This window comes from Sphingomonas sp. 35-24ZXX, from assembly GCF_000786215.1.
Lineage (GTDB): Bacteria > Pseudomonadota > Alphaproteobacteria > Sphingomonadales > Sphingomonadaceae > Blastomonas.
The window spans coordinates 1-57,317 of record NZ_JROG01000011.1; the positions used below are offsets into that span (position 1 = coordinate 1).

Genomic DNA, 57,317 nt, shown 5'->3' on the forward strand with positions numbered 1-57,317 from the left:
TGAAGTGTTTTGTCAACACGGCCTAGGACGAAAGAGGCCGGGCCACCAGCGATCCACCGCGCTTAGTTTGCTCTTATTGGTCATGCCCGCCCTTATCTAAATCCTTGCAGGCGTGGCGATAATTTGCGTCGCAGGACGTCTGATAACTCTCAAGGGCCTTTTTCATGTCGGGGGCCGGCGCGCCTAGTCCTCGTTCGGCCATCAGCCCCAGATCGTGACAACTTTGCGGGTCACGCTGCTTGCAAAGCGCGACGTAAATCCGCCGCGCCTCTGGCATGGCTTCTGGTCCGCCCCGACCCCTTCGCATATGCCCCGCCAGATTATAGCAGCTAGGCAGAATATTCAGGTCGCAGGCATTTGCGAACGCATCGCGCGCAGCAACGGTATCGACGGCACCGCCTTCGCCGAGATCGGCCATCATCGCAAAATTGTGGCACGCCTCGCCGCTGCGATCATCATAGCAGGACGAGCGCATCATTTTGCGCGCTTCGACCTTCGCGCCTATGCGATCCAGCTCCATCGCTTGCTGGAAATATTGGCTCTGCTGCTGAGGAGTTCGTCCGGATTTCGCGAGCTGGTCCTGCGACGAAGCCGGTGTGGCTTGCATCATCAGCGCACAGCCAGCGATCACGAGCAACAAGCCACCCACCCCATGGATGATCCTGTTGCACGCTGACGAAGCAAATGGGCGGAAGGAGCAGCGGACATCTGGGCGCATCATGTTTGACTTTCTATCGTGAGCAGAAAAACCGGGGCACAGTGCGCCGGCCAGAGACGTGTCTGCTGGCTCATTGTCCATGGCTCGCTGCCTGACAGGATTCAGCAAGCCCAGCATCGCACGCGCGCGCAAACAAAACGGCGGCGCGCACAGGTTCGATTGCCCCGCCCAGGCCGCGCTGCAAGCGGATCGCCAGATTGTAGCAACCATGCATCTCGCCCATGGTGCAAGCGCGGTCGAACAATGTCCGGGCCCGCACCATGTCGGTCATGCCGAATGCCGGATTACCAAAAATGAATCCCAGATTGTCACAGGCCGCCGCGATGTTCGCGTTACAGCTGCGTTCAAGCACGCGCGCGGCTCCTATGACATCTGCGGGACCACCTTCGGCCGTTAACAGCATCAGGCCGAGTGCTCCGCAACCATCGGGGCGTCCAGCACGGCACGCGACATCGAAATGATTGCGGGCAAGAACGAGATTGACTGGCCCACCCTGGCCCGATTTTTCCATCGCGCCCAGGTTTTGACAGCCCTGCGCTACCTTACCCGTGCATGCCTGTTCATAGAGCGAACGCGCTCGCGCGAGCCCCCCATTGCCAATCCGGCCTTCATAAATCGCTTGCGCTAGATTGAAGCAGCCGCCGGAGGTACCGAGCGAGCAGGCCCGGACATACTGAGTTTCTGCAGCCTCAAGATCGACAGGACCGCCATTTCCGGTTTCAAGCAGGTTGGCGTACAGATTGCACCCATTGCCGCTGGCGAGATCGCACGCCTGTTTCGACAGGCGACGGGCCTCACGCATATCGACTGGTCCACCTCTGCCGCGAAAATGAAAGTCGGCGGCATCCAGACAAACGATGGGATCGCTGTTCTGCGCGCACGCCAATACCAGTTTGGTGCGCTTTTGCGTCAGATCCTCCGATGGCCCCCGGTCTTCAATCGGTGCCGACAAGACGAATGCCAAAGCGAGAACCAGAAGTTCCCCGATCATCGACCCGAAACTTCAGGCAGCCGCCAAACTGCTGACGCAACGCGGCATCCGCGTCGATCAAGGCGGGTTAACAAAAGCGAGTTCATGCGACGCATCAGCTGCCTCCACACAGACATCAATCAACGGTGACGAGTTCAGCACAGCCGCCAACCCTGCACCATGCACGGATGCTGTCGGGAAGATGACATTGCCTGTTATCACTCTGCTACTGGTCGGTTGGACCAATCATGACAGGATTTGTGCATTGTGAGAGGAATGCGTTTCGGGGATCGTGATCCGCAGATGAGGCCCGAACCGGTGGCGAGACCGGAATATGCAGAGGACAAGCAATGAAGCTGTGGCGCTGGTCGATGCTGATATTGCTGGCCGCTCCGCGCGGCAGCGGCGCATTGGCTGGCGGTATGGGGGATGACGCGTATTCTCGCTATCGAGATGGCGCCGTGGCAGAGGCGTCGAACGATGTGGCCGCTGCGCAGACTGCTTATCTGGGCGCGTGTGAGGAAGGACTGGCGGCCGCCTGCATGATGGCCGGGTTGCTCCGAATCGATCTGGCGAGCTCTGAAAAGGACTATGCCAAGGCGGCGCGTCTGTTCGGGAAGGCCTGTCTCGCGGGGGACGATTTCGCTTGCGAACGGGTCGGCTATTCGCTGGGTCGGCTTTCCGCAGAAAGTCTTGTTGAGTCCAATGGCCTGATAAAAATCGCCTTGTTCGAAATGGGAGAAGAATGTCGAAAACCGGGCGGAGAAACGGCCTGTTTCGATGCGTCAGCAACCGTGACGATCAAGGACGACGCCGAGGAAGGGCTCAATACCGTGCGCACGTATGCCCAGCGCGCATGCGATCGTGAGAACAGCCCCGGCTGTATGGGGCTCGCCGCCTTACCCGCCTCGCCGACAGCAAGCAGTGTGCAAGAGCGTGACACCGGACGCTGTGGCATCGGACGTGCCGATGGCTGCCGGTCGATCACGAACCGACTGATGGGCCCGGCATCGGCTTCCGATCTTGCAGCCGACCTTACGACCCTAAAGAGCGCGTGTGCCGCAGGGATTGCGATCGCTTGTACCGACTATGCACTGGTGTTGTCACAAGGCCCAGCTAACCTGCGGAATGACGCACTGGCGCGCACCACTATGCGCAGCGGCTGTGATGGCCATGTCGCCAAAGCCTGTTTTGCGCTCGGCGTCATGATCAAAAAAGGACAGGGCGGCGCGGCTGACGAAAGCGCTGCGCTTTCACTCATCGAATTGGCGTGCGACCTCGGTAATGGCAAGGCTTGTGGCACAATAGCAGCAATCGGTGGCCAGCGTGCAGACGACGACACGGACATTGATCGGTTGAACAAACGCGCGTGCAGGCTGGGCGAAGCGGAGGCCTGCCCTTGAAATCCTGATTGGATGCAGTGCGAGTGGGTAGCATTGCTGTTGAACAGCAATGCATGCGCCGCCCCGCCGACCGGCAGCTATTTCGGGGTTCGGAATTGCTGCGACGGGGCTATCGTCCAACCAATACGAAGGGAGCCCATATCGAAGGATTGGCACTGTCGGGTAGCCCCGCGTTGCCCTCAATCAACGCAAGCTGGGCCTGACGCAGGGCCTCGGCATGCGAGACACCAGACAAGGCACGTTCAACGGTTGATGCGCTGAGATATGCCGCAGCATCGTCGCGGACCCGCCAGTGGGACAGCAACAGGCCCTGTGCGCCTGAGCCCAGAAACGCGTTGGCAAGTCCGGTGTAGGCAGGTGCGGTTTCGTTGCGGCCGGCGGCACTGTTGCATGCCGAGAGGATCACGAAATCGGCGCTGAGCCCCAGAGTGCCGATCTCACTGGCCAGCAGCAACCCGTCATTGTCCGGTTGGCCTGCTTCAGCTGGCGGGGTGAGTACGAGTGCCGGCTCGTTCAGTCCGGCAAGCTCACCATCCATCAAGCCGTGCGTTGCAAACAGCAGCACGCCATATCGGTCTGTGCTGGCCTGCCTGACGCGATATTCAGTGGCATTGTCACCGGTCAGGGCGAGGCGGGTGGAGAAACCCTTGATCGCCGAGACGCGAGCGATTTCCCCTGCCGATGCGGGCAGGGGGCGCAGCGAACGAAGGTCGTCCATCGCCGCTGCGCCGCCGCGGAACAGAATGGCTGTTCCGTTTGCCAGGTCTGCCACGCCACTTAGGGTCGGTGCGCCAACACCGAGAAAGCTCAGACGGTCACCGCGATCGTTGCGATCCACAAAGGCAGCAGAGGGTGTGAGCGCAATCGAGAATGCATGGCGCCGGACCATCCAATCCATCGACTTGTAATCCTTTTGTTCCACAGCAGGCGCAGCGGGAAGCAGCACACCGAACGGTAGACGCGACAAGGCATCACTGGTGACGACGGCGACGCGGAAGCGTCCTGAGAGAGCTGCAGCAGCGCGTTCGGGCAGCACAATATCGTACAACGCCGCAGCGTTGCGTGCGAAGCTGGCGGTATCGCCCGGGACCTTGCCATCGAGCGCTGCACGCAGGTCGGAGACCAGTGCGCGCACTTCCGGGCGGCCCCTCGTGCTTGATGCCATCACCGTCTGATCGGCCGTGATCACCATCGTGAACGTTCGGCTTCGGCTGGGCATCGTGATCAATAGCGCCTCGTCCGACGCCAATCGGGCCTGTATCTGCATGACCGTTGCCGTTGCCGGGCGGACCCACTGGCCAAAATCGGGTATGGCGGCAACCAGCTCTGCCCGCAGTTGCGCCAACGATGCGGAAAGCGCGGCTATCTGGCCGGCACGCTCGGATGCGGCATCGGCCTTGTCGCTGGCCAGCATTGCGGCTCGCTCCCGGGAGAGGAGCCTCAGGCGCGCGCTACCAGTTTCGAACGCCTCCACCTTGCTTGCCAATTCGGGCGTGTTTTCGAAGCTGGTCCTCAGCGCCAGCAGTTGCCGGGTGCGCGCGTTGACCCCCCATCCTGCGAGCTCGAACGCGTGCAGGGCTTCATCGGGTTTGTCGGCTTCGAATGCTGCCTCGACCATCTGCATGATGGGTTCGTAGTAGCTCGCCAGATCGGCGCCGAGCTCGAACCGTTCGGCATCGGCAATCAGCTCCGCCTCCAGCGACTTTGCGGCAACCGATGACCGCGCCCAGCCTGCTTCACGGTCACCTGCCTTGATTGCAAACAGCCCGCGCTGAAGCTCCAGCACATTGTCTACCGATGTGTCACTAGCCCTCATGCGGCGGGCAACGATGCTGTCCAGGTTCTCCAGCGCAGCCTTGGCATCGCCTGCCTCATCCAGCCGCAGCGCCAATGCAGTGAAGCCCTTGGCGGCTCTGCGATCGTTATCGAGAACGGTTGCTGCGATGCTGACAGCACGCTGCGCCAGGTCCAGCGCCATTGCCTGCTTTCCGGCTTCGTGCGCAGCATTGGACGAATTGACCAGTTGGTTGATGCTGTTGCCGGGATCAATCGCGCGAAGCTCGTCATGGCCGGACATGGTCAGCGTGATGGCTTCTTCGAACCGCCCGAGGCGCGCCAAAATCACGCCAAGATTGTGCAGCGCTGTCATCGTGTTGCGGTTCTTGGGGCCCAGCTTGGCAACCATGATGTCGACCGCCCGGCGGGCGGGAGCTTCGGCCTCGACGAAGCGGTCTGACTGCAACAGAACCTTGGCGAGCGTCGCATGGGCAAACCCGATGAAGGGGTGTTCCTCAGGCAAGAGCTGCGTGGCAGTGCTGACACCACGCTGCGCCAGATCCAGCGCTTCTGCTTGGCGCCCGGCATCTGAAAGCATGTTGGCGCCACTCGACATCGCGACGAACAGGGTCGCGTCGCGTAATTCGCCTGTAACTATCCCGTCGATCGACGGCTTGACCAGATCGGCGGCTTCACCGAACCTCCCTGCGGTATACAAAGCGTTGGCATAATTGAGGTAGCCAAGGCCCAGCAATTTGGCCTGCTCAGCTGGCAGTTTGGCGGGATCAGCGCCATATAGCCGCTTGCGGATAGCCAGCGATTGTTCCTGCAACGGAAGCTCAAGGTCCGACTGGCCAAGCGCGCCCTGGAAAGTCGCGATGTTTGCCAGAGTGTCGGCCATCGCTTCGCCATCGGCTTGCCCAGCTGCCACAAGCCTGCGTCTGGCCTCCAGCGAAGCATCCAGCCCGCCTTGCATGTTCTGCTGGTAATAGCGTGAATCGCCCATGCGATTGAGCGCGAACGCTTGATCGGCAACGGGTCCGTCCGATGCTTCCAGCGCGGTCAGATAGGCTTGCCATGCCTTTTCAGCTTCTGCAGCCTTGGCTAGCGGGTCGATCGCTTCTGCAGCGGCGCGCAACTGGGTGGTGTCGGTCACCGGCTGCGCATTTTCTGCTTGGTGAGCATGAGCGGATGTGGCCAGCAAAACCTGTGTCGCCAGACACGTAACGGCCACCAGGCTCACTCTTACGTTCATACGATTTCCCCCCGTTTTGCGGTAGCTTAAGGATCGGTCACTCGATCACAAGAAAGAAACGGGTCTTTTGGCGGCTGGGGTTGCTCAGGTGGATGACATGCCGCTGCGTGTAAATCGGTATCCATTCGCAGCTTGGGCGGGCCGCGACATGCTGGCATACGGGATTGGCGGCGCCATCGATCACCTGAATCCGCAGCTTCGTCCCGCTGGGTGTGGACAGCGCAATCGATGCCTTTTGGCCAGACAGAAACGTCTGCGCGATGCGCAGATCACCCCCTGCGCTCAACGTGCCATGGTGATAGCCCGGCCCCAGCGTGCGGCCTCGTAGTGGTGGAGCCGTGTCGGGGCTCCGGCTGCGCCAGTCGGCGATCTGGTTTTGGCCCGAGGCGTCTAGCGGCCGGGCATCCAGCGCCGCAAGGATCGCCAGCGGCTGCACCAGATCAGCATCCTTGTCGGCGCGGGCGGCGGTATCGGCCTGCGCAAGTGCATCGGCCACAATCATCGCGGTTGAGGCTTTGGCGGGCGGTGCAACCGGAGCGGTCTTTGCGATCGGCGTGCAGGACGCCAAGACTGGCAACACCGTCAAGGCTAGCGCGAACTGGCGCATCATGGTGTCCTCCTGCTGAGCTGAAAGCATGCCCCTTCCGAGCTATCGACAAGATCGAGCGCCAACCCGTGACGTTCGGCAATCGCACGGGCGAGCGCAAGACCCAGACCGCTGCCCGGCTGCCCCTGATCGACATTACCGCTGCGATAGAATTGTTCGAACACACGGGCTCTGTCAGCCTCTGGGATACCGGGGCCGTCGTCGCAGATCGTCAGAACCGGTCCTGCGGTCAAACTCACCGTCACGCTGCCACCAGCAGGCACATATTTGAATGCATTATCGAGCAGGTTGGTGATCAGCCGCCCTAGTTGCGCCTCTTCGCCTTCGATAAGCACGCCTTGGGCAACATCCCACACGAAGCTGTGCCCGGACTCTTCCGAACTGTCTGCATATAGGTTGCAGATGCGCTCCAGCAGGGCTGACAAGTCGATGCGTTTCAACCCCGTTCGATCACCCCTTCGGGCCTTGCTCGCGGCAATATCGAGCAAGGATTCCAGCGTACCGACCAGATGGCGGATGTCCGCTCGTGCCGCGACCAGCGCGTCCGCGGTCGCAGCATCGGGCTTTGCCGCCAACAGCTTCACCAGACGGCGGTCAAGGTGCATCACTGGCGTGCGGATTTCATGCGCGACCTGATCGGAGGTGTCGCGATACGCCTGCATCAGATCGCGCAGCCGGGCGAGAGCAACGGCGCTGTGCCCGGCGAGTTCGTCGATCTCGTCAGTGCGCTCGCCCTCGGCAAGCAAGCGGATATGGCCGCTGTCTAGATCGCGAAATGCCCGGTTGATGCTCTCGATGCGCCGTTGAAGGTTGCCGATGGCGCTGCGCCCGAACAGGCCAATGACCGTGACAAACACCGCGCCGCCCGCCAGAAAGACCAGCGCGATGCGCCCCAGCAGAGGCTGGGCGTTGGCAGCTTCATGCGCCACCGCCAGCCGCAGATCGGGACCAAGCTGGGTGGCGCGAGCGAATGCATCGGTCGCCTCGCCGATGCGGATCACGCCACTTTCAGATACCTGTGCATCAAGCGCGGGCCAGGCATCGATGTCGCCTGCAATCCGCCTGCCGCTGGTGTCTGCCAGCATGTAATGGGGAAAACTGCCGTCTATGGGTCGTATCATCAACCGGTCGTTGATCCGCCTGGCCAGTTCATCGCGCCCACCGCTGGCGTGAATATCGGCAAGCCCTGCCAGATCGACATCGACCGCGTCACGCGCCGACGCATCCAGCGTGGAACGGATGGTGCGGTCGGTCAGCAGCCAGAGCCCTGCGACCAGCACCACCGACAATGCGATGGCGATGACGACGATCCGCGAGAATATGGAACGGTGAGGCAATGAGATCATGAGCCGTCGAGCAGCCTGTAACCTGAGCCCCAGATCGTCTCCAGCGCAGGCGTGGCAAACCCTTCCTCGAGCTTCCGGCGCAGCCGACCGATGTTGACATCGACGACATTGGTCTGGGGATCGAACGCCATGTTCCACACATCGCGCAGCAGCATCTCTCGCGTGACGATCTCGCCAGCGTTGTCCATGAAATAGCGGAACAGTTCAAATTCGCGAGGACTGAGCGCAAGGTGCTGGTTCTGGCGGAATGCCGTGCGCGCCTTCACATGGCATTCGAAGGCCCCGTAAAGGATGACCGCGCTATGCTCCCGCCCCGACGCACGTCTATGCAGCGCGCGAATGCGGGCCATAAGCTCAGGCGCCTCGAATGGCTTGGCGAGATAATCGTCCGCGCCCGCTTCAAGCCCTTCGGACCGGTCACTTGTCCGGCCGAGCGCTGACAGCATCAGCACAGGTGTTCCGATGCCGCTTTCGCGAAGCCGCTGCAAGATCGTCAGTCCGTCGAGATCGCCCAGCATGCGATCGAGTATGATGACGTCGAACTTTTCAAGTCCGGCGCGCAGCAAGCCGCCAGCGCCGGTGCTCTCCCAGACCAACTGATCGCCATTCTCAGCGCTAAGCTCCTGCACCTCGGCCGCCGCTCGCTGGTCATCTTCGACGTACAGAATCCTCAGCATGTTCGGTGAGCCTGATCTGCCATTGCCGTGCCCTTGCGCAAATTTCGATGAGCGCGTGCCCGTAGGCGGTGCCCCATGCCGTTGTTTAGGCCATTACTGTGCCATTCTTGAGATCTATCTACCAAGGCTGCTGGAAATTGCCCGTTACAAATGCCGTTAGGTGCGCGCGGAGAATTAACACCATTTGTCACATTCATGTCAGCCATTGTGCATGGCCGCAGTCCGGAATGTGCACCATTGAAAGTGGAATGCTCTCAAGGAGACCGGACATGCGCTCATTTTCACTGGCGATTTGCACCACCGTTCTGGCGATCAGCATGCCAGCCGTCCCATTGCATGCCAAGGATCCCAGCCCCCAGCAGCTGATGGATATGGCCGCCGGCTGCGCCTACATCGTTGGCATCGCCGAGGGCAACAACGTCAAGCTGAACTATGGTTCTGCCGACTGGATGAACGTGGTGCGCCAGCTGGAACGTGTCACCGGGCTGGATGGCGAGCAATCGCTGAAGCTGGCCAAGGCGAAATACAACAAGCGTGCCCGTGTGATGGGCGCTGATGAAGCCCTGTCGCATATGAAATCGCGCTCGAAGGAATGCGACCGCGAAATGGCGGTGATCCAGTCCTGAACCGCGCTGCATCGGGAGGCCCTGCCATGACTTCGTTTCGTCTGACGGCGATCCTCATAGCGCCATTGTGCATGGCCATCGCCTCGCCCGCTGCTAACGCCAGCACTGACGATTCCGAGCTGATCTACGAGTGCGCTCTCGCGCTGGATTTCGCAGCCAGGAAGGGCGTGCAGCTGCCCGGCACCAGTGCCCGCGCGATGACCCACTTTTCCGAAGTGACGCGCAATGATGCCGCGCTACTTCGCCAGGCGAAGCAGATGATCGATGCTTCCTGGAAGAATTACAAAAAGCAAAACGGCAGCGAGGAGCTGGACAAATATGTCCTGCTGGTAGCGCAGGATTGCGCCGATCTGTATGTCGAGCGCGCCGCGCAACCGGCGCAGCAGCAAGCTGAGATGAACGGATTGGGCACCCTTTCTGCAGCATCGCTGCGCACCCATGCCGACCGCACCGGCGATTATGGCGCGGTCGCCGACTATCTTGTCTACCATTATCCCTATGGCAAGGACCTGTTCAAGGACAATGCTGACGGCGACCTGTTGGGCAAGATGATTGTCGAAGTGGGCGCCAGCGGTCTGCGCAGGTGGAGCGATGAAGCCGTCTATGCGATCGCGAACAAGTTCTACTGGCAATACAATCCGCCCGCCACGCGGCTGATTTTTGCAGAGTATCAGCGCCGGATGCGGATGCAGCGGCACACCGAGGCCGAAGCCCAGCGCTGGGCCCAGCGCGCTGCCGATGATCGCGCAGCACAGGCACGTCAGGCAAACGCGAAAGCGGTCGGGTCGCTGGGGAACGGGTGCGAAAACCGAAAGCTAATCGACCAGCGCGGCGTGGTGACAGCAACCTATTCGGTTTGCCGCAGATGATTGGCGCGCTCATGAACCTGCCTTCTGCTGGAACAAGCCGGTCGGCGCTCCGCCTGATTGTGGCCCTGGTGGTTGTTTTTTGGTCTCTTTCCTGGGGCCTTGAACCGGCAACGGCTGCAGCCGGAAACGCGCTGCAAAGCCGGATCGCTGCCTGTGATGCCGGTGACCGGACTGCCTGCCGCGATGCGGGCATGATCCTGTCCGATGCCGAGAGCACGTCTTATGATGCGTTTTTGAGCCTGCGTTTCCTGCAACTTGCCTGTACGGCAAATGAGATCGCAGCCTGTGGTCGCCTGGCACTCATATTCTACGCTGGCGAAGGCGATGTAGAACGCGATCTTGCCAGCGCTGCAAATTTTGGGGCGCGCGCTTGTACCGGCCAGGACCGAGATGGGTGCGAAGTGGCCGAAGCGGTGTTTTCAGATGGGGCTTCTCCGCAGTTTGACGCCACGAAGGCGCTTCGCTACCGCCGGATCAATTGCGATTTCGGCAACCGGCTATCGTGCATCGCACTTGCACGCATCTACTACGCACTCAATGAGCACCTCCAGGCCGAGCAGATCGCGCTGACGGCGTGCAAGCCCGGAGACCCGGACTGCCGCGAAGTCTGCGCCTTTGGCAAGCAGTTGCAGGACCGCCGCCGTGACATCGAGGCGCAACAGCAGGCTCAGCGACAGGCAGCGCTGGATGCTCGTGCCCAGAAAGAGGCGCTGTTCAAAAGCCTGCTTGCACAGCGCGACTATGGCAAGGCGCTGTATTACGCGCTCTATTACAGCCGTTCTGTCTCGCAGGCCGAAGCTGCCACCCTGGCCGCTTCACGTGCCGGTGCGTTGCAGAGCATCCCGGACGATCTCTTTTACGTGCTGCAATTCTGGTTCCGGTCCGGCCCTGTCGCTGGCATCGCTGCGTCGGAGATCGCCAAGCGAGAGCGGCCGAACGATTGCGGCATATTCAATTGCACCAACACGCCCGGTGCCAGTTCACGCCGCTGGGAGGCGCAGAACGGCAGATCGGGCAGCAGCAGGAGTTCAGCGCCGTACAGGCCAGACTATGCACCCGCAGGCCCAGACGTTCGCCAGCAGGTGCGAGACCAATACCGCCAAAGCCATTGTGGCGGCGCGGTCAATGCCAACAGCCCGACGTGTCGGCGCTGATCCATCAATCAACCAGGATCAAATCGATGAAGAAATTGATTGCTGCCTTTTTCGGCTTTGGAATGATGCTGGGGCCGGTTGCATCCGACGCTTCGGCGCAAGTGGACCGTTCATCCGCGCAGGAACGCGCCTGCAAGGCGAAATATGATGGCATTTTTGCCAATATCAACAGCACAGCCCCCAATGCGCGCAAGGTGACTGATGATGAAATCAGCTGGGCTCTGGATCACGAGAAAACCTTGCGCGAAGGTTTGCCGTGTTCCTTGACCACCGGGCCCAAACCGGCAAGAGCGTCGACAGTCGCGAGCCCTCCAGCTGCAAAGGAGCAACAGGCCACGGTTGTTGTCGAGCCGGGCGGCAGCAGCAGTGCGCTGGCAGGCCAGGCTGCGTTCAACTCTGGTGACTTCAATACGGCCCGCGGCAAATACCAGCTGGGCTGTTTTACGGACGGCAACAGCGCAGCCTGCAACAATCTGGGATCCATGGCGACCAAAGGTCAAGGCGGCGCGATAGATTTGCCGCTGGCTCGAAAGGCGTATCAGCAAGGCTGCGCGAAGGGTGTCGCGAAATCCTGCGAAGTCTTTGGTTCGATGCTGAAGAACGGGAGCGGCGGACCGCAGGATTTCGCAGGGTCGATCGCGCCACTGGCCACAGCCTGCAAGGCCAGCTTTGCCACCTCCTGCTATGATCTAGGCACAAATTACTATTTCGGCAGGGTCGGCAAAGCCCCGGATTTTGCTCTTGCCCGGCAGTATCTGGCCAAGGCCTGCCCCGGCTATGCAGCCGACGGCTGCTACGCGCTGGCGCTGATGCAGCGCGATGGCCAGGGCGGGCCAGCAGATGCGGGCGGTGCGGCAAAGTCGTTCGGCCTGTCGTGTGGTGCCGGCAAGTCAGACGGCTGCCTGGAATTCGGCGTGGCGCAATACACCGGCGCTGGCATTGCTCAGGATCCGGCCGGGGCCCGCGCAAGCTTCAGCAAGGCCTGCAACACCGGAAATGGCGGCGCGTGCATGAATGCCGGAATGATGGCGCGTGACGGCCAGGGCGGGCAAATTGACCGGCCCGCAGCCAAGAGGTTCTTCGGGCTGGGATGCAAGCTCGGCATACAGGACGGCTGCGCAGAGTCGTCGAGGCTGGGCGCATGACGCGGCCTGGCCTGATCATCACGGCTGGCGTGCTGGCCCTGCTGGCTCCAAGCGTTGCCGTTGCCGAAACACCCGAGGCGTCGGCGCTGGCGCACAATGCGGCATACGAGGCTGCCACGAAAAGCGGCCTATCACCGCAGACGCTGTCAGAAATGCTGACCTGCGCTGCGATGTGGGAGAGGTGGGATTATGCGGTCATCAGTGCTGCCGACCCCAAGTTCGCAGGAACCTTGCGCCGCGAGCTGTCATCCGCCAATGCCAAAAAACGAAAAATCTACTGGCAGCGGCTGGCACGGCGCGAAATGAACGAAGACGACGACGCGGCCTATTTCGAGAAGACTCGCAGCCGAACGGAAGAGTCGGCTGACAAGCTGTACGCCGCTTACGCCACAAATGACGCGGCCGGCACCAGTCGTCTCATCGAATGGCTGGGCATCTGCAAATGAGGCGCTTCGGTTATGGCTACATGGCCGTTGCCAGCGGCTTGGTGGCGGCTATCGGTGCCGCCGGATGCCTTGCCGGGCCTGCCAGCGCCCAACGCGCAGACCAGGCATTCGATAGTCAGGTGCGCGTCTGCCCCGATGGCGGCTATGAAAGCGGCTGCGATCGCGAGGCCATCACCGACGCCGTGTTGGCGACTGAAGGGTTTGCCGCCAATCTTGCTGGGCAATGTCTGTTCCAGACTAAGGCGCGGTGCTTGCCAACCGCCTTCGGCTCTATCCCTAAGCTACAGCAGGGCGGGGCCATCGTATGGCAGCATATGAGCATTCAACCGAAGCATGGCCCACACGTCGAGATGCTGGTGATCATCGAAACACCGGCTGACGGACCGCGCAATGTGCTCGCCGCCCGGCAGACCGAAGGCTGGTACGGGCCTCCTGAAGTCATCGAAGACAGCGCCGAACGCCTGTTGCTTCATGCGCCCGGGCGCACCGGTGGCACAGGGGCGGGCAATGCGGACATAGTTCTTACCCGTCATAAGCAAGGGTGGACGACGTTCGATGTGGATGATCTGCTTGAGGAGGCGACGGCCATGCTTCCGGAAGGATTCTCGCTGGCCGGAGGGGTGAATTTCAATTTTCGCGAGATGCACGCTTACGTTCCCGTAAAGCGGGCAGGCGATGGCGGTTGCTGCGCTACCGGAGGCATGGCTCACGTCAATTTCGCCCTGCCAGAGCCGCACTTGATGGTGGTTGAGTCGGTAACGTTCGAGGAAACGGTACCGGTTCGAACACACCAATTGGCAGCGCCTGGTCCAAAAGCCGAACCGATGCCCGACTGATTTGACCGCCTGTTGCGGTTGGTTCTTTGCGCCTACCGTGCTAGGCCTGAAGCCGGGCAGTGTTCTTGAGCAACCTACCGCCACGCTAACCCGGCGCAAGCCCGTCAAGATCAATTGGCTGTCGTGCTAGCCCCAATCTTAAGGCCGGCAGTTCAGCGCGGCCCGGTGAGCTGGGCTACCAGCAGATCGTTGGCAAGGCTGGCAACTTTGGTCGCGCCCTCCTCGTAGTTGCCCGGTTTGGCGTTGAAGGCGTATTTACGAGTTTTGCCAAAGCCGAGGCCACCGAGGCCAACCGCAGCGGCGATGCCGCCTGCGACATTCGCAGCCGCCTGAACGCCCTTTTCGCTGCCGCTGCTGGCATCGGACATCTCAATGAACTCGCCATCGACCGAAACCGATTGACCCAGCGTCAGCACCGTCTGCTTTCCATTGGCGCCGATCACCGTCATCTTGGAATAGCCGGGCGTGACCGACAGGTTGGCGTTGACTTTCAGGCCACCGAAATTGAACGCGCCGGGGCGCTTCTGGTCAGAAAAGTCTATCAGGTAGGTTGCGGTGATCACCGGCGTGCCTGAAGATCGGGCATAATTGCCCAGGGCAACGCCGTTTTGCGCATAGGCCATGGTGTTGCCCATTTGGCCGAACCCGCCCGATGTCGGGATGTCACCCATGATCATGATCTGGCGGGGGATGGCGGCGGGAAACATGTAGGTAGCCTTGCCCTTGCTTTTCTTTTCGAGCAGCAACGTCGCTTCTGCTGGTTCCGCCTTGCCCTTGCTGGCCAGTTCCTTGCTGGCGAACACGGCAGTAGGCTCGGCCACAGTGAAGCCACTGGCGACCAGGCGCTGGACGAGATCTGCATAGGCAGCATCGGTAATCTGCTGCATCATTTCTGGTGTTACACCGACCAGGCTGCTTTTCGCCTTGGTGACGCCGCCAACCGCCGCGAGCGCGCCGCCTGTCTTCTGGATCTGGTCGGTCGATTCAAAAATGAAGCCCACGTTGAAGGCGCCAATCGTCACCGTGGTGGCACCTGCAATCGCGTCCTTGCCGGACACCTTGACCGCAGCGGCCTCCTTGGCATGAGCAACACCTGGAACGAAGGTCGGCGCCAGCACCAGAGACATGCCAAGAGCGGCTGAAAGAAGGCCGCGAGTATTAAATTCCTGCATCGATTTGTCTCCGGTTTATTCTATGCGAGCCTGATGGCGTCATCCTGCGATCTGTGAGGTTTTCCAAGCTAGCCGACGCCAATTGCCCTGCAGGCGCCCTCGATTTGTGATTGCGTGGCGCGGTCCTGCTCAATCGCCGCTCCCAAGAACCTGTTCGCTGCCAAGGCCAACTCGGACTTCAGTTCCTTGTCGGTCTTTTCAGGTTTCAATGTTTTCGCCTCTGCCAGCAGAGTCTGCGCGGCGACCTGGCCAACCCGCTTTATTTCCAGGTCTTTCGAGGCAAGGGAAATGCCATGGACTCGGCCAGCACAGGCCATAACCTTGTCGTAACCGGCATTGCGAAAAGCCGACTGGCCCCCAGACTGCTGAGCCACCGGTGTCCAAGCTTTCGAATTCGGAGGTTTTATACCAGCGGCCAATGTGGCGGAGTTAGCTGCCAGGGCGCCAATAAAAAGTATGTGTTTGAGCATCATGGGCTCAAGTTGATGACACTTGCCCCGGCGAGTCAATTACCGCTGAAATCCTAACATCATTTGTCATTCTTAACAGTGGCTGCGCCTTGCCATGGGTCAAGAATGCTCGTCGACGGTGTTCTAGCGCGGCAACTTGACCGATGAATAACCGACGAGAATAGATGTTCTAAGAAACCGGTCCGCTACCTTTTCGTGAAATCCTCATACCTGTGCAATCATAGCTGCTCAGGAGATCAGCGAGCTTGCATTTCGATGGGCGTTGATGGGACGCGTTCATGACCTTGCGTCTCGAACCGCTGTATCGGCAACTTCTGGTGGTACCGGACATTCACTACGGTGAGCAGGAGCGACCGGCTCTGGATCGGAAGCCGCCGCGATCCTAGTGGCGGCTTCCCTCCCCGGTGGAGGTCCTTTAAGGCGTAGAGCATTCATGGTGGCATTCTCCGTAGGTTTGCCGCTGTGAAGGCCCTGCGTGTTTCTAGTCATCTCACGCGGGGCCACATTAGCCGCCTATGCGTTCATCAATTCCCGGCGTTGCTCGGGCAAGATCCCGCGGCGATACGCTTTCTCGCCCTTGGACGCGACGGTTATGCCAGCGCCATTTCAGCAAGCTCGCCACAACAATTGTGGTTTCCGCTACCCAATCCCGGAAGCATGATCGGGGCTCAATCCTGAAAGCCGCATGGTAGCTTATGGCGGGACCAGACGTTCATTCCGCTTATCGTGAATGACCGGCCCTGGGTCGGTTGCGGACTGACACCTGCTGACGCCTCCAGCTAACGCTCAACGGCTGCTGTTAACTGGGCACGGGCCCTTCTAGTGGCACCCGGTAGTTGACAACGTTACCTTTGCCATTGCCCCCATGCTGCGCCTTCGGATCAGATTTACGCGACCCGATGGCAATGCTAGCCCAGTAAAAAAGGGCAAGGGGGAGATGCCGATCATGCATTCCGTGTTCAGATGTGCTGCAATTCTCAGGTGTCTGCTACCACTGACTGCGCTGGCCATGGTAGGCGCGGGGGCACCGCTCAACGCTCGCACCGCCAATTGCGACGCGGCCGCGCAGCAGCAACAGCGCGCCAGGGCGAGAGTAGGTGCGTCGCGTGGAATGCCGGCCACCGCTAGGAATGCGGAGCAGACGTCGACCGGACAGCTTGCAAAGCGGCTCCAACGCCAAATCGAAGCTGGAGCGTTGCCGCCGTCAACCGCACTTCTGTTCTACACCCGTGGCGCCGACGGCAGCCTCACCATGTGCCTAGTTAACCCAACTGGGCTTGTCGCATCAGCGCTATCTGCCACAGACGAAAGTTCGCTGCTCAAATCGGTCCAGGCGCTTCGCTGGGCCTATGGCGTTGAAGAACTGCAGCAGGTCCGTGCTGCGCGGCGATCGGCAGAGCCAGTACAGCCCCCTCCGGACGTCTTGCTCTCACCCGGAATGGCCGAAACCAATCTGACCGGCATGCTGCTGCCGCCAAGCATTGCTTCAAAGCTGGCAGGCATTGAACATCTCATCATTGTACCTGCAGGCTCGATCGGGACCGTACCATTCCCGGCACTGAAGCCGTTCGGCAATAACGATGCCTTGGTCGATCGCACGTCGATTACCATCGCGCCAAGTCTGGCAGAGTTTGAAAACAGCGGCAGCAAATGGGCAGCCGCTGCAGCCTTTGCTCGGCCGCTGGTGGTTGGAGACCCCAGCCTTCCAGTGAGCGACGAATGGGTGATTCCGCCGTTGCCGGGTGCTCGGGCCGAAGCAAAGGACGTGGCGAAACTCTTGAACAGCAGAGGCCTGTCGGGCGATAAAGCGTTGCGCTCGGCGGTGGTCCAGCGGGCACTGGAAGCCAGCGTGATCTACGTCGCTGCCCATGGTTCTTCCGACCCGGCACGCCCGCTGGACGGCGGCTTCCTTATGCTTTCCGGGCCGACCCTGGAGTCTGGATGGTGGACTGCGCGGGAAATTCAGACCAGCAAGCTGCCAGCCGAACTGGCGGTGTTGAGCGCGTGCCAGACGGGGCTTGGTCAGGTCCACGATGGTGGCATGATCGGCCTGGCCCGGGCTTTCCAGCTGGCCGGAACGCAGCGAGTCATCATGAGCCTTTGGAATGTGGATGACGAGGCGACACGGTTGCTGATGACGCGGCTGATCATATACGCCGCAAAGCATCCTCCCGCAGAGGCGCTGCGCCTTGCGATGGTCGACACAAGGAAGGACTATCCGGACCCGGCTCTTTGGGCCTCTTTCCTGATGTTCGGATCGGCCCGCTAGGAACCAGCGATCGTTGGAGGCACGGCCGCTTGCCCAGAATGTGCCGACCGCGCATCGCGCCGCTGCCAGTATCGGGGCCATTGCCTGGCTAACGCGCACTGGACCGGGGCGTCGGCATCAGGCAGGCGCATTGGATCGAGAATGACATGTGGAGCAAATTGATCATGCCCGTTGAGATCGACCCTTTTCACGCCATCGCGATCAGCCGTGCGGCGCATCGCATGGGGGCCGAAGGGCGGTCAGTGATTCACATGGAGTTCGGTCAGCCCTCGACAGGGGCTCCGGCAGCCGCGATTCAGGCAGCGCATCGCATTCTCGATGCCGATGGCATGGGCTATTGGGAAAGCCCGCAGCTGAAAGCCCGCATCGCAGCGCATTATGGCGAAACCTATGGCGTCGCCGTCGATCCGGAACGGGTCATCCTCACCTGCGGTGCGTCACCGGCTTTCGTCCTCGCGCTGTCATGTCTGTTCTCGCCTGGCGCTAGGGTGGCGCTTGCGCGCCCCGGCTATGTTGCCTATCGCAATACGCTCAAGGCGCTCCATCTGATACCCGTCGAACTACCCTGCGGCGAAGCGGAACGGTACCAGATCACGGCCGCCGCGATCGAGCGGCTGGAACCGGCGCCCGACGGTTTGATCATCGCGAGCCCTGCCAATCCCACAGGCACGATCATTCCACCCAATGAGCTTGCAGCCATAGCGGCGGTATGCCGCCGGCGCGGGATCGCGCTTGTCTCTGACGAGATCTACCATGGTCTCAGCTACACCATTCCGGCAGACTCGATGCTGCAGCACGCGCCCGACGCCCTGATCGTCAACAGTTTCTCCAAATATTTCAGCATGGCCGGATGGCGCCTTGGATGGCTGGTCGTCCCCGATCATCTCGTTGACGCAGCCCGCGCGCGGATGGGCAATCTGTTTCTGACACCCCCCTCGCTGGCTCAGCATGCGGGGCTCATCGCGTTTGATTGCCGCGACGAACTGGAAGGCCATATTGAAACCTACGCACGCAATCGCGATCACCTGCTTCAAGCGCTCCCGCAAATGGGGCTTCGGCGGATCGCACCGCCCGATGGAGCTTTCTACATCTATGCCGATGTCGGCCACCTGACAGACGATAGTCTATCGTTTTGCGAGGCTCTTTTGCACGATACAGGGGTCGCCGTTGCTCCCGGGCTGGACTTTGATCCAGTCGATGGGAATGGATTCATCCGCTTCAGCTTCGCGGTCTCCAACGATCTGATCGTAGAAGCGGTCCGGCGTATCAGACCATGGTTTGCTGCGAAGCCGGTTTTTGGTACAACTCCCAAAGGGGTTGTCGTCGAGCCTAAGGATTGGGATAGGGCGGGCCACAGGACCTAATCAAATCTGGAGGAACGTCAGGGTTCAAGCCACTTTGCCTGCTATCAGGTGACGCGGTAACGATCCTAATGGACCGAAAACAGGGAGCTGTACTTACGGACTGGTTCGCGGTGTACTAGCGGCAGCTTTTTGTCAGGAGTGGGCCACCATGGTCGCTGAACTGTACGACCGAACCTGGGTCCTTGCCGACCGTCCGGTTGAAGGCGCGTCGATGAGCGAAGCCGCCATCCGTTCGACCCGATGCCCTTGTCAAATGGCGGTGGCAACGCTGCCATGAGCTTACATAAATGAGACCATTTGAACTTGCCGTTCGCTCATTCTCGCTGAGTGCACCCATACCCCCGCGAGGACGATCGTGACCAACACGCCAATCTGATCGATGAGCAATCTAGACGGGGTCATTGGACTGCTCCGTCTGGGCGGCGGAGTGGGCCGAGCGGTGACGGGCCATAAGATCGCCCGGGACTAAGGTTTCAGAAATTGCGGACTTGCGGCATCTCGACGTTTCATGACGCCAGACCGCTTTCGGTCTTTGTTCAAGAAGGTACTGCCATGCCCATGACGAGCGCATATATGTTTCAAATTGGCTATTTTTCTTATGCCTGCGTCCTTTCACCGGTAGGGAAGATTGATCCTGTGTCCAAGTAAGACAGTCGATCAGAGATGTCGGATATTTCCAAAGCAATTTCGCAAATGTTCAATGTTGCTTGATCATTTTTATGATGATAAGGCTTTTTGCCTCATTAGCTTGATCGAGGATCACCATCGCCGACCGCCACGCCATTGTCACGTTCAAACGCCGACCTGTCGGTCGGCTCAGCGAACTAGGTTCGGACACCCGCTTCGTCTATGACGAGGGCTGTCGCGAGACGATCGCCTGCGCGCTTCCTGCAGAGACACGGGACCATTACTGGTGCGGCGGCCTGATACCCTTTTTCGAACATCTCGCTCCGGAAGGCTGGCTGCGTGGGCGTCAGGCGCGCGCCGGCGGCACGGCGAACCAGGATGATTTCGGACTGCTGCTGCACTATGGAGCAAACTGTATCGGAGCAGTGGGACTTATTCCAACAGACGGCGAGGCGCCGGTCCATCCGATCGAGGACGACCTCGTTGACGAGGCGGCGACCACCGCCGGGCGCACCTTGTCGGGGGTGCAGAAGAAGCTGCTCGCCTTTCGCGCCGACGATGGCTTCCGACCGGCCATGAAGGCCTCAGACCCGGCCACGCACATCGCCAAATTCAACCGCGAGGATCTTCCCACGATCGTCCAGAACGAACATCTTTCGCTCAGCCTGGCCCGCGAGCTTCTCGGCGAAGCCGATGTGACGCGCGCGCAGCTCGCAAAGCTGCCCGATATCGACGGGATCGCGCTTCTGGTCGAACGCTTTGACCGCCATGGCGAGGAGCGGCTGCGCCTGGAAGATTTCGCGCAAATCCTCAGCCGGCCACGAGGGCGAACCTTCGAAGGCAAGTATGACGGGAGCTACGAGGAGGCGGCCGAAATTGTGACCCGCTTTTCCGCGCGCGGACGGGTCGACCTCGACCGATTCTTCCGTCTTGTCGTCTTCAATCTGGTCCTAGGCAACGCTGACGCGCACCTGAAGAACTTCTCGCTGCTCGAACGGCCCGAAGGCCTGCGGCTCTCGCCCGCCTACGATCTCATTAACACGCTCGCCTACCCCGTCTACGACAGGATTACCGCGCTTTCGATCGGCGGACGCAAACGCGAGTTCGATACGATCGACCGCAGGATCGTCAACCAATTCGGTCTCGATATCGGCTTGCCCCGCGCAGCCGTCGAGCGCTCCCTTGCCGCGCTCGGCAAGGGGTTTGCGACTGCGCGCACGCTCGCGTTCGGGGACAAGATTCAGCCCGATGATTTTCGCGAAACCTATCGGAACGTCATCCATGGCCATGCGCAAAGGATCTTCACATGACCGACTGGCCGATCGATTGGCGCGCGACGGTCGACGAAGCCATTCGCCGCCGCAAGGAAGAAGGTCTCAGCCAGCGAAGCCTTGCCGCGCTGGCTGGCGTGAGCCTGCCGACAGTCAATGCGTTCGAGCAGGGCCAGATCAACTTGCGCTTCGAACGCGTAATCGCGATCCTTGAAGCGCTGGACCTTTTCGTGAGACCCGCCGACGAGGACAGCTTCGAGAGCTTCCTGTACAACTCGCGTCGCCGATGGGAGGGCCTAGTCGCACCACTGCCCTCCGATCACCCCTCGCGCCAACCGCTCGGGCACAGCGAACAGACCTACGCCATACTCGGCCTCGAGGACGTTCCTGCGCCAAGCCAGCTTCGAGAGCTTCTGACCGACATACCCAAGAGTTCCAGATGGGCCCCGTTCTGGGTTCCGACCCGGCCGGACCTACGGCCCGTCATCGAGGACGGTGCACTCGAATGCTGGTTGGGTCGGCCTGACGTCGACCGGCATTTTCGCGATGCGGCGCATAGCGATTTCTGGCGCGTCACGCGCGATCCATTCGCCTATCTCCAGCGCGGCTATCAGGAGGACGGTCCAGACAACCTCGAGCCGGGTACGATCTTCGACCTCACCTTGCCTATCTGGCGCACTGCCGAGTTCTTTCTGCATGCATTAAATTTCGCCCGCTTGCTGGGTGCCAGCGACACGACCGGAATCCGTTTCGTCGCTCGCTATACAGGACTCGAGGGCCGCGCATTGATTACCTGGGCAAGGCCTCTGCTGCGCGACGTTCTCGACCATCGGTTGCGCGCACGCTCGCCTAAGGTCGAACTCTCGACAGTAGCGCAAGTATCCGACCTTGAGCGCAATCTCGAGGATGTCATCCATAATTTCGTCGAACCGCTCTACGAACGCTTCGATGGTTACCGACCGTCGATCGCATTGGTAGCGGACCAGTTGTCCGAACTGAAGCGGCAGCCTGGTTTCGGCGCTCACGGAGGGTGAGAGGGGACCGTTCTGGGTCTCCAAAGAACTTGTCGCAGTGAACCGCCCCGGTGTGCCGACCGAGATGGCTGATCGCCTAAAGGCGCTCGAGTGCGAGAACCGTGAGTTACGCCAGGCCAACGAGATTTTGCGCAAGGCGTCGGCATATTTTGCCCAGGCGGAGCTCGACCACCCGTTTCGGAGATGACTGCCTTCATTGACGAGCATCGTGAGGTTTATGGGGTCGAGCCGATCTGCCGGGTTCTGCCGATCGCCCGATCCACCTATCACGAGCGTGTCGCTCAGCGACGAGATCCAGCAAGGCTATCGGATCGTGCTCGGCGAGATCGGGATCTGAAGCCCGAAGTGCTGCGTGTCTTTGCCGAGAACTTTGGTGTTTACGGCGTGCGTAAAGTCTGGCGGCAGATGAACCGCGAACGGGACGCGCTACTGATCTACTGCTTTGCCCGCAACGATTGACAGCTTACGGCTCAAAGCAGATATTTGATGCTTGCTGTCTGAGCGACCGGGTGTGGATCGCCGGCTGTCGAAGCGCTTTCAGTTCCGCTATATTTATGCTGAGCTATTAGCTGTGCCGCTCAATTCAGTACTCTCGCAATGCCCCCCCAAAAGGGGTGTCCTACCACGGTCCCTCTCCATAAAACTGTGTCAGCGCAACAACCCAAACTGGCTAGCCAATGCTGTCGCATTTGAGCTGAACAATAGCCGCAGCCATGCTGCCCCGGAGCCGTGTACGATGATGCAACGCACTCGAGACTTGTGGACTATCCTTACGGTCGGTTTGATCAGCATCTTTTGCTGCATCGGAGCGACGGGACCGGACGAGGGGCCTCCCTATCCGCAGCAGGTTGTGCACGGATACGACTATGCAAGCCCAAGGGTGCCGCGCGGTGACTGGAAACAGTGCCAGCAAATCTGCAACCGCAATGGTGCCTGCAAGGTCTGGTCGCTGATGTCGAACCCCGGGGAGTCCGACTCTCTGTGTTATCTCAAACATACGACCGGCCCTTTCGTGGCCTGGGCGACGATTGACAGTGGTATGCGCACGGCATCGGTTGAGATGGCAGCCGGCGCGCCGGAGCAGGGCTTTGGATATGAAGGCAACGACTCCCGGGACTTTACGACGCAACCGAACGATTGGCGAACCTGCGCAAAGGCCTGCGACGAGGACAGGAGTTGCAAGGCATGGAGCCTCTACACCCCGATGGGCGGCGCGCAATCCGGCTGCTGGCTCAAGAACGAGATCGGGCCGCTGAAGCCCGCACTGGACACCGTGTCGGGGCGCAAGTCGCAAGCTGCGGTGCTGGCGCAGTCGCCGCCGCCTGCGGCAGCGCAGCCAATCGCGGCAAGCCAGGTCGATCGGCCGCAAAAAGCGGTCGATCAGAGCATGCCACCGGGCTGGGAACGCTGGGAGGCGCAATGCGCGGCGGGCGATGCGGAAGCCTGTACCAATTTCGGCGAGCGGCTGCGGCTGGGTATCCGGACAGAGATTGACATGCCACGCGCTGTCCAAATGTTCCGCAAGGGCTGCGCCGCGAAGATCGATGTCGCCTGCGAAAATGGCGGGATACTGATCTGGAATGGCCGCTTCGGCGTCACCGAGAACGTGCCCGAAGCCATGGCGATGCTGGATACCGGATGCGACGCGGGATCCTGGCGCGCCTGCTCCGTGCTGGGCCGCATCTACACAAAGGACCAGAAGGGCATCGCGCCCGATATCGCCAAGCGCCAAGCCTATGAGCTCCGCGCGTGCCAGAACGGGTCTGCGCTAGATTGTGCGGTGGCGGCGCTCGATCAGACCGATATCCAGAAGACCATGACCCTGCTGGCACGAGGGTGCGACTTGGGGGATGCACTGAGCTGCCATTCAGCAGGCGTTCGGCTGAATACCGGCAAAGAGTTGCCCGCCAACCCCCCATTGGCTCGCCGGCTGTTTGCCCGCGGCTGCGATCTGGCCAAAAAGGGCAATTACTTTGACGCCTGCGTCGATCTGCTCCGGATGGACGATCCGCAGGCGAACCAGCCTGGCACCCGCGAACGGTTCGAGGACCTGTGCAACAGCGGGTCTGCCTGGAGCTGTAGCTGGGCCGCCCAGCTATCGATCGACCGCAAGGATTATCGAGCTGCGCTCGCCTGGCTAGGCAAGGCCTGCCTGGGCGAGATTGCCGAGTCGTGCCGGGCTGAAAAGGAGTTTGCCTCTTTCCTTCCCAAATACGAGCAGTGGCAGGACCAGGAGAAAGCCCTGGCGGAACGTGAGCGCGAACGGGAAGCCCGGATCAATGCGCTGCTGGCATCAGGCCAGGCCATTGATGCTGTGGCTGTCGCGATCCGGGAATACGGCAGTCCAGAACTTGTCGACAGGGCGCTGACCGGCGCTGGCAGCGCGGTGGCACAGCTCGACAACTTTACGTTCGACATTCTGATCATGCCCGGGTGGCGCGACCGCATGAGCCCTGGGGCGCGCGCGATCGTCGACAGCGAGTACCGCAGGCGCGGTCTTCATCTGGCACGCAACTACAGCACGATCACCAACACCCGCGATCTTCCGGCCCGTCCAACCCGCGGCAACAATTTCTCGATGTTCGATTTCGACCTGGCTCCTTCGGCGTCCAATGCCCAGAAGGCAGCCTATCATCAGAAGGAGGCGGAGATGTGCAGGCTGTACGGCGGATGCTGACGGCGTCTCGTGGCGAGTTCGCGATGGTTCTCCTTACCCAACTGGCGGCAGGTCCGACTCCTTTTGGCGGGACCAGACGGTAACGTAGTTGAAACTGATCGGCCGATCATGGTCGGGTGCTGCTGGAGGCGAGCCACATCGTGCAAGGAAGCGGACGGTCCCGGGCCAATCTGAGAATGGCGGGGTTCAGACATACCGGTCATTCGCTGGCCTTCGGAAGGCCCCCAACGTACGACACGAAGCAGAATGCTGGGTTCTGGCAAGCAACCGAGGGAAACCTGACACTGTCTCAGATGGGTCTGCGGCCTTGCCCACTGACAACCTACCGACATTGAAGCTTGCCACGTCAAACTAAGTCAGTCTCGCGGGCCAATGTCGCCGCAAATTGGAATTCATTTTTGGCTGTCGTCTGCGGGCAGGGTTAACTCTACCTGCCTAAACTCTCGCGCGGCAACAATCACCTCGGCTGCGTTGATCTCTCCGAAGCGGACCATGTAACGACCGGGTGGCAGCTTGTCAGATATGGCCTTGCCGTCAAAGGCTGTCCTGATCCGATATTCTGACGCAAAATCTGCGTGAACCAGTGTGATCACGATACCTGGCATTGAGTTGCCCTGGCTGTCTCGAACCAGAAGCTCCAGCTCACCGGTCGCCACGACCGGAAGATCGACACGCAATACTCCTCCGGCCCGAGGTACGACACGAACACCAGCGACGCTGGGAGAAATGTCGGGGTCTTCGACTGCAGAAAGATCGGGAACAAGCGCTACTTCGCGATCCATTGGCAAGTTCTCTATGAGAGTGGCCCCGTGTTCAACCTGCGAGCTTCCCCTTGGGAAGCTGGAGACTTCGGCGCCTTCGAGAATACTCTCGTCCGCCCCCATGCGACCGTCGCCATCACGATCTTCAAACACCCTGGCAATGACTGTACCGCCATTGCGCCGCGCATTTCTGCCCAGACGGACCCCGCCGCCCATCGGGGCTCGATCAATCGCAAACGACAGCGTCAAAAGTGCCGAGAACGCCTTGTTGGTGTCATCGAACCGGCCCTCCACGCCCAGCCGCAAGCCATTCCAGTCACGATTGGCAGATAATCCATAGCGATTTGAGGACTGCCGAAAGTCACGATTGAAATCTGCCGCCAGGAACCAATCCGTGAGCCTGAGTGCGACTTCGCCACCCGCCGTCCGCATCTGCACTTGAGGTGCTAAATCGACATCGATCAACGCCCGCAGCCGAAATGGCCCGATAGTGCCTGCCGCAGCAATACCGGCATCCACACGCCGGTCTCGCCTCTGTGCGTCCAGCGTGATGTCGCGGTAGGACAGGCGCGGTGTAATCGACAACCCCTGCCAGACGCTGCTTGCTCGAAAGGATGCGAAGCGATCCTTGGCTCCATCCGAGCGGCTTGTTTGGCTGCCGGACAGGTTCCACGAAATTCCTGCGATTTGACTGTCCAGGCTCAGATTGTCGCGGCTTTTCAGACTGACCCCGGGGCTATTGCGGTTTTCATCGCTGACAAAATTGCTGCTGTATTGGGTGCGATCCAGAGAAACGTTTATCCCCTTCCAGCCCGCCAGAATGCCGATGTTTCCCGCCGTGCCCCCGTTGATCTGATGCAGGACATTGCCGCTCACCAGCGCACTGCCGCCCAGCCTCCATCCAAACCCGCCTCCCAGATACGTTGCCTTGACCACGAAATCTTCTTCGCGTCTCGCAACATTGGCACTGATCGAAAGGCTCCGGGTCAGGCCATATCCCACCAACGCCTGGGCATGGAGGCCAGTAGGGTTGAACTGTACCGCACCATCGCCAAGACCGTTGTCGATTGCCCGCCGGGAATTGATATTGAGCAAAGAGCCACGGAACAGGGAGCGCCCCTGCTTGATCGCAGCCACAGAGTAAGTGAGCGTGCCCGGCGGAATCAGGTCGGACGAAATATCGATGGTCCGCAGCACCGTTTCCCGTTCGCCCGATGGTCCATAGAGCACGATCCGGAAGCGATTGCCGCCAAACAGCAACGGGACGGCCTGAAACACAAACCGACCATCGCTGCCGATCGTCTGGAAATTGAGCAGTTCGTTGTCGCGGTAAAGCTCTGCCTGCCAACCGGGAGGTGCATCTCCGACCAGGTCGGTCTGGTCAAACCGCCCGGCGGCATTGAGGCGACCTCGGCCGATCTGCATGCCGATCCCGCTGGCATTGCGCAACAACAGGGGGGCTGCCTGCAGGTTGATATCGCCCGCTTCGATAAAGCTGGCACCAAGTGGCCCGAACAACCGCCCTTCGGGATCCAGCCGGGCCAGGGTCAGCCGGGCATCAGCTCTGCCGGGCCGGCTATAGGATATGGCTGCCTGCGCACTTGTGCCGAGCAAATCAGCCTGCGCGAACACATTGGCCTGGCCAGCAAGCGAGCTGCCTTGCTGGGTCTGCGTCAGCAAAGAGAGATTGGCGGTGAGATAGGGCCAGGAAATCAGGCCAGGGCCTTTCGCCAGCCGGGGAAGGTCACTGTAATCCTCCTGACCACTGGATGTTCGAGCACTGCCCCGCCGAAGCCGCTCTTCCGAAGGCAGAAGGTATGGCGGCGCCAGAGTGATGACCTGCCGGTCAGGAAGAAAGGTCATGCCAAGTGCAAACCAGCGGTTGAGCGCTGTTCCTGAAACATGGGCTATGCCGTCGATCTGTCTTATGTCTCCGGGCTGCAATGGCTGGATGCGGTCGGCAACCTGAACCGTCCCGGCGACGATATCGAGTTTGAACGTCTGGGTTTCCCGCAGGAACCAGCCATTGGCCCCGGTGGCATCGACTTCAATACGGAAGCCGATAAGATCCATGGTCTCGGCATAAGGCATGTAGACCGTGCCGTCTGATGTCTGCCAGGCCAGGATATCCGGCGCGATCGTTGCCCTTTCCCGCAACAGCAACTCGACGATCCTGAGGTCAGCGTCACCTGCGTCTGGCGCTGCTTGCCATTGCCCGTGGACCGGGCTGGCCAAAAGCAGAAGCGGGCCCAGCCACGCCGCGCACCGCATCAGTCAATGGCGCGTTCAGCGATTACGTCGCCATCGCGCAGGCCGGGCAGCTCTTCAACATAGACGGCCTTGACGGGTTGCATCTTGCCAGTGATCTGAACCGGAAAGTTGCGCCGTGCCAGCGGCGGGGGAACAGACACTCCGCGCAACAGTCCGACAACGCTGCCATCGGCAGCAAGCAGCCGTATTGTGCCATAGTCTGACCGGGTGCCTGTTCGCGCGATCGTCACCTGCGCTGTGCGATTGGTGGCATCCGCGTTCAGAATAACCTTTTCGATCGCCGCGCCTCCGGTGGTATCGCCGATGCGAAGAAGAACCGGAATGGTCACGCGAAAATCCATGCCGACGCTTACTTCGACGGTGCGGTTGCCATTTTCATCCTCAGGCGCCGGCGTGTCGTCCACAGGTGCAACCAGCGGGATGGACGAAAACCGCATATGGCTGCGCAGTTCTCCAGCGGGCGTGCCTTGCGCTGGGCGTGCGATAATCTTGATCGCCTGACGCTGGCCCGGTGCGAGCGTCACCTGCCGCGGTGCATAGCGGATGTGCGGCAGTGCCGACCAGGCCGGGACATCGCCTTCCGCCGGAGTGTGCTGGCCGTTCTCATCAATCGAAAGGTCAACCGCCTCGATACGGTAGCTCACGGTTTCAGTGCTGCTGTTATAGATCATCACCTGACCGCCGCGGCTGCCTTCAACGACAACGCGGGTAGGCGAGATGGCCATGCCACCGAACGGCTGACCCGCATCGGCTGGAACCCCCTCGAAGCTCTCAGGCTTGGTTTCGACAGGTGCAGTGTCCTGTGCGTTGAGGCTGCCAGCCACCAAAAGCGCCGGCGCGAGAATGATCAACCGCATATGCATGATGCCTCGTAAAGAAAATCGAACCTCAAGCGGCCCACGACCAGTTCGGTCTGGTCAAAACTGGCGCTGGTATCGATGAGCAGCCGACCCCCGCTCACAAATGAAACGGTATTGTCCTGCGAGCAGACTGCCTGCTGTTCCGGCGAGCCAGTGGCTGCGTTCAGGAAGCCGAAATCCTCTGGCTCCGCCCGGAAGAAGACGCCTTCGGCTGCCAAGGGACTGTCGCCGCCGAAAAAGTCATACCTCACGGTGTTTCCAGCTTCACAGCCAATCTCCACAACGGCCCGGCTACTTGTGCCATGAAACTGGCAAACGTACGTTGATGCGAGAGTTGCGACGGAGGTAACTGCTCGTTCGCCGTCAAATCGGACGTGGTAATCGCAGCTGGTGGCACCGGTGTTCCCCGGTGCCGCTACCGGGCCAAATTGCAGGTTCGAGATGCTCTGAATCGACAGCACCGGCGGGGGGGCAGCCAACGTGGCAGTCGCATCGACGACGGCACTATCGCTGGTTTGCGCCTGTGCTTGACAGGGGAGCAACAAGGCCGCCAGGACAGAGGAAATTAATCGCAATTGCATTGCGGAGAGCCATAGAAGACGTCGAGCGTGACCCGCCCAACGACTGCATTGTCCTGCGCCACCGCGCCGGAACTGATCGTCAACTCGCCGCCGACATCGAGCAGGGCAGAGCCGCCTGAGCATAAGGAACTGGGCGCCGCCGGCTCAGCCTCACGAAACCCGATATCGGCAGACGTAATCTGAAAGCCAATCTGTTGGTTCTGAAGCGGCGATGAGATTTCGTAGGAGAAACTCACCGTCTCTCCCGCCTGGCACTGGATCGCGACCCGTCCGGCAGCCTGTCCGCTATCCTGAAACGCGCACGTCGTTCCGCTCGATGGCTGACCATCTGTGACAGAACTCATCTCGCCCAAGGGCCCAATGCGATAGCGGCAATAGCCGATGCCGGTTCCGGGCAGGCTCACCTTGCCAAACGACAGGTTCGACGATGACGAGATCGACAGCACCGGCGCTGGCGCATCAATTGTTGCCAGGGCATCGATTGTGACAGATTCCCGCTCGGATTGCGCCAAGGCTGGGTGGGAGATTGATGCGAATAGCATTGCTGATGCGACATGCCTGAAGTAAGCCATTAGTAATTAACTTCAATAGAGTACGTTCCGATCACTAGGGCGGTTCTACGGGGTGCATCATTGTTTAGATTATCTACAGATAAAACTGCGCCAAGCTCAAACAAATTCGATCCTAGGTCAGGATCGTTCCTGCAATTAATTGTCCCAGTTGACTGAATAACTATTGCATCACCGATCAATCTTTGAGAAGGATAATTGGTGATAGAAGTAGCTAACGATACTGATACGTGATTAATAAATGGTGTTGAATCTCTTCTAATACTTATCCGATAATTTATAGATCGACCGTTTTCGCATCTAAGTCTGACTAATCCAGTTGAGTGAGGCGATACAACACCGCAGCCGCCCCCAACGCCAGAGGTTCCATTAGGTCGAATTTGAGATACTCTCATTCCCGGATTAGGTGCCCCTTGAGGTGTAATTACATAGAAACATGTTGTTCCGACCTCTATTTGATTTGGTATGTTTACTCTTCCGAATGAAAGAGGCCGCTCAACAGTTAGTTCTAGAGGCGGCGGCGGTGCATCTTCCAGCACGACGCCTATGTTGACATTGGCCCTAGCGCTGATTTGTGCATGTGCATCAACGCTTAATATAGGATAAATCAATAATAATGCTGAAAAAAACTTTAGCATGGCATTATTCCTAAGGGACGCACTATACGTTGTCAAAAATTCAATTAATAGGTAACGTCAAATTGAATTGTTCCAACCTTGACATTAGACCCACGCGGCAATTTTTCGCCATTGTTGGTCACACGCAATAGGCCACCAAATTCAATGATGCTGTGCCCTTTTTCAGGGTCAAGTGCGCAAACAAAAGTCCCGTTGGAACTGCCTGAGCCGCCAAGCTCTATCGAATTTTCATTGGTCAGGTTTGAAGTGAAAGAGATACCTGAGCTAGCTCGTAAAAATTCAGCGCCCGATAGTCCTGCATTTGTGATTGCAATTTGATATTTGACAATGAGCGATGGCTGACAGGTGATTTGAACTGAAGCTGCGGTTGCAGGCGTTACGAATCTGCACCCGCCTTTGCCGGTCGGGTCGTTATTTGATGTCGAATTGATCTCGGTTATGACACGTCCACCTGGAACCAATCCTCTTGGTGTAACCCGATAAATGCACGTCGTATTGGGATCGAGATTGTTTGGAATTGTGACCCGGCCAAAGGAAAGTTCGCGTTCGATCTTGAGATCGATCGGAGGAAGCGCTGCATCTTCGAAACTGGCTGCCGCATCAATTCTGGAAGTGCTAGACGATTGGGCGATTGCCGGAAGCGGTGCCAGCAATAGCAGGCCAATCGAGCTTAGCCTGAGGCAGTGGCGAGTGCGGGTGTTTGTCATCTTAATAGCTCGCTTCTATGGTGATCGTGCCCACGTTCAGGCTCGATCCGCGGGTCAGGGTATCGGTGTTGATCAGGCTCAGCCGGCCGGCGAGCAGCAGGACCACTGTGGTGCTGGCATTGGCGGGCTGGCAAGGTATGTTGCCAGACAGGGGGATGACCCCTGAAGATTGTTCGCCTGCGCCGAGCGCGGGCAGATACAGCCCCGCACCGCCAGTAATGTCTTGCGCGAACGTCGATCCGGATAGCGACGCAGTCTGATAGGCCACCTGCAAGGTCACGGGCCTTGCGGTCTGGCAGGTCAGTTCGACCTGTGCAGTGCGCTGCGTTCCCTCGAACGCGCAACCCGACACAACAGGCACGCTCGCACCATTGGCATCCTTCTCTGTGACGCTTGCCAGCGTTCCGGTTGTTCCACTGGCCACGGCCTGCAACCGGTATTCGCACACGGTATTCGCGCGCAGCTTGCTGGGGATGACGACCGTGCCGAACTGCAGAGGCTGCACCACCCTGAACGCCAGCGGAACCGCCGGCGCATCCTTCAATGTGGCGGTGGCGTCGATTGACGTGGTGGCGGGCTGAGCGAACGCTTGCCCCGGCCAGATGCAGCTTGCCACAGTGGCGATCAAGAGGACGGACCGGCGCATCATGGATACGCCAGGCTGACGGTGATCCGCGCCACTTCCAGAACCTTGCCGACCGGCAGAGCATCATCGCGCCTGACAGCCAGCGTGCCACCGATGGAGAGCTCCATAGCTTCTGCTGCCTGGCCCGTTTTGCCCGGCTTGCAGGTTGTCGTGTGGTTCTTCACAAACTGGATCGTCGGATCAGCACCGGAAAGCGCGACAGGGCCCGTATCGACATACGTCAGGTTGGCAATCTTGGTTGATGCCACTCCGACTGCAATCGACATCTGCCGTCCGGGATCGCAGCGCACTTGAATATTGCCGGGACTGTGGCTGGCAGCGAGCGCCTGGCAGCCATTGGGCGTGCGCCCCGTTATGGTCGTCGGGGCATATTGGTCGCTGGTTTCCATGGCTGCGGATGCGGATGTTCCCAGCTGGTATGAGCAAACCGTATCCGGCTTTGCCTTGTTGGGGATCGTCACCCGACCAAAGGAGATTGGCTTGACCACCTGCATGTTCAGCGGAGGATCGGCAGCGACCTCCAGCACCACGATAACAGGTACAGTTTCTGTTGCGCGGATTTGAGCGGTCGCAGGGGTACTCGCCACTGCAAAGGCCAGTGTTGCAGTTCCGATCGCGAGGCAGCGATGGATTTCAATCATAGACAACCTCCAGCCTGATGGTACCAACACGCCCGGTAAATCCGGCACTTGCTTCTGGCGTGGTGACCAGACGCCCCCCGGCGCGCACCACAGTGCGACCATCACCGTCGCAGGGCAGGATTTGCATCGCAGAGCCCGCATTCGCGCCATCGACCGTCATGGGCAGTGCCGTGGCCGAAAAGACAGCGCCGGTCGGTGCCAGATTGGCGTGGATCAGCTCCATCCGCACCAGCGCGCCTGCGCCGCAATCAATCTCGAACGTCGCGGCTGTCGGAAATCCGGAGAGAAAGGCGCAGCGATTTTCGCCCTGTTTCGACGCAGTGCCGTCCGGAGCGATTTCATAGATGCACTCACCGCCATTGCTGACCGCGATGGTGCCAAAGCGCATACCCTCGCTCGCCACGATCACCATTGGCGTGACAAGCGTTGCATCGGCATCGATAGTTGTTTCCTGAGCAAGGACAGGCGACGCCATCAGGCCGAACAACAGGGTCAGACGCGAAAAGGACAACACAGCAGGCCCCCATGCGCTCACTCCCCCTGGAGTGCACGCATGGCGACTCGTTTAGCGGACGCCCATGGAGCGCGCGTCCATCATCTGTTTAGATTGAATTACCTCGGGCGCGGACAAATCGGTAAGCCAGTCGGCAAAGGTCTGCAAAACCGCTGGTGCCAGTCTTGTCATAGATTCTGTGCAGGTGTGTCCGCGCAGTTGGGCGGGCCATGCCGAGTTTCTCGCCAATCAGGATCAGGTCACCCTGCTCAACCGCCGCTTCCAGCACGCGCGCTTCCGTAGGTGTGAGGCGATAGGATTTCGCCATCGCGGCATAGGCGATGGTCCTCTGACGGTCGACAATCCCGATGTGAATGGCATGGGTCGCAGCCTGATTTGTCGATAGATCGCCTAGCCGGTTGCGTTCCAGCTCCTGTGCTTCGCATAGCAGCCGTGTGATAGTGCCATCGGACCCTGTCAGTTCGGCGATTACCGCGTCACCTGTGGAAATGGCATCCATGGCAGCTTTGCCGAATATGGATCGCCCGATTGGATTGCCTACATTCAGGCCAAGAATGCCCGAAAGTTGGGTGTCGATCTCCAGAATAGTGGCGTCTTTCGACAACAATACGATGTGGTCGCGTGCGCCATTGCTGCTCTGCCGGAAGCCATCAGCCGTGTTTTCGCCATCGATCAGCCGGCTCTGAATCAGGACAGCGCGGGTCAGGTGAGGCACCAGCTCGGAAATTCGCGCAACATCGGCATGATCAAAGACTGCAAGCTCCCCCATGCGGAGGATGCCGAGAGTAGCAATCATGCCTGGCCGCTTAATCAGATTGACCGCCATGTTATCGACGATCTGCTGAGGCACAATGAAACCGCGATAAAAGTGGCTCTCCTGGATCTCCTTGCGCTGGAAATGCGGAGCAACTGGCGCTGGTACGCCTTCAGGGACATCAACCAGTATCGGGCGGAGGACATCGTGCTCGGCAAAGTGCTCGACATAGCGCTGCAGCCAGGCCGGATCGTTGCCAAACTGGATATCGAAGCCACAATTGCGCTCAAAATCATGCCAACCAAGAAAAGCAGCATTGCCGCCAATCTCGGCAGCAATTCGGCGCAACAATGCTTCAAAACGCTGCCGGTCGAAAGCGGCATCATATATCTGTTCAATCAATGACATACACGTAGAGCTATCCGCACGTTTGCACTTAGTCATGTGTTTTTTCGTGTAATCAGGCCGTCGCTATGTCTTTAAATGAAGATTTTACGCGCAGTTACGCGTTGGGCCGCTAGTCTTGCTAGATGGCCGCCTACCGGCAAACTTAAGAAAGTCTCTGCTCCATTGCTGTCATGACAAGGCGCGCCGAGGCTACAAACGCGAAGGATCGCCAATCGTCCCCTTTGATTCGGTCCAATGGCCGCTACTCTTAGAACCGAACGCTCATGGCCATTCATATGAACGAGCGAGTATGGGCTGGCAGCTGTCACTGCTCAGATCGGCCCGCGAATGGCCGCTTCGCCCCGATTCTGGAAAACTCCTGGCATTTCGGAAATGACCCCGAAGTGGTCCTTCCGCAGCCCCGGTGTCATCACTCAATTGCCTACGGCGCGGTTTGGTCAGACGGTCACCTCGCTGCTCGCCTGCGCCGCCAAGGGCTGCGTCCGCCCGGTCACTTCGCAAAACTTCTCATGGTATTTCGGATGCTCGGTGCCCATCCACTTGTCCCACCAAGTGAAGTACAGCCCAAAATTGGTATTGAAGCCTCCATTATGGTGCAGGTCGTGGTGCACCGTGGTGTTGATCCAGCGGGCCAGAGGCACCTCCAGCCACCAGCGCGGGAAGAACTCAAATCCAGCATGGCCCATGGCGTTGCGAATGATCTGGAAGTTCAGCCAGGTGAACAATACCCACCCTGGCGTCGGCACGAAGAATTGCCACAGCGGCACGAACAGGAACATTACGGCCGCCTCGGGCATGGCAAAGCTGTAAGCAGCCCAGGGCGTCGGCGTGATCGAGCGGTGATGCGCGCGATGGAAGTGCTTGAACACCCGGGGATGATGCATGAACCGGTGCGCCCAATAGAAATATGCGTCGTGCGCAATGATAATCCCGGCAAGGATCAGCAAATCCGCGCCCAACCCGAAGCTCACGCCGAAGACATCGTAGAACAATCCGACTTCGCGGCCCCAGATCAGGAAGCCGGCGCCGATGACATAGACGAACACCGATTGCAGCGACTGAAGGAACTCGCGGCGCATGTCTGCGGCGCTGGCCTCGCGCAACTGGATCTTGCGCGAGGCCAGCGTCGTACGTCGCAGCAGCCGCACCAGCGCAAAGGTGACCGAGGCTGCAATCAAATAGCGCCCGAAGTCAAAGGCAAAGATATGGTGCCCCTCGGCGAGCAGGATATCGAGCGGCGGAATTCCGGTAAGCATGGCGGCGTCCTTCTTGCAGATGTTCACCGCCACCTGCTTGCGTTCACGCATCTTTGCGCGGCGTTGTCCGATTCCGGCTAGCCGATTTCGGAAACGGCCAGCGCGCGGGTGCGAAACTCGCTCGGTGTCATGCGTTCCGCCTCGCGGAAAGCGCGGTTGAAGGGACCGAGCGAGCCGAAACCGGCATCAAGGGCAATGGTGATGATAGGCACTTCGCGTTGCGAAGGGTCCGCCAACGCGGACTTCACCTCGGCGAGACGATAGCCATTCAGAAAGGCCGAAAAATTTCGGTGGCCCAACTGGCCATTGATCGTGCGGCGCAGACGGTATTCCTGCTCGCCCAGCAGCGCAGCGAGCTTTGCGATCGACAGGGTCTCGTCGCGGTAGGGCATCTGCGCTGCCATAAACTGCAGCAAGCGCGCAGCCAGCGGATCATCGCCCGGGCTCTGCGCAGGTTTCGCTGGCGCACCCGTCACCTCTGCCAAGCCGAACATGTCTCCCTGCCGCATACGAAGCAACACCGCGCAAAAACCGAACACGGCCAGCAAGCCACCGCTCGCCACCGCAAGCCTCCACGAGGCAGGGGGCTCGCCGGGGGATGCTGCCACTTCGACAAAGGCAATAGCAATGACGCAGATCGCCACGACGCAAACCAGCACGGGCCTGATCCGCCGCCGACGTTCAACCAGATCGCCTTCCCGGCTGCGCCACACTTCCCATAAAGCAGCCCCTGCAAAGGCCAGCATAAATGCCCTGAACAGCACCGCCGAAATCGCGTTGGCGGTCTCGCCGGGAACGGTAAGCTGGACCACCAGCGTATTGGCCACCGACAGGCCGACCAGCAACGCGCTGATCGGGTCTACCTGTTTTTCATCGTTAAACCACGCTTTGGCGAACAGCCAGAACAGCCCGGGAGTCGCCCCAGCACCCAGCGCGAACAACAGGCCAATCATGCTTGGCCTGCAAAAAATGCCGGCCGTCACAACAAAATAGCTGCAGATGCCGACGTTCATCGCCAGCGCAAGCCGGGCCGGCACATCACGCCAATGGTCGCGGATCAGGATCCAGCTCCACTGGACCAGCAAGGCGATCGACCCGCCGCGGGCCATCTGATCGACCTGTTCCCATGCTGTCATGGACGCTTGGCTGCCATAGCGTGGACGGAGCGACAAGCCGATTTCGGAATCGCCCAGGCTGTCCGGTTTCCATCAGCTTTGCGCAATCCGAAAACAACCAGCCCGATTTCGAAACCGGGCAGCCTCAGGCGCGCCAAGCTGGAAATTCCGATGCTGGCCGCTCAAATTGGTGGACGGCCAAACATCGAAGGAAATGATCGTGAGGCTCATTCATGCCCTCCTCTCAGTCGTCACCATGGCGGCTTCACCCTCCGTAGCCGCTGCCACTGTTCCGCAGAGCATCAAAGTTGAGACTGGCGACCTCGATCTCGGCTCGATCAAGGGGCGACGCATCTTGACGACGCGCATCCAGCGCGCGGCACAGACAATGTGCAAAAGCCAAGCGCTGGAAAGCCTACCCCACAATATCCGCCACGAGCACAGCTGCATCCGGCAAGCACAAGCCAGCGCCGACGCTGCCGCAAAGACCCTGACTGCGGCAAGTGATCCAATTTCTGGGAGGGGCGGTTGAGGCTGTAGAACTGACCGAATTGGGTGGGAAAGTCACCATGCACCTATACGAATGGCCAAGCCCAAATGTCCGATAATCATGATCAGGCCATAGCGCTAAGTCCGATGGGCCAATATCTGCAAGCCGGATCTTCCGCTCTTCATCCAGCTGCGATGATAAACATAGCGTCGCGCGATCACGAAAATTGATCGGCGGTTTCTGGCCTATCCAGATACTCATCTCGGCGGCCGGGAGTGACTAGGTCTGGGTCGTACCGCGACAATCCTATGCGCTACACGGTTCACTCCCCAAAAACTTTGACTTGGTGGTTGAGAGCAAGGCGAACGTAGTGCCAAGTGCGACCTCGCTCTTGAAGGTGCAAGGTGCCAGCCACGTGTTTGAAACCCCGCGTATGCCAAAGTTCCCACCAATTGGACTGTATAACATACTGAAAAAGCTTAAATATCTCGGTTTCCGCAAAGAAATTCTGGTCGTGGTGGAGCCGAGGGGAATCGAACCCCTGACCTCGTCATTGCGAACGACGCGCTCTCCCAACTGAGCTACGGCCCCCAATACCTGCGAAAGGTCTTAATGTGACGTAGGTATAATCACTCGCCTTGCGCCACTCCAGTGGAAAAATTGGCTAGGCGTCCGAGGCGTCAGTCGCCGCTGCAGGGCAGCACAGTCGGCAGCTTGCGGTGCCGATAGCGGCGGGGGGGATCGTCCGGCAAGTTAGGGTCAGAGCGAGGCGGAATGATCGCGCGAATACCCTAGAGCAGTAGATTTCCCCAGACGCGATGAGCGCGTCATCGCGCTTGTGCGCGAGCCTCGTCTGGAGCGGTGCGACAGGGATGGTTATCAGCGGTTGTTTCGGTTCCCACCCCGCGTCCGACAAACTCTGGCGAGCAGTCAATCTTCGTCAAGAAGCAGTCTTGGTTCAGAAATTGGTCCGGCTGTGGATCCCTTTTTTCCAGCCGACCTAGCCAAAGCCAGAATCGTATACTATAGCATGTCTTGCTTTACGACTTTGCCGAAGGACCAGGGATGCACGATCATGAAACACTTTTGGCGCTGACTGCTGACATCGTCGCTGCCTATGCGAGTAACAACAGTATTGCCGCCGCTGATTTGCCAAGATCGATTGTGTCTGTTTATGGCGCCCTGGCCGGCACTGCCAGGTCCGAAGTCCCCGCCCCAGAACAAACGCAGCAGCCTTCAGTCCCAATCCGCGCATCCATCAAGCCTGACTATTTGATATGCTTGGAAGACGGCAAGCGTCTGACCATGTTGAAGAGACATCTCATGGTACATTTCGGGCTTACGCCAGCCGCCTACAGGGAGAAATGGAACCTGCCTGCGGATTACCCGATGGTCGCCCCTAACTATGCCGCGCGCCGTCGTGAAATCGCCACCCAGATTGGGCTTGGGAAAAGCGGGCGTGGTGGTCGCAAGAAATCCTCCGCTGATGCCGGTCCCGCTCGCAGTGAAGACCCCTCGTAACGGGGGGAACCTGGAAGACGGCCTTTACAAGGTACCCGTCGGCCAGCCCGACTCAGTCGACATTGATCGGCCGGAGGGCCTGCCATTTCTCGATGAAGCGAACAGCCGCATTGACGAATTTTTCGGAATCCGCGCGCCCCTGCTCTGCTGTGGCCGTGGCTGGATCGAGTTCGCTCCACACGCCGATATCCGTCATGTCGTCGGTGGCCGTTCCCTTGCCGGTGGATTTCTGCTTCAGCGCCTCGGCGAGGAACACAAGCGTTGCCGTAGGGTCCCCCGCCTTGACGGCCGGAACCATGGCTTCCAGATGCGGAGGCAATTTCAGCTTGGCGCGGCGGGCAGCATCCAGATTGACCAGCCCCGGTTGCAGATAGAGTGAGCTGCTGGTTTCATTGACGCCGCCATGCCGATCAAAGGGCTTGGGGCCAGTGCCAGCCGCCTGTTTCATGAATGGCCGGATGGCTTCGCCAAGGTCGACGGCAATGCCTGGCGTCTCCTGGTTGATTCTGTCGACGATGAACTTCGTTGTGGCCTGATTGCCGCCATGGGCATTCAAGATGAGGAAGCGCTTGAATCCTTGGCCGATCATGCTTTCGATAGCTTCGACGTAGACCTTCTGAATGGTCTCTGTTGAAAGCGAGATGGTCCCCGGAAAACCCAGATGGTAGGGCGAGTTGCCAACCATGAGAATCGGCGCGACCAGCACATCGGCATATTGCGCGACCAGCTTGGCCTCTTCAGTACCATTCAAAAAATCAGTGCCGAGCGGCCCTTGTGGTCCATGCTGCTCGATCGATCCGACCGGAATTATGACCATGTCCGATCGCTTCAGAAACTCCGCCACTTCCGTCCAGGTCATCTCGGGAAGATAGTTTTTCGTCTTATGCGGTGTCGCCAGTGGATTTGCTTCCGGCAGCGTTATCCAGGTGCGGTCCGGCGGTGCCTTTTGGCTCTGCGCAGATACGGTACTCGGCGCTAGGGCGGCGACAAACAAAGCAGCAGTGGAAACGAGCATGGCATTTTTCATGGTGCACCCCTTGTGAAACCTGTCTGCAGACAGACTAGACAAATACGCTCAACCACAAAGCGAAGTTTATTCCCGACGATAAGCGTGGATAGGAGCAAACCACGCGAAGTGGCCCACAACACCCACGACGCGGAGAAACGCGGCCGACTCACAATACCTGGAGGTTTGGAACAAGTGAAAGTATTGGCCCTGACGGCATATTGCGCGGATAAGGGTGGGTGACCGACTGCTGCTGAGACCTTCCGAAAATCGCTTCTGGCAATCTGCGTGCGTGCAGCTAGTCTTCTGGACACCCCGGCATGCAAGCTGACCTGGATGGGAGAGTACCATGCTTCATCGCGTATTGCTGTTCGCTGCGTTGGGTTTGTCGATCATCTCCCCGGGCCTGGCGCAACCTACTGTCGAACCAGCTGCGCTGGCGACGCCAACGCTGAAGGCTGGTGAAGTCCGGTTGACCTATCTCGGCAATGCAGGATGGGAGATCACTGACGGGCGCAGGGTGATCCTTGTAGATCCTTTCCTCACCCAATTTGCTCGCTGGACCGCTGCCGGACCCAAAGTCGTTGCACCAGACGAGCTGTACGCGCCGGATACCGCGCTGATCGACAAACATGTCAGCCGCGCAGACTACGTGCTGATTACCCACGGCCATTCGGATCACGCGCTCGACGCGGGATATATATCGCGCAAGACAGGGGCGGTGATCGTTGGCCGGGAGACAACTGCAAATCTGGCGCGGGCCTATGAGGTCCCGGAAGCCTCGCTGATCACCGTGGTTGGCGGCGAAGATTACGATTTTGAGGATTTTTCGCTCAAGGTCATTCCCAGCGTTCACAGCGCGCTGGACGACAAGCGCTATTTCAACAACGGCCGCAAGATTACCGGCAACGCCCCTGCTGGCTTGCGCGCTCCGCTGCGGCGCAAGGACTATGTCGAGGGCGGCAGTGTGGCCTATCTGCTCCGCAATGCGGGCCATGAAATTCTCATCATGGGATCGATGAACTTCATAGAACGCGAGATGGACGGATTGCGGCCCAATATCGCGCTTGTCGGGTCCAACAGCCAGCGTCATGAGATCTACGATTTCACCGGTCGCCTCATGCGTGCGCTTGGAAATCCCTCCGTCGTACTCCCCACCCACGCAGATGCTTATGGTGATCCCAAACCTTCAGAGGCTATCCTTGCCGACCAGAAGCGTTTTCAGCAGGAAGTTGCAGCCGCCTCTCCGAACAGCCGTTTCATCCGGCCAAAGTGGTTCGAGCCAATCACGCTGGGACCTGCCGCATCCTCCCACAGCGCAAGGTCCAATCGCACCGTGATCAACCCGGCCGGCATCGCTCCCCTGGTACCTGCCTATTCGGTCGCCATCCGAAACGGAAACCGGGTTTTTGTCTCCGGAATGACCGGTGTCAAGCCGGGCACGCAGGACATCGTAGCCGGAGGTGTCGCGGTACAAACGCAGCAAACGCTTGAAAACATCCGTACATCCCTGGAAGCCGCCGATGCCAAGATGGCCGACGTCGACGAGTGCACCGTGTTCCTTGTGGATATGGCCGATTATGCCGCGATGAACTCGGTCTATCAGACATATTTCCCAAGCAATCCGCCGGCGCGAGCCACGCTTGCCGTGACGGCGCTACCCCGGCCTGCGGCTCGCGTCGAGATCAAGTGTAGCGCGACAGTCAAATAGCAGCCAACACGCCGCGAGTGCGTCAGGACGCAAGGCTTTCCCTTGGCACCCATTGATGGGCCTTGGTCCTTGCCCTTACCGGAACTCGAACACGTCACGAAACCAGATTGGGAGCACCACGCCCCCATACTAGCGCTCAGGTGCCGCGCTCCCGCTGCAAGAAACTACGTGCGTCGCCCGGCCCGGATATGCGGAACACCTTGCCGAATATCAGTCGCCGCTGCTGGGCAGTACGGTTGGTAGCTTGGGCGGATTGCCGGTCGGCGTGGCGGCCGGTGCAGCGCCGTTGCTGGTGCTGGCAGCAGGCTGGACGGTGGCGCCCATCTGCGCGGCCTGGGTAGCGCGCATCTCGGGGCTGCCATACAGCGCGATCCACTTCTGCAGATCGGTCTGATAGCTTTCGTAGGACGCATAGAAGCGGTCGAACACGCCTTCGAGCGCCGGCAGCGCGCGCGCCGAGAAGGTCACCAGTTCCTTCGACGGCAACGCCGCAGCTTCCTGGCCCAGCACCAGCGCGGCGTTGCAGAAATCGGACTTCACCGGCGGGAAGGCGAAGAAATTGTAGACCTGCGTGTTTTCGGTATCGCGGATGCGGGCATAGCCGGTGCCATAGCGCTTGCGATACTTGTCCTCGACGATCTTGTTGATCCGGTCGAGCTCGCGCTTGTGGGTCTTGAGGAACAGGTTGTAATCGTCCGCGATCCGGAAATGCTGCGGGTTCTGGCAGTTAAGCGCGGCCACGTTGAACGCGGCGCGGAAGTACCACAGCTTCTCGTTGTCATCGATGTCGCGCATCGGCGTGTCGCGCAGGCCGTCGGCGCGCAGAGCGGGCACGGCCATCGCGGTCATCGCATTGGAGGGCGGCGTGGGCATGCGCGGCGGTGCGACGACCACCGGCGGCGGCGGCGGGGCAACCGCGACAGGGGCAGGCTTGCCTCCGCCACAGGCCGAGATCAGTGTCGTCAAGCCGACCGTTGCGGCCAGCATCGTTGCACGGCTGAGGGCCATACGAGCCATTTTTTGCGTCTCCCGGTGCCGCGCACATTGCCCGTGGTCGGGATCGCGCGGTCTCATGGGCATGTTTCTATGCCCGGCATGGTGCGATCTCAACACCAAAACGACGAACTGCGAAAGCATGGACCGACACGGTTAACAGCCAAGCGCGACGAGCCGAGTCCGACAGGCGATCAGCCGAAAGCAAACGCGCAAAGAAAAGCCCGGCGGAAGGGGATCCGCCGGGCTGTCAGGGTTCCAGTGCTTTTCCAGACAATCAGTCGCGATTGCCCATGATGCTCAGCAGCGCCTGGAACATATTGATGAAGTCGAGATAGAGGCTCAGCGCGCCCATGATCACGACCTTGCCCATCATGTTGGTACCTGCGACATGCGCATACATGCTCTTGAGCTTCTGCGTGTCATAGGCGGTCAGGCCGGCAAAGATCAGCACGGCGGCGTAGCTGATCACCAAGCCCATCACCGACGACTTGAGGAAGATGTTGAGGATGCTGGCGACGATCAGGCCGACAACACCCATGATCAGGAAGCTGCCCCAACCGGTCAGATCCTTCTTGGTGGTGTAGCCGAACAGGCTGAGGCCCGCGAACGCCGCAGCGGTCGAGAAGAACGCCAGCGCGATGCTCTCACCGGTATAGACCAGGAAGATCGTCGACATGCTGAGGCCCATCAGGAGCGCGAAGCCCCAGAACATCGCCTGCAGCGCAGCCGTCGAGAACTTGTTCATCCCCAGGCTCATCGCGAAGACGATCGCGAGCGGCGAGAAGATGATGACGTACTTCATCAGGCCGGGGCCGAACATGATCTGCGCGGCCATGCCCGACTGGGCGAAGAGCAGCGCGACAATGCCGGTCAACAGGATGCCGCTGGTCATGTAATTGTAGATGGACAGCATGTAGGAACGCAGCCCCGCATCAAATGCAGCACTGGGCACGCCGGTCTGCGCATTGATCGAGCCGGCGCGCAGTCTGTCTGTCGCGCGAGGATCAAAACGGTCAGCCATCGAAAAAATCTCCTTTGCCCGGCATTGTTGCCGGATAGACACAATATCGCCCTTTGGCGGGCAATTTTCAAGCGAAACCGGTTTTCAGTTCACCGCAGCCTGATACGATACACTTCTTACCATGAGATTGTTCCTTGCCCTGGTGCCGCCGCCGGCCGTCCGCGAACACCTGCTGAGCCGCATGCATGGCCTGGCCGGAGCCCGCTGGCAGAGCGATGCCCAGTTGCATGTCACGGCGCGCTTCATCGGCGATGCCGATCGCCATACGGCTGACGCGCTGATGCTCGCGCTGGGCACTGAAAGATTCGGGCGGATCGATGCGCGGCTCGAGGACTTTGGCTGGTTTGACCGGCGCGGACGCATCGATCACCTCTGGGCGGGACTGGCCCCGCGCGATCCCCTCGCCGCGCTGCACGCCAAGCTGGACCGGCTGTGCGTCCGCTGCGGCTTTGAGCCCGAAGGGCGCCGATATGTGCCGCATGTGACGCTGGCGCGCTTTGCCCGCAGTGCCGCCCCCGATTCGGCGCAGATCGCGGCCTGGATGGCGGCTCAGCCTGCGCTGCCGCGCGATGCCTTCCACTTCGACGAACTGGTGCTGATGGAAAGCCTGATGGGCCGCGAGGGCAGTGTCTATACGCCGATGGCTCATTTCCGCTTGCGCGGCTGACCCGGCGCAGGACCGTCAGGGCTGGAAAGCGGCGACGATCTCTGCGGTGACGCGTGCCGGCCGACCAGTGGCCTTGTCGAGCATCGCCCAGGTCGAGACGGCGGTGACAATATCGCGCCCGTAGGCATCGGCAAAGGCGGCATGCCGGGCAAAGCGTGCGCCCTTTGGCGTCCCGGGCACCCAGGTGCGGCCGATGGCCTGCGCACCCAGGCCGATGTTGCCGCGATAATCGATCTCGTGGCGGACGATCACCCAGAAATAGGCGTCGACATGCGCAGGGTCCGCCGCCGCGTTCCAGTGCGAGACCGACAGGTCCTGCAGCCACTGCACCCAGACGGCGTTGTTGACATGGCCCAGCTCGTCGATGTGGTGCGGTTCGGCGGTGAAGGTGCGGGTGAAGGTGTTCATCGGGTGTTGCCTAGCTCCGTCTCGCACAAAGCTCTCCCGAGTTCCCGAGCGAAGTCGAGGGACGTGATCTCGAGCGGCTGCGTAAGGTCCCTCGACAAGCTCGGGACAAACGAATGGGGATGCGAAGAAGAAAAAAGCCCGGCTGACGCTGTGCCAGCCGGGCCTGTTGATCAATCCGCGTTGGTATCGCTGGCCTTCTTGGCCGATCCCCGCGCCTTTTTGGGCTTGGTGGCCTTGGGCGGTGCCGGGACGATCTCGAACGCCATCACGCCATCCTTCAGATGGACGCTGACCTCGCCGCCCTGCACCAGCTTGCCGAACAGCAGTTCCTCGGCGAGCGGCTGCTTGATCTTCTCCTGGATGAGCCGCGCCATCGGACGCGCCCCGTACAGGCGATCATAGCCGCGCTCGCACAGCCAGTCGCGGGCCGACTGGTCGAGACGGATGTGGACGTTCTGTTCGGCCAGCTGCAGTTCGAGCTGGAGGATGAACTTGTCGACCACGCGGGCCACAACCTCGGTACCCAGATAGGCAAACGGCACCACCGCATCGAGACGGTTGCGGAATTCGGGGGTGAACATCTTCTTCACCGCCTCGTCCGAAGCGTCCTCGCGGCTGACATCGCCAAAGCCGATGCCTTCGCGTGCCATGTCCGCCGCGCCCGCATTGGTCGTCATGATCAGCACGACATTGCGGAAGTCGACGGTCTTGCCGTGGTGATCGGTGAGCTTGCCGTTGTCCATCACCTGCAGTAGGATGTTGAACAGATCGGGGTGCGCCTTTTCGATCTCGTCGAGCAACAGCACGCAATGCGGCTGCTGGTCGATCGCATCGGTGAGCAGACCGCCCTGATCATAGCCGACATAGCCCGGAGGCGCGCCGATCAGGCGGCTGACCGAGTGCCGCTCCATATATTCCGACATGTCGAAACGCTGCAGCGGAATGCCCATGATGCTCGCCAGCTGCCGGGCAACCTCGGTCTTGCCGACGCCCGTGGGGCCGGAGAACAGATAGTTGCCGATCGGCTTGTCGGGATCGCGCAGGCCGGCACGGCTAAGCTTGATCGCGCTGGACAGCACCTCGATCGCCTTGTTCTGGCCGAACACGACGCGCTTCAGGTCGCGGTCGAGATGCTCGAGCACCTTCTTGTCGTCCTTCGACACCGACTTGGGCGGGATGCGTGCCATCGTCGCGATCACGCTTTCGATCTCGCGCGCAGTGATGATCTTGCGCCGCTTGGCAGGCGGCACCAGCATCTGCATCGCGCCCACTTCGTCGATCACGTCGATCGCCTTGTCGGGCAGCTTGCGGTCGTTGATGTACCGTGCCGAAAGCTCGACTGCGGTCTTGATCGCGTCCGGGGTGTACTTCACCTTGTGATGGTCCTCGAACGCGGTGCGCAGACCCTTGAGGATCTTGATCGTATCCTCGATCGTCGGCTCGTTGACGTCGATCTTCTGGAACCGGCGCAGAAGCGCGCGGTCCTTCTCGAAATGGTTGCGGAACTCCTTGTAGGTGGTCGAGCCGATGCAGCGGATCGTGCCGCCCGACAGCGCGGGCTTCAGGAGATTCGATGCATCCATCGCGCCGCCGCTGGTGGCGCCGGCGCCAATCACGGTGTGGATCTCGTCGATGAACAGCACCGCATGCGGCATCTTCTCAAGTTCAGATACGACCTGCTTGAGCCGCTCCTCGAAATCGCCGCGATAGCGGGTGCCGGCCAGCAGCGCGCCCATGTCGAGCGAGTAGATCACGGCCTTTTCGAGCACCTCGGGCACATCGCCCTCGACGATCTTGCGCGCCAGGCCCTCGGCGATCGCGGTCTTGCCGACGCCGGGATCACCCACATACAGCGGGTTGTTCTTCGAACGGCGGCACAGGATCTGGATCGTGCGATCCACCTCGGGGCCGCGACCGATCAGCGGATCGATCTTGCCGGCCTGCGCGCGTGCATTGAGATTGACGGTGAACTGGTCGAGCGCACTGTCCTTCTTCTGCTTGCCCGAGGCATCCTGCTTTTCTTCCTGCGGCTCTTCGGTCCCGCGCGGGCTGCGCTGCTCGACCGCCTGGCCGCCCTTGCCGATGCCGTGGCTGATATAGCTCACCGCATCGAGACGGCTCATGTCCTGCTGCTGCAGGAAATAGACGGCATAGCTTTCGCGCTCAGAAAACAGCGCGACCAGCACGTTGGCGCCGGTCACGACATCCTTGCCCGACGACTGGACGTGCAGGATTGCACGCTGGACGACGCGCTGGAAGCCGGAGGTGGGTGCAGGATCAGTCTTTTCGGCGACCTTGAGCGAGTCCAGCTCGTTGTCGAGATAATGCGTCACCGCATCTCCCAGCTCGCCAAGGTCGACGCCGCAGGCCTGCATCACCTGCGCCGCATCGGCATCATCGATCAGCGCGAGAAGCAGATGCTCCAGCGTCGCATATTCGTGACGGCGGTCGGCGGCATTGTGAAGGGCCTGGTGCAGCGTCTTTTCAAGGGATTCGGCAAAGGACGGCATAATGGCGATACTCCGTTACGGGCAAATTGCCCGCAATGTCAGTCAGTGTACCCGGGGAAAAAGAGCCGGGCCTCTATGGTCAAGCGCCTCATTGCCATTGCCCCATTGTTCACTCCGGGGCGCTTTACAGCAACCAATATAGGCGAGTGTCTCTCCAAATCCAGCAGGCTGCAAGCCCTGGTTCGAGATTATTATCAGCAAAGACCGTGCCAGATGAACGACCTGAAAGGTCCGGCAGCGGGCATGCGCATCAGCCCTTGCGGAACAGCGCGTCGGCGCTGGCGCGGTGGCGTGCGGCAAATTCCTTGCGCGCCTCGCATCGGGCGATTTCTGCGCGGCACAGCGCGATCCGGGCATCCAGCTCATCGAGCGAATAGGGGTCGATGTCTTCGCTGCCCAGTTTCTGGGCGGCGTCGGCGCGCAGGCGCGAGAGGCTTTCGTCGGGCTCCATGGGACTTATTGTTGACCCGCGAGCGGTAGCTGTCAATATAAGCCGCTACAGATGTTGGGGTTCTGTCCGCAACGAGGGGGGATAACCAGGGCATGTCTACCATGACCATGGCTACAGTAATACCGGCTGTCATGCAGGCCGTTGACTATGCCGAACCGGGCGGTCCCGAAGTACTGGTGGCAGGCGAAGCGCCGGTTCCCGAGCCTTCACAGGGTGAGCTACTGATCCGCGTCGCGGCTGCCGGGGTCAATCGCCCCGATGTCATTCAACGCCAGGGCTTTTATCCGCCTCCGCCGGGCGCGCCGCATATTCCGGGACTGGAAATCGCAGGCACCGTCGTCGCCGTGGGGCCGGGCACCGATGATGCGATGATCGGCCAGCAGGTCTGCGCGCTGGTCGCAGGCGGCGGCTATGCCCAATATTGCGTCGCCCGGGCCGACCATTGCTTGACCGTCCCGTCGGGCATAGCGATGGCAGAGGCCTCCGCCCTGCCCGAAACACTGTTCACCGTGTGGCACAACCTGTTCCAGCGCGGCTATGCCCGCGATGGCGAGACGGTTCTGGTCCATGGCGGCACCAGCGGCATCGGCACGATGGCGATCAAGCTCGGCCGCCTGTTCGACCTCAAGGTCATCGTCACCTGCGGCAGCGACGACAAGTGCGCCGCCGCGCTGGACATCGGCGCGCACCACGCGATCAACTACAAGGCGCATGATTTCGTCGAGGAAGTCCAGCGCCTGACCGACGGCAAGGGCGTCGAGATCGTGCTCGACATGGTCGGCGGCAGCTATTTGCCGCGCAACATGGCCTGCCTGGCCGATGATGGCCGCAATGTCACCATCGCCGTCCAGGGCGGCATGAAGGCCGAGATTTCGGTGCTGGAGATCATGCGCCGCCGCCTGACGCTGACCGGATCGACGCTGCGCCCCCGCTCTGCTGCCTTCAAGGCGCTGCTCGCGGACGAGATTTCGCGCGAGGTCTGGCCTTTGGTCGCCACTGGCGAACTGTCGCCGCTGATCCACAGCCGCTATCCGCTGGCCCAGGCGGCGCAGGCGCACGCGCAGATGGAATCGGGCGATCTCATCGGCAAGATCGTGCTCGAGATCGACTGAGCGCCGCCGTCCTGCCCGCCATCTGTCACAAAGCCGTCATCGCTATGCGATTCCAGATGTCACATTAAACCGCCAATGGCGTGGTCCCGAGGATGCAATCATCCGCAAGGGAGCACGCGCCGCCATGGCACTGGACGATTTCAGCGACACCATCCATGCCTTGCTGGGCAGCGGCACCGGCGACGGTGATTTTTCGAACGTCACCGGCTTTCCCGGTGGCCTGCCCTATACCCCCGAACCGCCGGTCGATGCGCGCAGGCGCTATCGCACCATCTGGATATCGGACGTGCATCTGGGCACGCGCGGCTGCAACGCCCGCCTGCTGATCGACTTTCTCGACCATGTCGACAGCGAGACAATGTATCTGGTCGGCGACATCATCGATGGCTGGCGGCTGAAGAAGAAATTCTACTGGCCCGCCGCGCACAACGACATCGTCTGGCGCATCCTGAAGCGCGCCAAGCGCGGAACGCGCATCGTCTATATCCCCGGCAACCATGACGAGATGTTCCGCCAGTTTTCCGGGCTGAACTTCGGCGGGGTCGAAATCCGCCGCGCCGCCTTCCACGAGACCGCCGACGGCAAGCGGCTGATGGTGCTGCACGGCGACGAATTCGACACGATCATGCTCGCGCACCGCTGGCTCGCGTTCGTCGGCGACACGCTCTACCACCTGCTGATGAGCCTCAACATCGGGGTCAACTGGGTCCGCCAGCGCTTTGGCCTGTCCTATTGGTCATTGTCCAAGATGGCCAAGCACAAGGTCAAGAACGCGGTCGAGTTCATCTCGCGCTTCGAGGAGCTGGTGGCTCGCGCCGCGGCCGAACGCGGTGTCGATGGTGTCGTGTGCGGCCATATCCACACCGCCGAGATCCGCGAGATCGGCGGCGTCGAATATTACAATGACGGCGACTGGGTCGAAGGCTGCACCGCGCTGGTCGAGCATTTCGACGGGCGCATGGAAGTGCTGCACTGGGCCGACATCATGAAGGAGCGCGAAGCGGCCGAAGCCGAGGCGCGCATGATGGGCGGCCGCGCAGTCGAGGCCGCCTGACAGCGAAACCCCAGGCAGGAGGACAGACCATGCCAGCCCGGATGAAAATCGCGATCGTCACCGATGCCTGGACGCCCCAGGTCAATGGCGTGGTGCGCACCTTGTGCGCAGTGACCGGCCAGCTTCGCGCGCTGGGTCACGACGTGCTGGTGATTTCTCCCGATCAATACGCCTCGATCCCCTGCCCCTCCTATCCCGAGATCCGGCTGGCGCTGGCGACGCGCCACGGTGTCGGCGCGCGGCTCGACGATTTCGCGCCCGATGCGGTGCACATCGCCACCGAAGGACCTTTGGGCATCGCGGCCCGGCGCTTCTGCCTCAACCACGGCTATCCGTTCACCACCGCCTATCACACCCAGTTTCCCGACTATCTGGCGCGCCGCACCGGGCTTCCCGCGGCGATGTTCTGGCCGTTCATCCGCTGGTTCCACGCGCCTGCCTCGGCGATCCTGGTCTCGACCGAAACGGTGCGGCGGCAGCTGCGCGGCCAGGGGCTTAACCAGGTGGTGCACTGGGGCCGCGGGGTCGATCTATCCTGCTTCAGCCCGGCCGCGCCCGTGCCTGCGCTCTATGCAGACCTCGATGGGCCGATCCAGCTCTACGTCGGGCGGGTCGCGGTGGAAAAGAACATCGAGGCGTTCCTGTCGAACGGCCATCCCGGCAGCAAGGTCGTGGTCGGCGATGGTCCGGCGCGCGAGGCGCTGGCGCGCGCCTATCCGGACGCGCATTTCGTCGGCGCGCAATCGGGGGCGGCCTTGGCGGGCTATTATGCCGGGGCCGACGTGTTCGTGTTCCCCAGCCGCACCGACACCTTCGGCCTGGTGATGATCGAGGCGCTCGCCTGCGGCACCCCGGTCGCCGCCTATCCGGTCTCGGGCCCGCTCGATGTGCTGACACCACGGTCAGGCGCGATGGACGAGGCGCTGGACAACGGGATTGCCGCTGCACTGCGTCTCGACCGGGCCGATTGCATCGCGGCAGGCCGCGCCTTCACATGGGAGGCCAGCACCCGGCAGTTCCTGGGCGCGCTGGTGCCGATCACCTCGGGCCTCAGACTGGCGGCCTGATCCGGGCCGCTGTCACCAGATAATGTTTGGCAATCGCCCCGCTTTGCCGTACCTTTCGTGCTGGGTCGCCCACTAGGTTTTTTCTCGAAAACGAAGGGGCGAATATGGTCATCTCACATATGTTCCGGGTCGCGCTGCCGTGCGCGCTCATGGCAGGCGCGATCGGCTTTGCCGGTCATCAGGCGCTCGATGCGGCCGATCACTTCGATCCGCCAGCGCGCACGGGGTCGGATACCAACACCGTCGGATTCGATGTCGCTGCCGATATCGCCGATCTCTATGCCTTTCACGATGTCAGCAACGTCTATGTGGCGATCAGCTTCGGGGGCCCTTCGGCCACCAATCTGCCCGGCTTCTACGACCCCGACGTGCTCTACACGATCAACATCTCCAATACCGGCACGCGCACCGATATCGAATTCCCGATCGAGATCCGCTTCGGACGCGATGGCGCCAATCCCGGGATAGAGGTGCGCAACCTGCCCGGCGCCAGCGTGCTGCGCGGACCGGTCGAACGCAATCTCGTGACCAATAACGACATCATGGTGCGCGCCGGATTGTTCGACGATCCCTTCTTCTTCGATCCGCAGGGCCTGCGCGATTCGCGGGCGACCGGCAACCTGTCGTTCAACAATGCGCGCAACCGGTTTGCGGGCCTCAATTCGACCTTCGTGATCATCGCCATCCCGCGCGGATTGATCGACCGCGGCCAGCCGCTGGACATCTGGACATCGTCCGCACGGATCAGGAGCTGAGCATCATGACCAACACCCCCGTCTCGCGCACGATCGTCTCGGCTCTTGCGCTGTCCGCCCTGCTCGCCGGATGCGGCAGCAACGAACCTGCCACCAACGCCATCGTGGTCCCGCCCGTCGCGGTCGCGCCGACCCCGGCACCGACGCCCACCCCCGCCCCGGCACCGACCAGCTTCAATGTCGCGCCGTGCCTCAACCAGACCGTGGTTCCCGGTCGCACCGTCGCCAATCTGGTCGTGCCCGATGTGCTGCAGCTCGATCTCAACCAGCCCTCCGGCTTCCCCAACGGGCGGCGCTATCTCGATCCGGTGATCGACGTCACATTGGCGGTGATCTTCCTCGACCTGCGGCGGCATCCCGCCACGACCTTTGCCGCGATCCCGGTCAACCCCAATGGCATCGATCAGCCGTTGCCATCCACCTTCCCGTTCCTGGCAGCGCCGCTCGGCAGTCCGCCGAGATCGAACGGGGCGGGCACCAACTTCACCTTCCGCAGCGACCTGCCCTCGGCCTATACCCGGGTCGATCGCGCGGGCATGCCGGCGGTGTCGACCGCGTTGATCTCGGGCAATCCCAACAAGAACAGCTATAACGACGATACGCCCACCATCGATGCGACCGGAAAATGGGTGCCTGAATTGTCCGGCACGCTCACCATCCTCACCAATGCGCTGGCGGACGATTTCGGACGGCTGGGGCTGACCATCTGCGCCGCGCCCGCCTGACAACCGGACGCGGCCCATGCAGACAGCCCCGATGACGTCGCATCTTGCGGCCTGGAAATGGTGGATCATCGCAGCCGTGGTCATCGGCGCGCTGTGGGTGACCGACCGGCTGAGCGATGCCGATAGCCTGCCCGAGCAGATCGTCTGGGAGGATTCGCCCTTCTCGGGCAGCGGGCCGCCGCGCACCTATTCGGAAGCGATGACGCGCAGCAAGCTCGCCGTCACCAATGCCGGCGCCGCTGCCCGGGCCAAGCCCGACCAATGGCTGATGCACGAGATCCATGCCAGCGAACTGATGGCACGGGCGCAGCTATCGGGATCGTATGAGGATTATGCCGCCGCCGGCCAGGCGCTTGATGCGGCGTTTGGCGTCGCGGTGAAGGGCAGCGGGCCGCACCTGATGCGCGCCGCGCTCGATTTCAGCATGCACCGGCTGGCCGGAGCCGAAGCGCAGCTGGCCGCGATCGATCGGTATGCCGTTCCGCCCGATCCGGGCGACCGCGCCGAGATCACCGCGGTGCGCGGCGACATCGCCTTTTATCGCGGCGACTATGACGCAGCCTGGGCGCTCTATGATCAGGCCGATGCGCTGGTGCCGGGATCGACCCTGTTCCGCCGCGCGATCTTTGCCGCGCGGACCGGCGATGTCGACGGCGCCGACGCCTATTTCGCTCAGGCCGAGCGCGCCTATCGCTCGCCCACGCCGCAGACGCGCGGCTATATGGCGCTCCAGCGCGGAATCCTCGATCTCGATCGCGGGCGGCTTGACGATGCCATGGTCCATTTCCGCGAGGCCGACCGGCTGTTCCCCGGCCGCTGGCTGATCGAGGAGCATATCGCCGAGGTGCTCAACCTGCAGGGCAAGACTGCTGAGGCCGAAACGCTCTATCGCGCGATCGTCAAACGCACCGGCCACCCCGAATTCATCGATGCGCTGGCGGGCATCGCCGAAGCGCGCGGCGACACGGCAGAGGCCGCGCGGCTGTATGGCCGGTCGGCGGCGATCTGGGACAAGCGCCTCAAGCTGTTCCCCGAAGCCACATACGGCCATGCGATCGACCATTGCACGGCGCGCCGGGACTGGCCCTGCGCGCTGCGGCTGGCTGAGGCCAACCACCGGGCGCGTCCGTTTGGCGAGGCGAAGATCAAGCTCGCCGCCGCCCTGCTGGCCAACGGCCGGACCGATGCAGCGCGCGCGATGATCGAGCAGGTGCTGGCCTCGCGCTGGCGCACGCCCGACCTCCACAGCACCGCCGCCGATATTTACCAGGCGGCCGGGTTGACGCAAAAGGCCGAGGCGCAACGCAAGCTGGCCACGGCGTCGAACCCGCTGTCATGAAGCGCTGTCGTCTGACCTGCTGGAAGATCAACCATAGATTTTGAAGAACACGTTCACGGAGTGATTGATGCCATTTCGCCAGACCATCAGATTGACGAGCACGATCCTTGCCTTGGTTGTCCTGACCGCAGGCGCGGTCCCCGCGTCGACCGCAGGCGCGCAATCGTCGGGAACTGAAGCGACCGAATCTGCAGGCTATGTCTATGCAACTTCGGTGGAATCGGGGGCTGCCCCGTCACTGACCTTCAAACAATTCGGTCCTGAAATGACGGGTACCTACAGCGAAACGCAGGATGACGCGTTTTATGATAGCATCTACCAGTCGGGGGGTGGCACCATTACCAAAGGTCGTCTGGTCGGCACCTTCAGTGGCAACACCTTCACCGGATACTGGTATGACGATCAGGGGCGAACCGGTGTGCAGCGCGAATGCAACCCGCCGCATGAGGGCGAACGGATCTACGGGCGGGTCACCCTGCGATTCTCCGCCGATCGCAAGAGCTTTACCGGCTTGCACAGCACGTGCGACACGGCACCCGAAGACGCCTATTTTGCCAGCTGGAAGGGTACGCTGACGCGGATCGTCCCATAGCGCCCGGACAACGGACCCGCAGCCATCCAAAAATCGGTTTGTCCGCACATGCTGCCAGCAAACCGCCGAGTTCATGGGGCCGTACAAGTCAATACCCTTGCTCGCCGCCCAGCTTTGGCCTATAGCCAAGCCCATTATTCGGCCACCCCGCGAGGGGTGGCCATATTTTTTGGAGAAACGCCCATGTCTGCCAACCCCCAGCCGCTGATGCCGCATGCAACCGCATCCTGGATGGTCGACAACACCGGTCTCAGCTTTGAGCAGATTGCCGATTTCTGTGGTCTGCACATTCTGGAAGTCCAAGCGATGGCCGATGATCTCGCCAGCAGCAAGTACACCGGCCGCGATCCGGTGCGCGCGGGCGAACTGACCATGTCGGAAATCGAGAAGGGCCAGGCCGATCCCGAGTACCGCCTGAAGATCCAGGTCGGCCCGGCGCAGGTCCGCCGCACCAAGGGTCCGCGCTACACGCCGGTCTCCAAACGCCAGGACAAGCCCGATGGCATCGCCTGGATCCTGCGCAACCATCCCGAGATCTCGGACGCGCAGATCGGCAAGCTGATCGGCACGACGCGCAACACCATCGCCGCGATCCGTGATCGCAGCCACTGGAACATCTCGAACATCCAGCCCAAGGATCCGGTGACGCTGGGCCTGTGCTCGCAGCGCGAACTCGACGCGATCGTCGGCAAGGCGGCGAAGAAGGCCGGAATCACCGAGGAAGCCCCCACCGACACCCGTCTGGGCGGGGATCGCGAAGCGCTGATCGAGGAACTGCGCGCCGAACGTCAGGCCGCCAACCGCGCCGCCGAGGAAGCCGCACGCGAAGCGGCGATCGAATCGGCGCTGCTGGGTGACAGCGAAACGGAAGCATCGGGCGAACAGGCCTGATGGCCGAGGCGGCCCCGGGCGAACCGGTCACCCGCACCGGGCCGCCCGCTTATGATGCCTCGCTCGCCGATCACGGCCTCGAGGCCAAGGAATTTCGCGGGCTGACCTATCCGCTGGGCGATCATGCGCCCGGCTATGGCGAATATTTCGGCATCGCGCCGGGGCTGGGCTGGACGCGTCTGCCCGTCCCCGGCCCACTCGACCATATCAACATCTGGCTGCTCGACGACCGCGATGACGAAGGTGAAGGCGTCGCCATCGTCGATACCGGGCTGTACATGCCCGGCTCCACCGATGCCTGGAAGGCGCTGTTTGCGGGCGGCCTGCAGGGTCGCCGCATCACACGGGTGCTGGTCACCCATTTCCACCCCGATCATGTCGGCGCCGCAGGCTGGCTGTGCCGCCGTTTTGGCGTCCGGCTGTGGATGAACCGCACCGAATGGCTGATGGCGCGGATGCTGACCGCCGATGTCCGCGCCGAGCCGCCGCAAGAGGCGCTCGACCAGATGCGGCTGGCCGGCTGGGACGAGCCCCGGCTGGAGAACATGCGCGCCAAGGGCTGGGGCAATTTCGCGCGGATGGTCTCCGATGTGCCGATCAGCCATGTCCGGTTGGATGATGGCGCCGAGGTCGTCATCGGCGAGCGCACCTGGACGGTGATGACGGGCGGCGGCCATACCCCGGAGCACGCCTGTCTGGTCGACCAGGCCGGACAGGTCGTGATCGCCGGCGACCAGATTCTGCCGCGCATCACTTCGAACGTGTCGATGATAACCAGCGAGCCCACCGCCGATCCCTTGCGCGAATGGCTCGACAGCATCGCCAAGTTCCGTTCGGCGCTGACCGGCGACGAGCTCATCCTGCCCGCGCACGGCTTTCCGTTCACCGGCGTACACGCCCGGCTCGATGCGCTGGCAAGCGGGCATATCGAGCGTCTGGACGTGCTCGAGGCTGCGCTCAAGCAGGCGCCGATGCGCGCAGTCGACACCTTCGGGATCCTGTTTGCGCGCGATGTCGATGACAGCGTCTATGGCATCGCCACCGGTGAGGCGCTGGCGCATCTGCGCTATCTGGAATGCGCCGGCCGGGCCACCTGCACGGTGCGCGATGGGGTGGGCTGGTATTCAGCCTGACCGGTAGCGCGCTTCGGCCTCGGCGATGTAATCGCGGGTGATCGGCAGGGCGTGGCGGCTGCGCGCGAACTGCACCTGATAGTTGCACATCCCGCCATGCTCGAACGCCGCGGTCGCGCCTGCCAGATAGAAGGTCCACATCCTGAAGAAGCGGGCATCGTACAGCGCCTCGATCTCCGCCTGCCTGGCCACGGTGCGCTGGTACCATGCCCGCAGCGTATGCGCGTAATGCAGCCGCAGCGTCTCGATATCGGTGGCGATCAGCCGTGACGGTTCGCTGGCGCGAACGATCTCGCTGAGCGCCGGGATATAGCCGCCGGGGAAGATGTATTTGCTGGTGAAGGCATCGGTCGCGCCGGGCACGCCCATCCGCCCGATGGTATGGAGCAGCATCACCCCGTCATGCGCCAGCAGTTTGCGGCATTGGCGGAAGAAGGCGGGATATTGCGGCACACCGACGTGTTCGAACATGCCGACCGAGACGATCCGGTCGAAAGTGCCGGTGAGCGCGCGATAGTCGATCAGCTCGAAGCGGACCCGGTGGGCAACCCCTGCCGCCTCGGCGCGCTGGTGGGCGATCTTGAGCTGCTCGCGCGACAATGTGATGCCCAGCACGTCGACATCCGCGACGCGGTTCAGATACAGCGCCATGCCGCCCCAGCCGCAGCCGATATCGAGCACCTTGAGGCCCGGTCGCAGCGCGAGCTTGGCCGCGATATGCGCCTTCTTGTCGTCCTGCGCCTGTTCGAGGCTGGCGGCCGGATCGGTGAAATAGGCGCAGCTGTACTGCTTGTCGGCATCGAGAAAGAGGTCGTAGAGCCTGTCGTCGAGATCATAATGATGCGCGACGTTGCGCTGCGACCGGCCCGCCGGATTGATTTGGTCGATCCGCCCGCCGATCGCCTTGGCGAGCTTGCGCAACGGACTGCGGGGCTTGAGGTCGCCGCCCTTGTCCCACGGCGCATTGGCGCGCACCAGCTCGATCAGCTGCATGATGTCGCCGCGCTCGATGATCAGCCGGCCATCCATATAGGCCTCGCCCGCCCCCAGCCGGGGACGTAGCGCAATGAACCGCGCGACATCGGCATCGGCCAGCCGCACCGCGACATCGGGAAAGCCGGGGGTCGGCGCACCGTAGCTGCGGGTCCGCCCGGTGTGATCGGTCAGTTCCAGCCTGCCCTGCAGGATGATCCGGCCCAGAAATCGATCCATCAGCGTCATCGGACAGACTTACGCAGCTTTCCCCCGATCAGATCCCGGCATACCATTCATAGCCTGCCGCATCCTCCCAATAGCCACCGCCGCCGCCGTAGCTCAGCCGGTAATCGGCCACCGCCTCGATCCGGCGGACATATTTGGCGTGCTTGTAGCCCAGCTGCCGCTCGACCCTGAGGCGCAGCGGCGCGCCGTTGCCGATCGGCAGCAGTTCATCGTT

General features: G+C 61.0%; 53 protein-coding genes, 1 tRNA gene, 2 pseudogenes and 1 other annotated feature (1 of these 57 running past the window's edge). Of the genes and pseudogenes, 27 read left to right on the forward strand and 29 right to left on the reverse strand.

What is annotated here, in order from left to right; translation table 11 throughout:
* Positions 1-73: 73 nt before the first annotated feature.
* Complete coding sequence (locus LI72_RS17900; protein ID WP_156139704.1) at positions 74-640, reverse strand: tetratricopeptide repeat protein; 567 nt, start codon at positions 638-640, stop codon at positions 74-76.
* A 148-nt stretch (positions 641-788) separates the two neighbouring features.
* A complete protein-coding gene (locus LI72_RS17905) occupies positions 789-1,709 on the reverse strand; it encodes a tetratricopeptide repeat protein (RefSeq protein ID WP_033927349.1) in 921 nt (306 codons plus the stop codon).
* Positions 1,710-2,038: 329 nt separating this feature from the next.
* On the opposite strand from LI72_RS17905, the gene LI72_RS17910 reads away from it, so the two are divergent.
* Entirely contained in the window at positions 2,039-3,091 is a 1,053-nt protein-coding gene (locus LI72_RS17910; RefSeq protein ID WP_033927350.1) for a sel1 repeat family protein, read from the forward strand.
* Positions 3,092-3,200: 109 nt separating this feature from the next.
* Here the strand turns inward: LI72_RS17910 and LI72_RS17915 are convergent, their stop codons facing one another.
* The 4 genes from LI72_RS17915 to LI72_RS17930 form a co-directional block, all read right to left on the reverse strand.
* The gene (locus tag LI72_RS17915; RefSeq protein ID WP_033927351.1) at positions 3,201-6,023 is read right to left on the reverse strand and encodes a CHAT domain-containing tetratricopeptide repeat protein; all 2,823 of its coding nucleotides are present in this window, start codon (positions 6,021-6,023) and stop codon (positions 3,201-3,203) included.
* 136 nt (positions 6,024-6,159) lie between these two features.
* Complete coding sequence (locus tag LI72_RS17920) at positions 6,160-6,732, reverse strand: hypothetical protein (RefSeq protein WP_052130254.1); 573 nt, start codon at positions 6,730-6,732, stop codon at positions 6,160-6,162.
* Complete coding sequence (locus LI72_RS17925) at positions 6,729-8,075, reverse strand: sensor histidine kinase (RefSeq protein ID WP_033927352.1); 1,347 nt, start codon at positions 8,073-8,075, stop codon at positions 6,729-6,731. Before LI72_RS17925 ends, LI72_RS17920 begins: the two co-directional genes overlap by 4 nt.
* Positions 8,072-8,752 carry a response regulator transcription factor gene (locus LI72_RS17930; protein WP_033927353.1) on the reverse strand — a complete coding sequence of 227 codons (681 nt, stop codon included), beginning with the start codon at positions 8,750-8,752 and terminating at the stop codon, positions 8,072-8,074. The genes LI72_RS17925 and LI72_RS17930 overlap by 4 nt, the downstream gene beginning before the upstream one ends.
* Positions 8,753-9,021: 269 nt before the next feature.
* Between LI72_RS17930 and LI72_RS17935 the strand changes: the two genes are divergently transcribed.
* From LI72_RS17935 to LI72_RS17960, 6 genes are read left to right on the forward strand one after another with little or no spacing between them, the layout of a single operon-like run.
* A complete protein-coding gene (locus LI72_RS17935; protein ID WP_033927354.1) occupies positions 9,022-9,378 on the forward strand; it encodes a hypothetical protein in 357 nt (118 codons plus the stop codon).
* Between the two features lie 26 nt (positions 9,379-9,404).
* On the forward strand, positions 9,405-10,247 hold the full coding sequence (locus LI72_RS17940) for a hypothetical protein (RefSeq protein ID WP_033927355.1): 843 nt from the start codon (positions 9,405-9,407) through the stop codon (positions 10,245-10,247).
* Positions 10,244-11,401 (forward strand): sel1 repeat family protein, encoded by a 1,158-nt coding sequence (locus LI72_RS17945; protein WP_231562526.1) that lies wholly within the window; start codon positions 10,244-10,246, stop codon positions 11,399-11,401. The genes LI72_RS17940 and LI72_RS17945 overlap by 4 nt, the downstream gene beginning before the upstream one ends.
* The gene (locus LI72_RS17950) at positions 11,389-12,546 is read left to right on the forward strand and encodes a tetratricopeptide repeat protein (RefSeq protein WP_231562527.1); all 1,158 of its coding nucleotides are present in this window, start codon (positions 11,389-11,391) and stop codon (positions 12,544-12,546) included. Before LI72_RS17945 ends, LI72_RS17950 begins: the two co-directional genes overlap by 13 nt.
* On the forward strand, positions 12,543-12,992 hold the full coding sequence (locus LI72_RS17955) for a hypothetical protein (RefSeq protein WP_033927356.1): 450 nt from the start codon (positions 12,543-12,545) through the stop codon (positions 12,990-12,992). The genes LI72_RS17950 and LI72_RS17955 overlap by 4 nt, the downstream gene beginning before the upstream one ends.
* A gap of 20 nt (positions 12,993-13,012) precedes the next feature.
* Positions 13,013-13,828, forward strand: a complete 816-nt coding sequence (locus tag LI72_RS17960; protein ID WP_197051965.1) for a hypothetical protein — start codon at positions 13,013-13,015, stop codon at positions 13,826-13,828.
* Positions 13,829-13,980: 152 nt separating this feature from the next.
* On the opposite strand, the gene LI72_RS17965 is transcribed toward LI72_RS17960, so the two are convergent.
* Together LI72_RS17965 and LI72_RS17970 are read right to left on the reverse strand one after the other, a co-directional pair.
* Entirely contained in the window at positions 13,981-14,955 is a 975-nt protein-coding gene (locus LI72_RS17965; protein WP_033927357.1) for a hypothetical protein, read from the reverse strand.
* A 113-nt stretch (positions 14,956-15,068) separates the two neighbouring features.
* Positions 15,069-15,473: a hypothetical protein gene (locus tag LI72_RS17970; RefSeq protein ID WP_033927358.1), complete on the reverse strand. Its 405-nt coding sequence runs from the start codon at positions 15,471-15,473 to the stop codon at positions 15,069-15,071.
* Between the two features lie 1,435 nt (positions 15,474-16,908).
* Here LI72_RS17970 and LI72_RS20385 point away from each other — a divergent pair.
* The 7 genes and pseudogenes from LI72_RS20385 to LI72_RS18000 all read left to right on the forward strand — a co-directional run bounded on the left by LI72_RS20385 (position 16,909) and on the right by LI72_RS18000 (position 24,712).
* Positions 16,909-17,739: a CHAT domain-containing protein gene (locus tag LI72_RS20385; protein ID WP_033927359.1), complete on the forward strand. Its 831-nt coding sequence runs from the start codon at positions 16,909-16,911 to the stop codon at positions 17,737-17,739.
* Positions 17,740-17,903: 164 nt separating this feature from the next.
* Positions 17,904-19,103: an aminotransferase class I/II-fold pyridoxal phosphate-dependent enzyme gene (locus tag LI72_RS17980; RefSeq protein WP_052130271.1), complete on the forward strand. Its 1,200-nt coding sequence runs from the start codon at positions 17,904-17,906 to the stop codon at positions 19,101-19,103.
* A gap of 782 nt (positions 19,104-19,885) precedes the next feature.
* Positions 19,886-20,152: pseudogene (locus LI72_RS20740) on the forward strand (HipA N-terminal domain-containing protein); the annotation flags it as partial.
* Positions 20,153-20,155: 3 nt separating this feature from the next.
* A complete protein-coding gene (locus tag LI72_RS17985; RefSeq protein WP_052130261.1) occupies positions 20,156-21,040 on the forward strand; it encodes a HipA domain-containing protein in 885 nt (294 codons plus the stop codon).
* A complete protein-coding gene (locus LI72_RS17990; protein ID WP_033927360.1) occupies positions 21,037-22,035 on the forward strand; it encodes a helix-turn-helix domain-containing protein in 999 nt (332 codons plus the stop codon). The genes LI72_RS17985 and LI72_RS17990 overlap by 4 nt, the downstream gene beginning before the upstream one ends.
* Positions 22,010-22,452 (forward strand): annotated as a pseudogene (locus LI72_RS20565) (IS3 family transposase); the annotation flags it as partial. The gene LI72_RS17990 and the pseudogene LI72_RS20565, both read left to right, overlap by 26 nt.
* Positions 22,177-22,293: a sequence feature (AL1L pseudoknot), on the forward strand. (Overlaps the previous pseudogene by 117 nt.)
* Positions 22,453-22,816: 364 nt before the next feature.
* Positions 22,817-24,712, forward strand: coding sequence for a PAN domain-containing protein (locus LI72_RS18000; protein ID WP_197051966.1), 1,896 nt, complete (start codon positions 22,817-22,819; stop codon positions 24,710-24,712).
* Positions 24,713-25,104: 392 nt separating this feature from the next.
* Here LI72_RS18000 and LI72_RS18005 read toward each other — a convergent pair whose 3' ends face one another.
* From LI72_RS18005 to LI72_RS18055, 12 genes are all read right to left on the reverse strand, one after another.
* Positions 25,105-27,708, reverse strand: coding sequence for a carboxypeptidase-like regulatory domain-containing protein (locus LI72_RS18005; protein WP_156139705.1), 2,604 nt, complete (start codon positions 27,706-27,708; stop codon positions 25,105-25,107).
* A 35-nt stretch (positions 27,709-27,743) separates the two neighbouring features.
* Positions 27,744-28,601 carry a hypothetical protein gene (locus tag LI72_RS18010; RefSeq protein ID WP_033927363.1) on the reverse strand — a complete coding sequence of 286 codons (858 nt, stop codon included), beginning with the start codon at positions 28,599-28,601 and terminating at the stop codon, positions 27,744-27,746.
* A complete protein-coding gene (locus LI72_RS18015; RefSeq protein ID WP_156139706.1) occupies positions 28,592-29,185 on the reverse strand; it encodes a hypothetical protein in 594 nt (197 codons plus the stop codon). The genes LI72_RS18010 and LI72_RS18015 overlap by 10 nt, the downstream gene beginning before the upstream one ends.
* A complete protein-coding gene (locus tag LI72_RS18020) occupies positions 29,170-29,697 on the reverse strand; it encodes a DUF4402 domain-containing protein (RefSeq protein ID WP_197051967.1) in 528 nt (175 codons plus the stop codon). Before LI72_RS18020 ends, LI72_RS18015 begins: the two co-directional genes overlap by 16 nt.
* 59 nt (positions 29,698-29,756) lie before the next feature.
* The gene (locus tag LI72_RS20160) at positions 29,757-30,392 is read right to left on the reverse strand and encodes a hypothetical protein (RefSeq protein ID WP_156139708.1); all 636 of its coding nucleotides are present in this window, start codon (positions 30,390-30,392) and stop codon (positions 29,757-29,759) included.
* Between the two features lie 44 nt (positions 30,393-30,436).
* Positions 30,437-31,099: a hypothetical protein gene (locus LI72_RS20165; RefSeq protein ID WP_156139709.1), complete on the reverse strand. Its 663-nt coding sequence runs from the start codon at positions 31,097-31,099 to the stop codon at positions 30,437-30,439.
* 1 nt (position 31,100) lies between these two features.
* A complete protein-coding gene (locus LI72_RS18025; protein ID WP_033927366.1) occupies positions 31,101-31,748 on the reverse strand; it encodes a hypothetical protein in 648 nt (215 codons plus the stop codon).
* Positions 31,745-32,386: a hypothetical protein gene (locus LI72_RS18030; RefSeq protein WP_156139710.1), complete on the reverse strand. Its 642-nt coding sequence runs from the start codon at positions 32,384-32,386 to the stop codon at positions 31,745-31,747. Before LI72_RS18030 ends, LI72_RS18025 begins: the two co-directional genes overlap by 4 nt.
* Entirely contained in the window at positions 32,379-32,861 is a 483-nt protein-coding gene (locus LI72_RS18035) for a DUF4402 domain-containing protein (RefSeq protein ID WP_197051968.1), read from the reverse strand. The genes LI72_RS18030 and LI72_RS18035 overlap by 8 nt, the downstream gene beginning before the upstream one ends.
* Before the next feature lie 127 nt (positions 32,862-32,988).
* Positions 32,989-34,062, reverse strand: coding sequence for a helix-turn-helix transcriptional regulator (locus tag LI72_RS20170; RefSeq protein WP_156139712.1), 1,074 nt, complete (start codon positions 34,060-34,062; stop codon positions 32,989-32,991).
* Between the two features lie 437 nt (positions 34,063-34,499).
* The gene (locus LI72_RS18050) at positions 34,500-35,369 is read right to left on the reverse strand and encodes a sterol desaturase family protein (protein WP_052130263.1); all 870 of its coding nucleotides are present in this window, start codon (positions 35,367-35,369) and stop codon (positions 34,500-34,502) included.
* A gap of 26 nt (positions 35,370-35,395) precedes the next feature.
* Entirely contained in the window at positions 35,396-36,454 is a 1,059-nt protein-coding gene (locus LI72_RS18055) for an AraC family transcriptional regulator (protein ID WP_052130265.1), read from the reverse strand.
* 199 nt (positions 36,455-36,653) lie between these two features.
* On the opposite strand from LI72_RS18055, the gene LI72_RS18060 reads away from it, so the two are divergent.
* Positions 36,654-36,965, forward strand: a complete 312-nt coding sequence (locus LI72_RS18060) for a UrcA family protein (protein WP_197051969.1) — start codon at positions 36,654-36,656, stop codon at positions 36,963-36,965.
* Between the two features lie 473 nt (positions 36,966-37,438).
* Here LI72_RS18060 and LI72_RS18070 read toward each other — a convergent pair.
* A tRNA-Ala gene (locus LI72_RS18070) sits at positions 37,439-37,514 on the reverse strand.
* Between the two features lie 474 nt (positions 37,515-37,988).
* On the opposite strand from LI72_RS18070, the gene LI72_RS18075 reads away from it, so the two are divergent.
* Positions 37,989-38,444: a MucR family transcriptional regulator gene (locus LI72_RS18075; RefSeq protein WP_033927373.1), complete on the forward strand. Its 456-nt coding sequence runs from the start codon at positions 37,989-37,991 to the stop codon at positions 38,442-38,444.
* Positions 38,445-38,496: 52 nt separating this feature from the next.
* Here the strand turns inward: LI72_RS18075 and LI72_RS19210 are convergent, their stop codons facing one another.
* A complete protein-coding gene (locus LI72_RS19210) occupies positions 38,497-39,471 on the reverse strand; it encodes a creatininase family protein (protein ID WP_081985250.1) in 975 nt (324 codons plus the stop codon).
* Between the two features lie 328 nt (positions 39,472-39,799).
* Here LI72_RS19210 and LI72_RS18085 point away from each other — a divergent pair, with 328 nt between their 5' ends.
* Positions 39,800-41,161, forward strand: coding sequence for a Rid family hydrolase (locus LI72_RS18085; RefSeq protein WP_033927374.1), 1,362 nt, complete (start codon positions 39,800-39,802; stop codon positions 41,159-41,161).
* Positions 41,162-41,371: 210 nt separating this feature from the next.
* On the opposite strand, the gene LI72_RS18090 is transcribed toward LI72_RS18085, so the two are convergent.
* Positions 41,372-42,178 carry a hypothetical protein gene (locus LI72_RS18090; protein ID WP_156139713.1) on the reverse strand — a complete coding sequence of 269 codons (807 nt, stop codon included), beginning with the start codon at positions 42,176-42,178 and terminating at the stop codon, positions 41,372-41,374.
* Positions 42,179-42,431: 253 nt separating this feature from the next.
* The gene (locus LI72_RS18095) at positions 42,432-43,178 is read right to left on the reverse strand and encodes a Bax inhibitor-1/YccA family protein (protein ID WP_033927375.1); all 747 of its coding nucleotides are present in this window, start codon (positions 43,176-43,178) and stop codon (positions 42,432-42,434) included.
* A gap of 121 nt (positions 43,179-43,299) precedes the next feature.
* Here LI72_RS18095 and thpR point away from each other — a divergent pair, with 121 nt between their 5' ends.
* A complete protein-coding gene (gene thpR / locus LI72_RS18100; RefSeq protein WP_033927376.1) occupies positions 43,300-43,845 on the forward strand; it encodes an RNA 2',3'-cyclic phosphodiesterase in 546 nt (181 codons plus the stop codon).
* Between the two features lie 15 nt (positions 43,846-43,860).
* On the opposite strand, the gene LI72_RS18105 is transcribed toward thpR, so the two are convergent.
* From LI72_RS18105 to LI72_RS18115, 3 genes are all read right to left on the reverse strand, one after another.
* Positions 43,861-44,253, reverse strand: coding sequence for an acyl-CoA thioesterase (locus tag LI72_RS18105; RefSeq protein WP_033927377.1), 393 nt, complete (start codon positions 44,251-44,253; stop codon positions 43,861-43,863).
* A gap of 170 nt (positions 44,254-44,423) precedes the next feature.
* Positions 44,424-46,763, reverse strand: a complete 2,340-nt coding sequence (gene clpA / locus LI72_RS18110; protein WP_033927378.1) for an ATP-dependent Clp protease ATP-binding subunit ClpA — start codon at positions 46,761-46,763, stop codon at positions 44,424-44,426.
* Positions 46,764-47,013: 250 nt separating this feature from the next.
* Entirely contained in the window at positions 47,014-47,214 is a 201-nt protein-coding gene (locus LI72_RS18115; RefSeq protein WP_033927379.1) for a DUF1192 domain-containing protein, read from the reverse strand.
* A 131-nt stretch (positions 47,215-47,345) separates the two neighbouring features.
* On the opposite strand from LI72_RS18115, the gene LI72_RS18120 reads away from it, so the two are divergent.
* The 9 genes from LI72_RS18120 (at position 47,346) to LI72_RS18160 (ending at position 55,882) form a co-directional block, all read left to right on the forward strand.
* Positions 47,346-48,326, forward strand: a complete 981-nt coding sequence (locus tag LI72_RS18120; protein WP_231562528.1) for an NAD(P)H-quinone oxidoreductase — start codon at positions 47,346-47,348, stop codon at positions 48,324-48,326.
* 124 nt (positions 48,327-48,450) lie between these two features.
* The gene (locus LI72_RS18125) at positions 48,451-49,380 is read left to right on the forward strand and encodes a UDP-2,3-diacylglucosamine diphosphatase (RefSeq protein WP_156139714.1); all 930 of its coding nucleotides are present in this window, start codon (positions 48,451-48,453) and stop codon (positions 49,378-49,380) included.
* Positions 49,381-49,421: 41 nt separating this feature from the next.
* A complete protein-coding gene (locus LI72_RS18130) occupies positions 49,422-50,447 on the forward strand; it encodes a glycosyltransferase family 4 protein (RefSeq protein WP_033927381.1) in 1,026 nt (341 codons plus the stop codon).
* 104 nt (positions 50,448-50,551) lie between these two features.
* On the forward strand, positions 50,552-51,202 hold the full coding sequence (locus LI72_RS18135; protein ID WP_033927382.1) for a hypothetical protein: 651 nt from the start codon (positions 50,552-50,554) through the stop codon (positions 51,200-51,202).
* Positions 51,203-51,207: 5 nt separating this feature from the next.
* A complete protein-coding gene (locus tag LI72_RS18140; protein ID WP_033927383.1) occupies positions 51,208-51,927 on the forward strand; it encodes a DUF4331 family protein in 720 nt (239 codons plus the stop codon).
* Positions 51,928-51,958: 31 nt separating this feature from the next.
* On the forward strand, positions 51,959-53,266 hold the full coding sequence (locus LI72_RS18145; protein WP_231562529.1) for a tetratricopeptide repeat protein: 1,308 nt from the start codon (positions 51,959-51,961) through the stop codon (positions 53,264-53,266).
* 67 nt (positions 53,267-53,333) lie between these two features.
* Positions 53,334-53,858, forward strand: coding sequence for a hypothetical protein (locus LI72_RS18150; RefSeq protein WP_033927384.1), 525 nt, complete (start codon positions 53,334-53,336; stop codon positions 53,856-53,858).
* A gap of 183 nt (positions 53,859-54,041) precedes the next feature.
* On the forward strand, positions 54,042-54,749 hold the full coding sequence (locus tag LI72_RS18155; RefSeq protein ID WP_033927385.1) for a DUF1013 domain-containing protein: 708 nt from the start codon (positions 54,042-54,044) through the stop codon (positions 54,747-54,749).
* Positions 54,749-55,882, forward strand: coding sequence for an MBL fold metallo-hydrolase (locus LI72_RS18160; RefSeq protein WP_033927386.1), 1,134 nt, complete (start codon positions 54,749-54,751; stop codon positions 55,880-55,882). Before LI72_RS18155 ends, LI72_RS18160 begins: the two co-directional genes overlap by 1 nt.
* Here the strand turns inward: LI72_RS18160 and LI72_RS18165 are convergent.
* Complete coding sequence (locus LI72_RS18165; RefSeq protein WP_033927387.1) at positions 55,874-57,103, reverse strand: SAM-dependent methyltransferase; 1,230 nt, start codon at positions 57,101-57,103, stop codon at positions 55,874-55,876. The genes LI72_RS18160 and LI72_RS18165 overlap by 9 nt on opposite strands.
* 28 nt (positions 57,104-57,131) lie before the next feature.
* On the reverse strand, positions 57,132-57,317 hold the 3' end of the coding sequence (locus tag LI72_RS18170; RefSeq protein ID WP_033927388.1) for a molybdopterin-dependent oxidoreductase. The gene runs 591 nt beyond the window's last position; 186 of the gene's 777 nt are visible here — the last part of the coding sequence; the start codon falls outside the window, past its right edge — the gene reads right to left on this strand; the stop codon is at positions 57,132-57,134.

Excerpts from the sequence above, each read along its gene's own strand:
- LI72_RS17905 (WP_033927349.1), bottom strand. The coding sequence starts at position 1,709 with ATGATCGGGGAACTTCTGGTTCTCGCTTTGGCATTCGTCTTGTCGGCA.
- LI72_RS17910 (WP_033927350.1), top strand. The coding sequence starts at position 2,039 with ATGAAGCTGTGGCGCTGGTCGATGCTGATATTGCTGGCCGCTCCGCGC.
- LI72_RS17920 (WP_052130254.1), bottom strand. The coding sequence starts at position 6,732 with ATGATGCGCCAGTTCGCGCTAGCCTTGACGGTGTTGCCAGTCTTGGCG.
- LI72_RS17925 (WP_033927352.1), bottom strand. The coding sequence starts at position 8,075 with ATGATCTCATTGCCTCACCGTTCCATATTCTCGCGGATCGTCGTCATC.
- LI72_RS17930 (WP_033927353.1), bottom strand. The coding sequence starts at position 8,752 with ATGCTGAGGATTCTGTACGTCGAAGATGACCAGCGAGCGGCGGCCGAG.
- LI72_RS17935 (WP_033927354.1), top strand. The coding sequence starts at position 9,022 with ATGCGCTCATTTTCACTGGCGATTTGCACCACCGTTCTGGCGATCAGC.
- LI72_RS17940 (WP_033927355.1), top strand. The coding sequence starts at position 9,405 with ATGACTTCGTTTCGTCTGACGGCGATCCTCATAGCGCCATTGTGCATG.
- LI72_RS17945 (WP_231562526.1), top strand. The coding sequence starts at position 10,244 with ATGATTGGCGCGCTCATGAACCTGCCTTCTGCTGGAACAAGCCGGTCG.
- LI72_RS17955 (WP_033927356.1), top strand. The coding sequence starts at position 12,543 with ATGACGCGGCCTGGCCTGATCATCACGGCTGGCGTGCTGGCCCTGCTG.
- LI72_RS17960 (WP_197051965.1), top strand. The coding sequence starts at position 13,013 with ATGGCCGTTGCCAGCGGCTTGGTGGCGGCTATCGGTGCCGCCGGATGC.
- LI72_RS17965 (WP_033927357.1), bottom strand. The coding sequence starts at position 14,955 with ATGTCTCTGGTGCTGGCGCCGACCTTCGTTCCAGGTGTTGCTCATGCC.
- LI72_RS17970 (WP_033927358.1), bottom strand. The coding sequence starts at position 15,473 with ATGATGCTCAAACACATACTTTTTATTGGCGCCCTGGCAGCTAACTCC.
- LI72_RS20385 (WP_033927359.1), top strand. The coding sequence starts at position 16,909 with ATGGCCGAAACCAATCTGACCGGCATGCTGCTGCCGCCAAGCATTGCT.
- LI72_RS17980 (WP_052130271.1), top strand. The coding sequence starts at position 17,904 with ATGCCCGTTGAGATCGACCCTTTTCACGCCATCGCGATCAGCCGTGCG.
- LI72_RS17990 (WP_033927360.1), top strand. The coding sequence starts at position 21,037 with ATGACCGACTGGCCGATCGATTGGCGCGCGACGGTCGACGAAGCCATT.
- LI72_RS18010 (WP_033927363.1), bottom strand. The coding sequence starts at position 28,601 with ATGCGGTTGATCATTCTCGCGCCGGCGCTTTTGGTGGCTGGCAGCCTC.
- LI72_RS18015 (WP_156139706.1), bottom strand. The coding sequence starts at position 29,185 with ATGCAATTGCGATTAATTTCCTCTGTCCTGGCGGCCTTGTTGCTCCCC.
- LI72_RS20160 (WP_156139708.1), bottom strand. The coding sequence starts at position 30,392 with ATGCTAAAGTTTTTTTCAGCATTATTATTGATTTATCCTATATTAAGC.
- LI72_RS20165 (WP_156139709.1), bottom strand. The coding sequence starts at position 31,099 with ATGACAAACACCCGCACTCGCCACTGCCTCAGGCTAAGCTCGATTGGC.
- LI72_RS18025 (WP_033927366.1), bottom strand. The coding sequence starts at position 31,748 with ATGATGCGCCGGTCCGTCCTCTTGATCGCCACTGTGGCAAGCTGCATC.
- LI72_RS18030 (WP_156139710.1), bottom strand. The coding sequence starts at position 32,386 with ATGATTGAAATCCATCGCTGCCTCGCGATCGGAACTGCAACACTGGCC.
- LI72_RS18035 (WP_197051968.1), bottom strand. The coding sequence starts at position 32,861 with ATGGCGTCGCCTGTCCTTGCTCAGGAAACAACTATCGATGCCGATGCA.
- LI72_RS20170 (WP_156139712.1), bottom strand. The coding sequence starts at position 34,062 with ATGTCATTGATTGAACAGATATATGATGCCGCTTTCGACCGGCAGCGT.
- LI72_RS18050 (WP_052130263.1), bottom strand. The coding sequence starts at position 35,369 with ATGCGTGAACGCAAGCAGGTGGCGGTGAACATCTGCAAGAAGGACGCC.
- LI72_RS18055 (WP_052130265.1), bottom strand. The coding sequence starts at position 36,454 with ATGACAGCATGGGAACAGGTCGATCAGATGGCCCGCGGCGGGTCGATC.
- LI72_RS18075 (WP_033927373.1), top strand. The coding sequence starts at position 37,989 with ATGCACGATCATGAAACACTTTTGGCGCTGACTGCTGACATCGTCGCT.
- LI72_RS19210 (WP_081985250.1), bottom strand. The coding sequence starts at position 39,471 with ATGAAAAATGCCATGCTCGTTTCCACTGCTGCTTTGTTTGTCGCCGCC.
- LI72_RS18085 (WP_033927374.1), top strand. The coding sequence starts at position 39,800 with ATGCTTCATCGCGTATTGCTGTTCGCTGCGTTGGGTTTGTCGATCATC.
- LI72_RS18090 (WP_156139713.1), bottom strand. The coding sequence starts at position 42,178 with ATGGCTCGTATGGCCCTCAGCCGTGCAACGATGCTGGCCGCAACGGTC.
- LI72_RS18095 (WP_033927375.1), bottom strand. The coding sequence starts at position 43,178 with ATGGCTGACCGTTTTGATCCTCGCGCGACAGACAGACTGCGCGCCGGC.
- thpR (WP_033927376.1), top strand. The coding sequence starts at position 43,300 with ATGAGATTGTTCCTTGCCCTGGTGCCGCCGCCGGCCGTCCGCGAACAC.
- LI72_RS18105 (WP_033927377.1), bottom strand. The coding sequence starts at position 44,253 with ATGAACACCTTCACCCGCACCTTCACCGCCGAACCGCACCACATCGAC.
- clpA (WP_033927378.1), bottom strand. The coding sequence starts at position 46,763 with ATGCCGTCCTTTGCCGAATCCCTTGAAAAGACGCTGCACCAGGCCCTT.
- LI72_RS18115 (WP_033927379.1), bottom strand. The coding sequence starts at position 47,214 with ATGGAGCCCGACGAAAGCCTCTCGCGCCTGCGCGCCGACGCCGCCCAG.
- LI72_RS18120 (WP_231562528.1), top strand. The coding sequence starts at position 47,346 with ATGCAGGCCGTTGACTATGCCGAACCGGGCGGTCCCGAAGTACTGGTG.
- LI72_RS18125 (WP_156139714.1), top strand. The coding sequence starts at position 48,451 with ATGGCACTGGACGATTTCAGCGACACCATCCATGCCTTGCTGGGCAGC.
- LI72_RS18130 (WP_033927381.1), top strand. The coding sequence starts at position 49,422 with ATGAAAATCGCGATCGTCACCGATGCCTGGACGCCCCAGGTCAATGGC.
- LI72_RS18135 (WP_033927382.1), top strand. The coding sequence starts at position 50,552 with ATGGTCATCTCACATATGTTCCGGGTCGCGCTGCCGTGCGCGCTCATG.
- LI72_RS18140 (WP_033927383.1), top strand. The coding sequence starts at position 51,208 with ATGACCAACACCCCCGTCTCGCGCACGATCGTCTCGGCTCTTGCGCTG.
- LI72_RS18145 (WP_231562529.1), top strand. The coding sequence starts at position 51,959 with ATGACGTCGCATCTTGCGGCCTGGAAATGGTGGATCATCGCAGCCGTG.
- LI72_RS18150 (WP_033927384.1), top strand. The coding sequence starts at position 53,334 with ATGCCATTTCGCCAGACCATCAGATTGACGAGCACGATCCTTGCCTTG.
- LI72_RS18155 (WP_033927385.1), top strand. The coding sequence starts at position 54,042 with ATGTCTGCCAACCCCCAGCCGCTGATGCCGCATGCAACCGCATCCTGG.
- LI72_RS18160 (WP_033927386.1), top strand. The coding sequence starts at position 54,749 with ATGGCCGAGGCGGCCCCGGGCGAACCGGTCACCCGCACCGGGCCGCCC.
- LI72_RS18165 (WP_033927387.1), bottom strand. The coding sequence starts at position 57,103 with ATGACGCTGATGGATCGATTTCTGGGCCGGATCATCCTGCAGGGCAGG.